Here is a 57,671-nt window from a genome sequence, read left to right on the forward strand (position 1 = left end):
AAAAGTGATTAAAAAATCAAAATCACCAGCTCTTGTATCGTGTCCACAGCGTCGTGGTGTTTGTACTCGTGTTTACACAACTACACCAAAAAAACCTAACTCGGCTTTAAGAAAAGTTGCAAAAGTTAGATTAACTTCAGGCTTTGAAGTTATTTCTTATATCGGTGGTGAGGGTCATAACCTTCAAGAGCACTCAATCGTTCTTGTTCGTGGTGGTCGTATCAAAGATTTACCTGGTGTTAAGTATCACATCGTTCGTGGTGCATTAGATACTGCAGGTGTTGCTAATCGTATGGTTGCTCGTTCTAAATACGGAACTAAGAGACCTAAAAAATAGTCATAAGACTAGAATGTTCAAGTAGCTACAGGATAAACTTTAAGTAGTTTATTTTGAGTAAATTTGAAAAAATTGAAGAAAAAGGAAATTCTAAATGAGAAGAAGAAAAGCTCCCGTTCGTGAAATTATGCCTGACCCAGTTTATGGAAGCAAAGTTTTAACGAAGTTTATAAATAAAATTATGTTAGATGGTAAAAAATCTACAGCAGAAAAAATCATTTATAGTGCAATGGACATCATTAGCTCACGTGGTGAAAAAACTGGTATAGATACATTTAATGAAGCTATTGAGAATATTAAACCAATTATTGAAGTAAAAAGTCGCCGTGTTGGTGGTGCTACTTATCAAGTTCCAGTAGAAGTACGCCCGGTACGTCAACTATCATTATCTATCAGATGGTTAATTGATTCTGCTCGCAAGAGAAATGAAAGAACTATGGCTGAGAGATTAGCAAATGAATTAATGGATGCATCATCAGATAAAGGTAATGCATTTAAGAAAAAAGAAGATACTTACCGTATGGCAGAAGCTAATAAAGCATTTGCTCATTACCGTTGGTAATAGGATAAATTATGGCAAGATCTCATAAATTAAATGATGTAAGAAACATCGGTATTGCTGCTCACATTGATGCAGGTAAAACAACTACAACAGAAAGAATTTTATTCTATACTGGTGTTGAGCATAAAATTGGTGAAGTTCATGATGGTGCTGCTACTATGGACTGGATGGAACAAGAGCAAGAGCGTGGTATTACGATTACTTCTGCTGCAACAACTTGTGAGTGGGCTGGTAAACAGATTAATATTATCGATACTCCGGGCCACGTTGACTTCACTATTGAAGTTGAGCGTTCTATGCGTGTACTTGACGGTGCTGTTTCAGTATTCTGTGCTGTTGGTGGTGTTCAACCTCAATCAGAAACAGTTTGGAGACAACGTAACCGTTATAAAGTTCCTTCAATCGTTTTCGTTAACAAAATGGACAGAACTGGTGCAGATTTCTATGAAGTTGAGCGTCAAATCCGTGATCGTTTAAAGGGTAATCCGGTTCCAATTCAATTACCAATCGGTGCTGAAGAGAACTTTGCCGGTGTTGTTGACATCGTTCAAATGAAAGCTATCGTGTGGGACATAGATGCTGCAATGGGTTCTAACTACCACGTTGAAGATATTCCTGCAGATATGGAAGAATTAGCACAAGAGTATCGTGAAAAGATGATTGAATCAATCTCTGAAGCTGACGGAAATGAAGAACTTGCTGAAAAATATTTAGAGGGTGAAGAACTTACTCAAGAAGAAATCATTGAAGGTATTAAAGCAGCTACAATCGGTATGCATATAGTACCGATGACTGCCGGTACAGCATTTAAAAACAAAGGTGTTCAGACTTTACTTGACGCTGTTGTTGCTTACTTACCATCTCCAGTTGAGTCACCTGCTATTATGGGTACTTTGATGGATGATGAAGAAGTAGAAGTAGCTGTTCCGTCAACTGATGACGGTGACTTTGCAGCACTAGCTTTCAAAATCATGACTGACCCTTTTGTTGGTGTATTAACTTTTATTCGTGTTTACCGTGGTTCATTAGAAGCAGGTTCATTTGTTCACAACTCTACTAAAGATAAAAAAGAGAGAATTGGCCGTATCGTTAAAATGCATGCTATCAAACGTGAAGAAGTAAAAGAGATATATGCAGGTGAAATCGGTGCTGTTGTTGGTCTTAAATCAACTACTACTGGTGATACTCTATGTCAAGGTGACGAGAAAGTTGTTCTTGAGAGAATGGACTTCCCAGAGCCGGTTATCTCTGTTGCAGTTGAGCCAAAAACTAAAGCTGACCAAGAAAAAATGGGTATCGCCCTAAGTAAACTTGCTGCTGAAGATCCGTCTTTCAGAGTTCACACTGATGAAGAGACAGGTCAGACTATTATTTCGGGAATGGGTGAGTTACACCTTGAGATCCTTGTTGATAGAATGAAAAGAGAATTCAAAGTTGAAGCAGAAGTTGGTGCTCCACAGGTTTCTTACCGTGAGTCAATCAAAACTGAAGTTGAGCAAGAATATAAATATGCTAAACAATCTGGTGGTCGTGGTCAATTCGGTCACGTATACCTTAGAATCAAACCGGGTGCTCCGGATAGCGGTTATATTTTTCATAATGAGATCAAAGGTGGAGCTATTCCTAAAGAATATATTCCAGCTGTTGAAAAAGGTTGTGAAGAGACTATGAAAAATGGTGTTCTTGCAGGTTATCCGATGGAAGATGTTGAAGTAACACTATATGATGGTTCATTCCATGATGTCGATTCAAATGAGATGGCATTTAAACTTGCTGCATCAATGGGTTTCAAAGAGGGTTGTCGTAAAGCTAATCCATCAATCTTAGAGCCAATGATGAAAGTTGAAGTTGAAGTTCCTGAAGATTTCATGGGTGATGTTATCGGTGACCTTAACCGTCGTCGTGGTCAAGTAAACAACATGGGTGACCGTTCAGGTAACAAAATTGTTGATGCTTATGTTCCTCTTGCTGAGATGTTCGGTTATTCTACTGACCTTCGTTCTGCAACTCAAGGACGTGCTACTTACTCAATGGAATTCCATCATTATGAAGAAGTTCCAAGAAATGTATCTGAAGAGATCATTAAAAAGAGAAACGGCTAATAAACTTGCCTTACTCCCCATTTGCGGGAGTATCTCTAAAAAACAATTAAACTCCACATATATATATTTAATAATCAAATTTTATATACAAAACACTGTCATCATTATTTTGATATAATATGAAAAATCAATCTTATGGAAATTTTATGATCAAAGCAATTATCTTATCCATTTTAGCAACACTTTTAGTAGCTCAAAATGAGCCGGGTGCTTTTAAAGAACAAAGACTTTCTTTCAAAAATCCGCAGGTCTATGCTGCATTGGGGGATGTCATATATGACAATGTAGAAAAAATCGAAAAACTAAAATATATACCCAAATTTTCTCAGTTTGAAGGTAAAATTGATGCTTATATAAAAGAAGTTTACAAAGCTAAAGATATAGCGTATGCAATAGAAGCGGGAGATAAGACAAAAGATAAAAAAGAGTATCTTGAAAAACTTAGAGAACTCTCTAAAACAAATGATTTCTTTAAAAGAACTACAATGAATTTATTTGAATCTTCAATGCTAACACAAGATAATGAGCTGTTTTTACAAACTCTCAATTCCGAGCTAATTGACACTAAAAAATATAAAGACAAGATATTAGAGTATTATTTTGCTCATAGCACAGAGATGGAAGCCACCGGAGTGATACAGAAATATTTAGATGAAGATAAAATGCTTATGAAACAGCAAGAGACAACAAAAAAAGCAGTGCTTACAAAAAAACAGATTCAAGAAGCAAAAATAAAACGTATACGAAGAAACGATAAAGCTAAACAAGAGTCAATACAAAAAGCTTTAGAAGAAGAAGTGATGAAAAAAAAGAAAGAGATTCGAAAAGAACAAGTAGAAGAGTTAACTAAACCCAATTAAATTCTTCGTCTTCTTTAGGCCTTCCCTTTAGTGTTAAAAAAGGTCTATAATCTGCCTTGTATGAAAGGGAAGAGCACCCTTTTACATAATAGCCAAGATATATCCATTCTTTGTTTTGTGTTGCAGCAAATTTTATTTGATAAAGAAGAGAAAGTTTGCCAAGTCCATATTTTGAATAATCAGGATCATAGTAAAAATATATTGAAGATATACCGTCTTGCAATATATCAATTAAATCTACGCCTATTAACTTATCTTCATCGTAATATAGTATTTCATAACCAAAGCCATTATGCCCGTTTACAAAAGAGCTGTAGTAGCTCTGAGGATCAGTTTTGTTATAATCCCACTCTTTTTTTTCTTTCATATAAAGATGATATTTCTCAAACAGATCAAGATGTTCCTGAGTCATAGATGGTGTTTGTATATAGCTTTTTATAAAAGAAGCTTTTTTTATAACCCTTTTTTGAGATTTGGAAAATTTAAAGTTTTTAACATCTATTTTAATACTTTTACATTCATCACAGTGAGCACAGATCGGTCTAAAATACATTTTACCGAATCTTCTATAGCCTCTCTCAATTAACTCTTGGCATTGCACGGCATCGCAATCATCTATGACTTTATAATGAGTTGTCTGTTTTAGATCAGCTATATATGAACATTTGTCATCGAGTGAAAATTCTTTAAGTAGATTCATATTGTGATTTTGACATAATTTGCATTACAATTAGTAAACTAAGGGTAAATTTTGGAATTTTTAAAAAAATATAAAATACTTATATTTAGAAGTGTCGGTATTTTGATGCTTCTTATAGGGTTTGTTATACATTTTTGGGTTACTCCAAAAGAAGGCTTTACACAAAATGAAATTGCTGCAGCAAATGTAGCAAGAATGGAAGCTGTAGTTGCTAAAGGAAGTGGAAGTGGTTCAAGCAAACCACAGGAAAAAGATACTTCAAAATATCTTGAAGAGTTTAAAAACACCAGAGCAAAGCAGATGCAGTATCTAACTATAATAGCAATGCTTATGGGTGTTGGCTTTTTTGGATACAGCTTTATAAAAAAAGATAAAGTTCAAGAATAAGCGAAAATACTATTGCTTATTCTGAGAAATCAGAACTCCCTCAATCATCTTATCAATATCGCCGTCTAGTATACCCGATATGTTAGAGTATGCTTCATTGCTTCTGGTATCTTTGACTTGTTGATACGGCTGCATAACATATGAACGAATCTGGTGCCCCCATCCTATCTCACTTTTTGCAATTCCTGCCGCTTCTGCTTTTTGAGTTTCGAGTTCTAGCTCATAAAGACGTGACTTTAGCATCTTCATAGCAGTTGCTTTATTCTTATGCTGGCTTCTGTCATTTTGACATTGGACTATTACATTTGTTTTTAGGTGGGTTATTCTGATGGCAGATTCTGTTTTGTTGACATGTTGTCCACCTGCACCGCTTGCACGATATGTGTCTATGCGGATATCTTTGTCTTCGACTACTATATTAATATTATCGTCTATCTCAGGAGATACCATCACAGAGCTAAAAGAAGTGTGTCTTTTTGCATTAGAATCAAAAGGTGAGATGCGTACAAGCCTGTGGATGCCGTTTTCCACTTTTAAGTACCCATAAGCATTTTCGCCTTTAATCAGTATTGAGGCATCTTTTATCCCGGCTTCATCACCAACTTGGTAGTCAAGGACTTCCACACTGAAATCGTGTCTTTCAGCCCATCTCTTATACATACGAAGCAGCATGGAAGCCCAGTCTTGGCTCTCTGTACCGCCGGCTCCTGGATGAATAGAGAGGATGGCATTGTTTGAGTCAGTTTCACCGCTTAAAAGTACTTCAATTTCCATATTAAGTATTAGTTGTTCAAGCTCACTTGAATCATCAAAGCAAGATTGTATAGACTCTTCATCATTTTCTTCTTTTGCCATTTCGTAAAGTTCTATAGCATCTGTAATCGCATCTTTGGCCACTGAATATTTGTCCAGTTTTCTTTGGCATTGAGTTTTTTCTTTTTGGATTTTTGCAGCATTATCGGCATCATTCCAAAACTCTTGGTCATTTTCCAGTTCTTCTATTTCATCAAGTCTTGTTTGTAATTTATCAGGTTCAACTACACCTGTAATATTGTCCATTTTTAGTTTTAAGCTTTTTAAGAGTTCTGTATATTCGTAGTTATCCATAAAGTTGTTCCATTAAGTTAGTCCCGCAAAAAAAAAGTAATTCCTTTTGCTTCGCTTGCGCCGCTGAGGCGACTAAAGCTTGAGATTTTTCAAAATCTCAGAGAAATGTATTGTATAATTGCGATTATAACACACCAAGGCAAAATATATGAAGATTATTTCCAATCCATTGGAACTAAAAGAGTACTTAAAAGATAAAAGAGAAACCGATGGTTTTCAAGTAAAGCAAAGTGTAGGCTTTGTACCGACAATGGGTGCTTTGCATGAAGGGCATATTTCTCTTATCAGAGAAGCTAGAAAAAACAATGATATAGTTGTTGTATCTATATTTGTAAATCCTACACAATTTTTAAAAGGTGAAGATTTAGATAAATATCCTAAAAAATATGATGCAGATAAAAAGATTTGTGAGATTGGCGGAGTCGATATTTTATTCTTTCCAGAAGCAAAAGATATGTACGGCAATGATGAAGTCAGCATTTTAGCCCCGATTGTTCGTGGATATGTTTTAGAAGGAACAAGCAGACCTGGGCATTTTAACGGCGTTTTAACAGTTGTTATGAAGCTTTTAAACATTGTTGAGCCGACTAGGGCATATTTTGGTAAAAAAGACGCACAACAATTAAATCTTATAAGTCTGATGGTTAAACACTTTTTTATGAGTGTGGAGATAGTCGCGGTTGATACAGTAAGAGAGAGTGACGGCTTGGCACTTAGCAGTAGAAATGTCTATTTATCCAAAGAAGAGAGACAAGAAGCACTTAAAATCTCTTCATCGCTTCAGTTAGGTGCGAAGATGTTAACTCAAAATGTAGTAGAGGTTGAAGAGATTTTAAAAAAGATGAGAGAGATACTTTCGCCGTTAGAAGTATCTTATGTCGAGATATTAAACCGTGATTTTGAGATAATTAAAAAAGTTGAGATAGGAAATAGCATTATATTGGTAGAAGCTAGAGTGGGCACTACGAGATTACTCGATAATATTTGGCTTTAAGTAACCCTCATCAACCATAATATCCACAGCATTTTTAAAAACAGGAACAGCGGTTTGAGCTGCAAATTGGCTGCTTTTTGGTTGTATGACAATTACACCCATTGTGTATTTGTTTTGCAAATCATTGGCAAAACCTAAAAATGCCGTGTTATATCTGTTTACATATTTTCCTTCTTCGACTATATGCGCGGTTCCCGTTTTTCCGCCTATAATCAAACCAGGTGTTTTTGTTTTTCTACCGGTTCCCTCATTTACTGTTTTTATTAAAATCTTTTTTACTCTGTTGGCCGTAGAGCTTTTTATGACTTGAACTTGTTCTTCACTTTCAATTGGAATATCACTGCCTCTTGCATCTATGAAGTTACTAACAATCTTTGGCGTAATTATTCTTCCGTTATTATTGAATGCACTATATGCACGAATTAGCTGCATGAGGTTTGCCTGCATTCCGTAACCGTATGAACAGGTTGCCTTATAGATTTCGTTGTTAAGACGAGTACTGCTGGGAATGGAACCTTTTTTTTCATATATCAAATCAGGTGTAGATTTTTGTGAAAACCCGAATTTTTTAAGACCTTCGTAAAACTCACTACCGCTTAATTTTTGTGCCAGTTGAGCGATACCGATGTTTGATGAATGCACTATGACATTCTCAGCACTTAGCCAGTCAAACTTATGTTCATCAGTTATGACTTTTCTGCCAATTTTAAAACGGCCGTTATGGCCATTTACCAAATCGTACGGATTTATAAGATTTTTATCAAGAAGCAGAGAAAAAGTTATTGTTTTTATGACACTCCCGGGTTCGAAACTATACTCTGTCATAGCACTGTTTAATGAAGGATAATCGCTTCTTTTAATATCTTTTGGCAAAAATCTGTTTGAACTTGCCAGTGTGATTATCTTGCCGTTTTTGGAGTTCATTATTGCCATCATAATCTGTTTTGCTTCGAGTTCTTCTTTCATTGAGTCGAGCATTTTTTCTATTCTTATCTGAAGTCCTACAGGAATGTTTAGTTTAACATCAAGGCCGTTTATATTTGGTTTTGAGAAACTCTCTTTGTTTAGTATTATGTAACCGTTTACATCTCTTTTTCCCTGACTTATTTCATCTTGACGGGCTCCTAGTGCTTCTTCAAATTTTCTCTCAATCCCTTTTACCCCTTTAATATGCGTGTAGCCGTCTTCTTCTAATTTATGAGGGTAACCGATGATAGGGGTTAAAAGATCTCCGTAAGGGTACTCTCTGCTTTCACCGCTCTCTATAATGCTTAACCCATGAAGAGTAGTTTGACCGGTACGAGGATTTTTTCTCTCAACAAAGACTTTATAACGTCTTAACTCATAGGCTAGATTTTTTAGATATTGAGCTCTTTTTTCAGGAATGTCGTAGCTCAGAACAACAACGCCTTTTCTTTTTGCTAATCTTTTTTTTATATCTTGTGAGTTGATTCCTGAGTAGATGCTAAAGAGTTCAACAAAGAGTTGCATCTTTTGAGGGTCAATATAGTGGGTGTTAACAACAGCTTTATAGAGTTTTTTTGTTGTTGCAATATGAAAGCCGTCAGCACTGATAATAGAGCCTCTTTGTGCTTTTGAAGAGTTCTTTGTATATAAAGAGGGCAGATCACGGTATTTTAAAACCGTCAGCAGCATTACGCTTAAGAAGATTAAAAACCCGATGCTTATAAGTGTATAGAGAAGAAATATTTTTTTGCTTTTATTTTGGCTTTGCATTAGGTTACACTTATCTGTATTTTTAAAGGGATTATAACATTTTATGTTGATGAAGTGATTAATCTCTTTAGCTTCTCTAAAAGCTAAAGATTGTTTGTACAGCTATTAAATTATATTTGTGTTCTGCCTAGCTCTTTATAGGCGCTAAGAGCTTTATTTCTGATTTCAAGCATAAGTTTCATACTTGTTTCAGCTTTTCCGATTGCAAGAGCTGCCTGATGAAGGTCTTTAACCTGACCTGTAGCCATGTCTCCGATAGCCTTTTCACTTGTCTCTTGAATATCATTTACTTCATTTAGCGCCGATTTTAAATGCTCGGCAAAGGCTTCACCGCCACTCGCAGCTTTACTTTTTTGTTTTAAAAGTTCAGCTGTCGATGTTCCTGATAAGCCGTCAATTTTTCCAAATTCACTCATAATACTTTACCCTCTTTTACTGCAATAGTGAAATTGCAGAGTTTGCCATACTTTTCGAACTCTCAAATGCAGCTACATTTGCCTGATAAGAACGAGTCGCTTCTACCAAATCGGCCATTTCGATAACAGGATTAATATTTGGATAGGCAACGTAGCCATTTGTATCCGCATCTGGGTGTGACGGGTCAAACTTCATCTTTGGCTCGCTGTCATCTCTAGAAATCTTGTCTACCACTACACTCATTATAGCAGGATTTACCTTTTTGCCAAATTCACCTTCATTCAAAGGATCCTCGTATTTTGCACTTTCAGTCATCTTACCCATAGCTTTATTAAACTGTTCATTAAAGTCGATAGCTTTAAAAACAACTTCTTTTCTTCTGTAAGGACCGCCTTCTTCCGTTCTTGTTGTCTGGGCATTTGCGATATTCTGAGAAATGGTATTTACACGGACACGCTGAGCACTTAGTCCGTAACCGCTAATATCAAAACTGCTTAAAAATGACATCGTTTTTTCCTTTTCTCAACTAAATTAACTTACTTTTGCCGAAGCTTCTATAACACTTTTAAAAATCATGCTATCTTTTTTATTTGCCTGAATCAGAGCGTTGAACATCACGGAGTTTTTACTCATCTCTGTTGTCTCAACATCTAAATCAACACTGTTTCCGTCATTTCGTGCCATATGTCCGTCTCTAAAAAAAGTTGTAGGCTTGTAGTTGCCTTTTTCATTGTGCAGAGGAATATGGGCACCGTTAGTTTGAGCCAAAGCAAGTTTATCGCTTCGCTCATCTAAAAGCTCAGCTTTCTTTGTAGCTAAGGCATCAGCAAAGCTTATATCTCTTGGTCTGTAAAAAGGAGTATCAGCATTTGCAATGTTTGATGATATCATATCTTGTCTCATCGCTCTGTAATCAAGTGCATCAGAAATTAGGCCATGCGTACGTGATATTTCAATGCTCATATTAACTCCTTTTTTAAGTTATTTATATACAAGCAAGTATAGTTCCAAAAAACCAATTGTTATTTTAAATGTATTGTTTTTATATAACAAAATAAATAATAACAATAAAATATACCATTTTAAGCAAAGTTTAATGTTGTCTGACGGATAATTGTTATAAGGTTACTAGAGTAGCCCATTTTTTTAATTCAAGGAGTCTCTTATGAAAAGAGCTGGTTTTACTATGATCGAGTTGATCTTTGTTATCGTTATTTTAGGTATTTTAGCTGCTGTTGCTATTCCAAGACTTGCAGCTACACGTGATGATGCTACAATCACTAATCAGGTTGCAAGTACAACTACTGCACTTAAAAATCTTGGAGCTGAGTTTACATCTCAGGGGGCATTTACTAACTATACCGCAGCTATGGCAAATGCTGAAGCACCTTGTGTGACTTTCGCTACTACAGCTGATGGTAATGTTACTGTTACAAATACCGCAAATGCCGCTGCTGATTGTCCAGCTACTATATCTGCACCAGTATATGGAATGTTAGTTGATAGTGGTGTAATTTCTGCAGCTACTGCAGCTAATGTTACAACTCACCAATTCGGTGGTACAGCTGTTGCTAGATAAGATTTTTACTCATTCCATAAGTTTTACTTGGGAATGCAGATGTTAATAGAAATGATATTTCCTACTCGTTCCCAAGCTCCCGCTTGGGAATGCGTACTTTATCCTTTTATATTCTTCTAAAACTTTCATAAACTTTAAACAAAAACAATCAAAATAATGTTAATATAGTAGATGAAATAATCTAAATATTTTTTCAAGGGGGCTTCTATGCAAAAATCCAAAAATGCTTTTACAGTGATAGAGATGGTATTTGTTATAGTGGTATTGGGCATCTTGGCAGCCGTTGCTATTCCTAGATTTGCTGCGACACGTACAGATGCAGAGATAACAAAAGGTCGTGCAGATATAGCCTCCATTCGTTCTGCAATAGTCAGTGAGAGACAAGCTAGACTAATAGTGGGTTGCCCTAGTTATATACCAAATGGAACCGGTACATATACATGTAATTCACAAACTTATAAACAGTTAGATAACGGTGGTTTATTTGGCGGTGTTTTAATGTATCCTGAAGTAAATAAAGTGGCAAATGGTAACTGGAGTGCTACGGCAGGAAGCGGTACTTATCAGTTTAGAGTACAAAATACCAACACACAATTTTCATATGACCCTACTGACGGAACTTTTACATGTACTGCAGGTTCTAATTTTTGCGACGACCTAGTTAATTAGAATTTAGAGGATTGTCTTGTTTTTTTATGAAGTAACAATCCTCTCTTCTCCTTTATCTGCTCTTACATATCATTGTGAGCACAGTCTGAAAATCGGTTCGGTCGTTAATCTGCTGATTAGAAACAGAGAGTCAAAGGCTGTAATTGTCTCAAAATGTGCTAAACCTGATTTTAAAACAAATGAGATTATCGGTATTAGTGACTTCTTTTACTCAAAAAAACATCTAGAACTTGCAAAATTTATCTCAACTTATTATGTCTGTTCTTTAGGTGAAGCTCTTGGAATTATGACACCTTTTGAAAGTGCTTCCTGTTCTACCTCAGAAGATGTGAAACTGGATAAATTTGCAAATGAGAAAATAAGTGAAATAACACTGTCTGTAAAACAAGAAGAAGCATTAGACTTTTTAAAAGAACGTAGAATTTCACTTCTTTTTGGAGATACGGGAAGCGGAAAGACTGAGATATATATGAAATATTTTCAGTTGATGATTGCAGCTAACAAACGCTCTATTTTTTTGATGCCTGAAATATCTTTAACACCTCAAATGAGTCAAAGACTGCAAGAGCATTTTGGTGAATCGGTTGTTATGTGGCACTCAAAACTAACTCCTTTGCAAAAGAAAAAAGCACTCCAAAAGATTTACGACGGGAGTGCCAAAATAGTTGCAGGTCCGCGTTCAACTCTTTTTCTTCCTATTAACGATTTAGGTTTGATAGTCGTAGATGAAGAACATGATGATAGCTATAAATCATCTTCAAGACCTCGCTACAATGCCAGAGATATAGCGATATATATGGGAAAACTTTATGACGTACCAGTTGTTCTGGGAAGTGCTACTCCATCATTGAACTCGTTTACAAAATTTCCGTACTTTAGACTTAAAGGCGGGTATTACAGTGCCAACAGAGAGTTTATATATGAGAAATCGCTCGAGAGTCTTTCCCCAGTTATTTTAAATAGTTTGAGAACTACTTTACAAGAGAAGAATCAAGCAATTGTTTTTGTTCCTACCAGAGCAAATTTTAAATATCTTATTTGTCAAGATTGCGGTCATACGACTCAGTGTGTATTTTGCAGTATCGGCATGAGTATTCATCAAAAATCTCGTGCTCTGAAGTGTCACTACTGCAACTATACCCAAGCAATTCCTCAAGCGTGCAGCGAGTGTGGGAGCCCCTCTTTGGTCAGTTCACGACTTGGCACGGCAGAAGCTGTAAAAGTGATCAGTGAAGAGTTTACAGATGCAAGGATTGAACAGTTTGATAGAGATGCCATAACCACGGCAAGCAAGCTCAAAAAAGCTCTTGAGAGATTTAATTCTCATGAGACTGACATACTTATAGGCACCCAGATGCTGAGCAAGGGGCATGATTATCACGGTGTTACTTTGGCGGTTGTACTTGGCATGGACAATATGCTAAACATGAGCGATTACAGGGCTAGAGAAAAGGCACTTTCTTCACTTATTCAAGTCTCGGGTAGAAGCGGTAGAGCCAAGAATGCAAAGGTATTGGTGCAGAGTTTCAACGAAGAATTCTTCAGTGCTTTTATGAATAGTTATGAAGAGTTCCTTGAAGAGGAAAAGATATACAGAAAAGATTTATATCCTCCATACAAAAAACTATGTCGCATTTTATTTTCTCATAAAAACGGAGCAAAGGCCTGGGAGCAGATGAAAAAGATGCAAGCGATGCTCTCAAGTATATCAAATATAGAAATAGTCGGTTTTGGAAAGTGTGCAGTTGAGAGGATTGCAAACAAGTACAGATTTGAGATACTTCTTCGCTCAGACAAAAGTACAGACTTGATTAAAGCGATATCCAGATGCAAAGTTGATTTGGCAGAGGTGGATATGGACCCGATAGAATTCGGTTAATTACTTCTTATTTTCAAAGAACCAATAGATAGAGAGCATTACTCCTGTGGTTTTTTGATAACTCTCATCAAACATAAAATCTTTTGATTCATGAGTAGGGATATATATCACTTCTATCTCTTCTTCTTCCAGACCGCCGCCATCATGGACTTTCATACTTTCATCTATCTCAGCATAGTATAGTGTCTGGTGAGTTCCTGAGATGCCGACACTTGTGTAAAAAGAACTGATTTTTTCCAAGTTTTGCACAGGTACGTCATAACCGCACTCTTCTAAAATTTCTTCTTTGGCTATTTGAGCATTTGTTGTATCTTTATCTACGATGCCAGCACACAGTTCATACATCATCCCGTCTATTTTATTTTTATTAAGAACTGTAGCACGAAGCTGTTTTACGAGTACAAATGCATCTTTGTCTCTGTGCCAAAGAAGTACGGCAACACTGTCGTGGCTTATGACTGCTTCCCATACCTTCTTTTTCTCATTTTGAGTATAGTTTATTTTGATTGGTTTTATAAATCTTGGATTGGAGAGTTTTTCTATTGAGTCTATTTTACTCACAGCTTTCTCCGTTATAAAAATAGCAGACTTTTTCTACTTTTTGCGGTCTTTGAAAGTTTGTTTTGTTGGCAAGATGCAGTTCTACGCTTTGGTCATAGTTCTCTTTTAATTTTAAAAATGCTTTCATCTCTTTGCCTTTTAACTTCTTAGTTGTTACTTGAACAACGCGAAGAGGATTTATAGCACGACCATGTTTTCTAAGCTCAAAGTGAAGGTGTGGACCAGTTGAACGACCTGTATTTCCAACGTAACCTATAGTGTGTCCTTTTTTAACATATTTTCCTCGTCTTATACCTCTGCGAAATGATTTTAAGTGAGCATATCTTGTCTCATACCCATCGTCATGACGTATTTTTACAAGCTTTCCGTAGCTTCCGAGTCTCGCGGCATATATGATTCTTCCGCTTCCTGCCGCAGTGACCGGTGTCCCACGCCTAGCCGCATAGTCGATTCCCAAATGAGCTTTCCACTTTTTCAAAACAGGATGAAATCTTCTCTTAGTGAAACGTGAGGATAATCTAGCTCCGCGCACCGGACGAGCAAGTAAAAATCCTTCAACCTCATGTCCTCTTTCATCATAATATCTTTCATCATCGTTTAGATATATAAAGTGTTTTTTATTTCGCATCTCTATCATTGCTGCTTTTAGTGTAGGCATAGAAAAAGGACGTCCAAGACGATATTTTTGATCATATATCATTATGAGCGTGTCGCCTTGTCTGAGATCTCTTTTAAAATTTAGGGAGTTTTTGAAGTTTGACACAAATATTTGTGCCAATTTTTTAGACCCTGTTGCTTTTATAATGTCATAGTATGGCGAGTTGTTTATTGTAAGAGTAAAAGCTTCGGTTTTTGTATTGCTTATGATAGGAATAGCTTCAAAATGATACTCCCCTTTGTGTTTAAATATATGAATTTGAAGTTCATCATTAAGAGGCAGTAAGACTTGCTCAATTACACCATTGGCATCTTTTAAAATCTGGCAATGAACACCTGTACGCATCTCTTCGGTTAATTGCTGGTCATCTTTGTCTAAGTCATAGTAAAGCCGTCTTACAGGGAGATTTTGTTTTTCTAAAAAGATTAGATATGTCTCACCGCTAGGCCATCTAAATCTCTCAACTTCGGCGCTAAAAAGAGTAGTTGTCAGTAAAAAAAGTAGAAAAAATCGTAGCATTAAATAACCGTAAATATTAAATTTTTTAAAATAATTTGCAAACTCTAACAAAAGTTGGCTTAGTATGAGGTTTGCTTTGCTATAATCGCGTTATAATAATTAAAAAAAGAGAGTTAATGAAGTATATAATTTTAATTTTAGTGCTTGCCTTACAACTTATGGCTGGGGTTGTGAAATCACCTCTTATCAGTGTTGATGAGCAAAACGGTGTTGCTACAATAAAGATAGATAAAATCGATGTAGGTATGAGCGGTTTTATAGCCCATAATATCTCTAAAGAACATTCAGTGATTCTAAAAAATGTAGTGGTTAGCAGTTATGATTCTAATAGTAAAATAGCGACTCTTAAGATGAGTCCTTATGACGCCCTAAGAAACAATGCCTTGCCAAGCGGCAGATGGAATGTTACGGTTGGAGACACTGCAATCTTGGCTTTTGGATACACAAGAGGTCTTTTAATAGCTCCAAACAATGATATCTATCACAGGATTACCAAAAGTGTAAAAAATCTGCAGTGGGTTCATCCTGATATATTTGCAACTATTCTTTCTTTTAACGGACATCCTACACCGCTAAGAGAGGATTTTACGAACTTCTCAATTGCTACTTCCGTAGGTCTGGCATTTATATATTTAGATAAAAAACTATTTACAGTAGATGCCAAAAGCTTTAAAATCCTTACTATAACAGATGCACAGCTCAAACAAGAGAGCACTCAGTTGCCTTTTTATACTAGAGTAGAAGAGATAGATGCCGCGTGGTGGGGAGAAGGAAGCAGTAGATTGGACTATTATGAACCATACTATTATAAACTTTTAACAGAGGCAAATCCAGACAACAAAGAGTTGCAAAAAATAGTTAATAATTTTAAACCGGAGGCTTCAAAATGATTGATGCTAAACATTTAAAACATTTCAGCAGTATTGTCGGAGATGATAATATTTACAGTGATAAAGCGCACTTAATAGCGTATTCTTACGATGCTACGAGAGAACACTTTGAACCTGACGCCGTAATCTTTCCAAGAAACGAAGAAGATATCAGTGCGATTTTAAAGTACTGTAACGAACATAAGATAATCATTGTTCCGCGCGGAGCAGGTAGCGGTTTTACAGGTGGTGCACTTCCGAGTTCCGGCGGGATTGTCCTGGCTATGGAAAAACATATGAACAAGATCCTTGAAATCGATATGAAAAATATGGTTGCCATTGTTCAGCCGGGTGTTATCAATATGGACTTGCAACGTGCCGTAGAAGAAGTGGGACTTTTTTATCCGCCGGATCCTGCGAGCCAAGAGTACTCGACTTTGGGTGGAAATGTAAGTGAGAACGCCGGCGGTATGAGAGCTGCGAAGTACGGAATCACAAAAGATTATGTAATGGCTACTCGTGCGGTATTGCCAAACGGTGACATCATTAAAGCGGGAAAACGTACTATTAAAGACGTAGCGGGTTACAATATCAGCGGAATTCTTATAGCATCTGAGGGAACACTTGCAGTTTTAAGTGAGATTACTTTAAGACTTATTCCAAAACCAAAACTTACCAAAACGGCAATGGGGATTTTTCCTACTGTTCATGATGCGATGGAAGCAGTCTATAAGACAATGGCAAGCGGTATCACTCCTGTTGCCATGGAGTTTTTGGACAACTTGACTATCCGTGCTGTTGAGCAGACCTTTAACAAAGGTCTGCCTGTAGATGCAGGCGCACTTTTAGTAACAGATGTTGATGGGAATCTGGAAGAAGACCTGCAGTTTCAATTAGCTCAAATAGAGAAAGTGTTCTTTGAAAACGGATGCAGTGAGTTTAAAATCGCCAAAGACGCCAAAGAAGCAGCAGATATCTGGTTTGCTCGTCGTAATGCATCTCCTGCACTCAGTGTTTATGGAAGTAAAAAACTAAACGAGGATGTGACGGTACCTCGTTCAGCGCTGCCTGAGCTACTAGAGAAGTTTTATGCAATAGCCGATAAGTATCAAATCAATATCCCGTGTTTTGGTCATACTGGTGATGGAAATGTCCATACAAATGTTATGGTTGATGGAAGTGACCCTGAGCAGGTTAAAATTGCTTATCAAGCTATTGAAGAAGTTTTTCAGGCAACTGTTGATTTGGGCGGAACTCTAAGTGGTGAGCACGGAATCGGTCTTGCAAAGGCACCTTATATGTCAATGGCGTTTACAGACGAAGAGATGAATCTTTTTAAGTCTATTAAAAAGGCTTTTGATCCTAACAATATTTTAAATCCTGCCAAAATGGGGTTAAACTAAGGAAAGAGTTATGATTAGCGGTAAATTTGATGTTAAATACATCTACAGACATGTGAAGTTTTTTGTAAGTACATTTGTCGATAAAGAATTAACTCTTTTTGCCGCTTCCCTCAGCTTTTATACCATCTTTACGATTATTCCTCTGCTGCTTATAATGCTGACGCTTTTGACATCTTTGCCTTCGTTTGCGGAACATTATTTGAGTATAAAAACGTTTATCTTCTCAAACCTGATGCCTGTAAATTCTGAAGCGGTTATGGGACATATTGACGGGTTTTTAGCAAACTCGGCAAAGATGGGAGTCATAGGTCTTATTATGATTTTGGTGGCTTCACTCCTATTTTTCAAGAACTTTGAATACATTGCAAATAAAATCTTTCACGCAAAATCAAGAACACTTTGGGAGTCTGTTACGACTTACTGGACGATGCTCACACTTACACCGATAGCTTTGGGTGCATCTTTTTATATAACTGCACAACTAGCCATCATGATAAAGTCAAACACTCTTACTTCCGGGATGAATATACTCCCTGTTATTCCATATATTATCATCTGGGCTCTCTTTTTTCTTATCTTTCAAATCGGAGCAAACACCAAGATAAATCCCAGAGCATCTTTAATAAGCTCGTTTATTATCTCAATAGTATTTAGCATCTCAAAAAACGGTTTTATAGAGTATGTCTTTTATAACAAAGCATATACTACTATGTATGGTTCTTTTGCTATTATGATGTTTTTGTTTTTATGGATTTATGTGTCTTGGATTATTTTCATATATGGACTCAAACTATGCTATATGATAAACCGCGTATATCAAAAAAGAGAAGCTGATAAAGAGTAGTATCCAAATGAAACTTTTTTTAAAAATGCTTATTATCGATAAGAGTACATGTAGCACTAACCACGTATAGTTTAACGCTAAAGTAATCCGCTGATTTTCTCCTAAAAGTACAAAACTCTCCAATACTACGTCAAGTAAATTCCCAAAACCTATTAGATGCAACAATATGCTCAGCGGGTAAAAGAGAGTAAAGAGTGTTGTCCAGATTATTGAGAGCGGATGATAGATGCTGAAATTCCCAAAGATTACCAATGAATACGGCAGCATCAGAAGATATACCCAAAACGGTACTAATATAAATTGCCATATTTTGCTCAGATGCTTAAAATGAATGAGAAATAAGAATATATAAAACACACCAGATACAGAGAGCCAAAAACCAAGAGAAAATAGCAGTTTTGGGAAAAAGGCAATAAGCAGTATAACTGTCAGTAAAAGAGTCTGCATTGAGATAATTTTTATGCCTCTGTCATAAAGTATAAAACCTATGACAAGCATAGTTAAAGCACGAAGTAAAGAAGGCGGAGAATCCAAGAATATTAGATAGACCGCTAATGAAAACGCAACCATTAAAAACAAGTCTGATTTTGAGTTTCTATATGGAAAATATCTGTTTTGAAAAAAGCTGTAGATCGGTTTTAAAATAAAAAAGAGCAGGGCACTTAGTACACCTAAATGAAATCCGCTTATAGCCAATAGATGCGAGACTCCAAGAAAAGAAAAAGAAGTTTGAAGGTCTTTGTTTAGCGGTGTAGCAGTAAAGAGTGCCTGATAAATATTTGTTATGCCGTTATTCGTATGTTGAGATGCTATATATGAGTTTAACTTTTTTTTCATGCTTTGTATATCAGTGATATTTTTTATGTGTGAATAGGCGTAAAAAGTTGTCATATACTTATAAAATGAGATATGATTTGTATAAATCTCAAGTGTCAGTTCTTTGCCCGTGGCATCTTCAAATGATTTTTTAGCACTTGTGTAAAAGGTGATACCGTCGTCTGTTTTTAATTTTAGAACCTGATAACTTTTTGAGTCTTTTGTTTTTAGATATTGTTTTAAAACAGTCGCATTTATGATGAATGTATCAAATCGCGTTAGATTTTTGTAGTTGTTAAAGTTTATAAGTAGAGAGTAGGAGAGTATAAAGAGTGATAGAAGTATAAATGAGAGGAACTCCTTTTTATTAAAAAGTTCGACTCTCTCTAAAGTCATTTTACTTCATCTAGATTGTCGTCATAGAGACTGTGTCATTACCCATATCTATGTTGGCAGACCTGGTGTCTATATGCTCATAAGTTGTCTCAATGGCTTTTGGCTGTGCATCCACAAAACGAGTAAGCTTTTTCTGAAAAACAAGTTTAACATGACCTGTCGGACCGTTTCTTTGTTTGCCTATGATAATCTCTGCATCTTCTTCTTCTTTTTCCACATACTCTGAAATAAACTCTTTACCTTCGGCTTTTGCAGCTTTTTCACGCTCTTTTTCTTCTTTGTAAAGATAAACGTCATCACGATAAACAAACAGGATAATATCAGCATCCTGCTCGATAGAACCAGATTCACGAATATCGCTTAGCATCGGACGTTTGTCATTTCTAGACTCAAGTCCGCGGTTTAGCTGAGAAAGAGCAACAACAGGCATCTCAAGTTCACGGGCGAGCATTTTAAGACCACGCGAGATTTCTGATACTTGCAGGTGTCTGTCTTGAGAACCGATTCCCTGCATTATCTGAAGGTAATCTATTACAGCTATTTCAATCTCAGGATGCTGGTTTTTTAGTTTTCTAAGTTTTGAGCGAAGCTGATTTATGTTGATGCTGCCTTGGTCGTCAACATAAAGTTTAGCAGAGTTCATTCTGTCTATTGCTCCGTTTAAAGAGCTCCACTGATCATCACTCATATCACCTACACGAAGTTTTTGAAGAGGTATGGAAGTCTGAACAGAAAGAAGTCTTAACATCAACTGTTCTGCCGGCATCTCCAGTGAGAAAAAAGCAACCCCTTTTCCTTGCAAAATAAGTGAGTTTACGGTGTTTAAGATAAAAGAAGTCTTACCCATCGCAGGACGTGCTGCGATGATTACCAAGTCACCCTTACCAAAACCTGTTGTCATCTTATTTAGTTCATGAAACCCGGTATCGACTCCGACAAGTACGCTGTTACCGCGAGCCTTCATCTCTTTGATGTACTCCATGGTGTCATATGTCATTTGCGGAGAGTCTTTAAAGTCACTTGTCTGGTTATCCTGAGTTATCTCATATAGTTTTTTCTCTACTATATCTACGACTTCGGCAGATGGAAGTTCTTCTTCTACGGTTACTCTTTTTATCTCGGTTGTAAGTGTTAGAAGATGACGTTTTAGTGATTTGTCTTTTATTTCATCAACATAAGCTTTTGTGTTTGAAATAGGATTTGCCGATAAAATCTCAATCATAACTTGTTCATCAAACTTCTTGATTCTCATAAGTTCTTTTTTTATAAATTCTTCATCAATAGGTTGGTCTTTTTGCATCAGAACTGTCATTGCACCAAAGATATCTTGGTGAGAAGGAAGATAAAAGTCATCTTTTTTCAGAGCACTGCTTAGTTCATCAAATTGCTGAGGTTCAAATACAATTGAACTAAGTATTGAACGTTCAAAAGCCAGGTTGTATAAATTGTCTTGCATTATTATGATTCCTCTGCCATTTTTTCCACTTCGCTTACAAATTTGTCTACCAGCTCGTCTTCGTTTAAGTTGGCGATAACTTCACCTTTAACCATTACAAGGCCTTTGCCTTTTCCATAGGCTATGGCAACATCGGCGTGAGCTGCCTCACCGATTGCATTTACAACACAACCCATAACCGAAACATTTAGCGGTGCAGTTATATGTGCAGTTCTTTTTTCTATCTCGGCAACAGCCGATACCAAGTCAGCTTCTATGCGTCCGCATGTGGGACAAGAGATGATGTTTAGACCATCCGGCATTGCACCGCTATCTTTTAAAATAGCACGAGCAACGTTTATCTCTTCTTCGAGTTCGCCTGTGATAGATACTCTCATAGTATCGCCGATGCCATCAAGCAGAAGCGCTCCGAGTCCGATAGAACTTTTAACGGTTGCATGAAACAGTGTTCCGGCTTCCGTTACACCAAGATGAAACGGATAGTTGTTTTTAGGGCGCAACATTCTATAGGCATCTACAGTTCTGCCTACATCGCTGGCCTTTAGAGAAACTTTTATATCACTAAACCCCAAATCTTCTAGGTATTTTATATTGTACTCGGCAGATGCGACCATCCCCTCTGCAGTCTGACCGTACTTGTTTAAGAACTCTTTTTCTAGTGAACCTGCATTTACACCGATGCGAATAGGAATACTGCGAGCCTGGCAAGCCTTTACTACCTCTGCGACTTTTTCTTTGGAACCGATATTTCCTGGATTAATGCGGATGCAGTCAACAACTTCAGCAGCAATGAGTGCGAGTTTATGGTTGAAATGAATATCTGCGACAAGAGGCAGTTCAATATGGTCTTTTATAGATTTAAGAGCAAGTGCATCTTCCATATCAGGAACGGCACAGCGTACTATATCGCAACCTGCAAAGTGAAGTCTTTTTATCTGCTCAACCGTAGCCGTAACATCCGAGGTTCTTGAAAATGTCATAGATTGCGTAGATATTGGTGCGTCACCGCCGACTGCTACATTACCTACAAAAATCTGTTTGGTTTTTACTCTATTTATCATAAAGAGATTTTATCTTCTTTGGTATAAAAAGGTGCTTTAGAAATTTTTGTTTATATTTCTGTCGTGTTTTTGGTACCGTTTTTTACTTCAAGAAGCGCCGCATCTGCTTTGTCTAAAAGTGTTTTTAACGTACTTTCTCCATACTTGTGAATTTCGGCACATCCTATACTGATAGACATTTTAATATCATCATCATTGATATGTATGACCTCTTCAAGTTCTTCTTTTATCTTTTGAGCCAATTTTTGAGCACTATCTAGGTCCAGCATAGGGCAGATCAGAAGAAATTTGGCTTCTTGATATCTTCCAAAAATATCTGTAGTTCTGATGCTGTTGTTTATGGATCTTATTAACTCTGTAAGAACTATATCTCTTATTGTACTTCCGTATTTTTTATTGACTTCTTTGAAATAATCATACTCTATAAAAAGGGCAGATATCGGTGATTTCGTTCTTTTTGAGATAGCAAACTCATAGTTTGCCAGCTCTAGTGTATGTCTTTGATTATATATATTTGTAAGTTCGTCATATTGAGTGTGGTAAGATAGTTTTCTATCTGCTTGATTTAGTTTGTTTGTAAGAGATATAAATTTATATGAAAGCACAGGTGCCGTTACCGTAGGTACGACTAAAGATAGTATTACTCCGATGTCATAGTAACTGATAGAATCCGAACCAATCGTAATATCAATTGATGCCATGATAAACATAACAACAACAAAAGAGGCTATGATACTTAATATTGTAAGTACAAAAATCGTCGCAAATTTATTTGGATGTATAAAAGTATTGTATATATTAGTTATTGCTTTCATTAGAATATTTTATTGAAATACTCTTTTATCTTTACTTTATAAGTGAGATTTTTTAACAAGTTTCTACGAGATGTAGAGACTTGTTATCTTTGGGGATTAGAATTTGAAGTTTAAGTTTGTGTAAACGTATCTTCCCGGCTCGTTCATAAGCATAATGTCAGCTGAACCAGCAGTAATCAGAATTAAATCTGCATATGTATTATTCATTGCATAAGTTTTATCAAAGAGGTTATTTACACCCAATGTAAAATTGAAATTTTTATTTACAGAATGTTTTACTTTTAGGTTCATTACGGCCCAAGCGTCTAATACTTGTTCACCATTGTCTGAATCTATAGTATCCCATTTATCAGAAGCCTGTACTTCGGCAGTAGCTATTGAGTTAGTCATATACTCATAATTTAGAGCTATATTTCCTCTAAGTGGCGCCATGTCAGCCAAGTCTTTATCTGTTTGACCGCTTAGAGCTTTATCTTTTTCACCTTTTTTATAAGAAGCACCCATATCTACCGTAATATCATCCGTTGCATAAACTGAAGCACTTAACTCAGCACCGTAAACTGTAGCATCTATATTTTCAAAGTTGTTAGAAGCAAGACCTTTATGATAGTAAATATAATCACTGAGTTTTGAGTAAAAACCTTTGACTTTAACTTTAAATGCGTTATTGTCTGCCTCATATCCAAAATCAAGTTCTCTGTTTGTAGTTTGATTTAGAGTAGATGTACCGCTCCAGCTACCGTTTGAACTTCTAAAGTATAACTCTCTTGCATCCGGAATACGAGAAGCTTGGCCAAAACCTAAGAAAACTTTATTTTCTTTGTCAAAATTATACGTTGTCATCAAGTTAGCACCAAAAGATGAATAGCTGTTAGAATCCAGTGTAGCATGGGTTATTTTACTGGAGTCATATCTAGCTCCAAGACTAAAACCAAAGGAGCTATATTCTTTATCCAGTTTTGCAAATATTGCTCCGTTTCTAGTTACTGCATCATCTATACTTTTTGAATTTCCTGTAGCCAGAGGTAAGCCTGTTGTAGTGTTGTAGTAGTTTCCGTCCCAAGTTCTTTTACTTCCGTCAAGACCAATAAGAAGCTTATGACCATTAATGTCAAAGTTGTTTTTTAACTTCAATCCCTGCATAGTAGTTTTAAGATGGTTTGTATTGTCCATAGCCGCCATGTTAGATGACATTCTGTATTTTGTAGCCATCGGGTGGTCAACATCTGAATAGTAGTATTTTAAGTTGATATTTTTATATATGTCACTTACGTTTTTGATGTTGTATTCTACGGCATATATGTTTGAGTCATCATATAGTGCATCCATTTTAGAGTTACCGTAAAGAACATCATCACTCTTATTCTTAGTAACGCTTAGACGAAGTTCTTGATTGTCAGTTACGTTTACAAATGCTTTAGCCATAATACTTTTTTTCTTATATGCTTGCATATCTTTATATTGCGACTTAAATTTCATACCGGCTGCAGCAGGGTTTAGTGTCGCATATTTATCTATCTGCTGGGCTATTGTATCGCCGTTACCGTCTTTGTACTGATCGCTTGATTCACTAGAACCGCTTACTAAAACACGAACTGTGTCATTACCGCCGCTTATCGTAGCACCGATTTTTGTATAGTTCCAGCTTCCATAACCAAAGTCAACAGAACCGTGAAGCTCTTTTGTAGGCTGCTTTGTTTTTATTTTAACTCCACCGCTCAGTGTCCCCATGTTTTCAACGTCATAAGGGCCTTCGATTACCTCAATCTCATCGATTTGGTTCGTAATAATATGAGAAATAGGAGGGTCCATTCTGTTTACACATGCACCGCATACTTTTGTTCCATCGACATCAACTGAGATATTATCTCTTTTTTGACCGCGTATATAGACGTCGTTTGCGATTCCGCTACGACGGTTCATATCTATACTCGGCACACTTTTACTTAGTGCATCCGCCAAATCCGCTGAGACTTGAGCATTTTGGCTAACTTCTGTAATTACAGTTGATTCTATGCTGATTGGAGCCAATTCAACTTCGTTTGCATATAGTGAAGCGATAGCTATCATAGATAGAGGAATTATTTTATTCATATAACTTGCCTTAAACATTAAAATTACTTTATCATATAAAAAGAGTGTTACGATAGTGTTAATTTGTTCATAAACAAGTGCTAGAATTCCATCATGAGTAAAATAGAAAAAATAAAAAGAGTTGTCTTAATAGCATTGGGTTTTGGTCTGGCGACCTATTTAATAATGAGTGGAATGGCTATGTTAGACCAACAAGAGTCATCTAAGAGTAACGTCACCGGCGAAGTTCATAGTAACACAGTGGAGTGAGCCGTGCTGCTTTATGAGAGTAAAGCAGTCTATACCGATAACATCCCTGTCTTTGAAGGTGTTTTTAAAGATATCTAAAGCTTCTTCGTCCTGTTTCACCCCGTATGTAGGAACCAAAACAGCTCCGTTTACAAAAAGAAAGTTCGCATAAGTCGCAGGGAGTCTTTCTTCCTCAAAATATACAGCATCTGTCATTGGTAAGGCAATAAGTTTATAGTTATGAGCAGATGCCATCTCTTGTAGCTCTTCTTCCATAAGTTTTAACTCACTAAAATGTTCGTCATCCCTGTCTTCGCATTTAACATACATGATGCTCTTTTCATCTATGAATCTGGCAAGAGTATCTACATGAGAGTCTGTATCATCACCTGCTAAATAACCATGTTCCAAATATAAAATCTCAGATGAACCAAAAAAATCATTTAGTTTTTGTGTGATTTGTATTTTGTCAAATTCAGGGTTGCGATTTTTGTTAAGCATACATGCTGAAGTAGTGAGAATGATACCTGCTCCGTTGCTCTCGACTGCTCCGCCTTCAAGTACAAAATCCATGGAATTTATTTCGGCTTTGTAATGTGCCGAGATGCTTTTTGTCATTAAATTATCTTTGGCAGATTCAAATTTCCCGCCCCAGGCATTAAAGGTAAAGTCAAGTAGGGTAGTGCCGCTGGCATCTGAGATGCAAAGGGCAGAACAGTCTCTAGCCCAAGTGTCGTTTGTCTGATACTCCACGAAAAACAGATTCTTATTTTCTTTAAAATATTTTTTTACTTCTTCAATATTGTCACAAACAACTAAACATTTTTGGTATTTTATAATTTCATTTATGATGTTTGTAAAACATTTTTGTGCTTCATCCAAGTAATCAGCCCAATCGCTATTTGCATGAGGGAATATAATCTGTGTAAAACTCTGTTTTTCAAATTCTGCAATAAATCTTTTTTTCATAATGGCATTATAACTATAAACTTTGATATAATCTTTTAAATGTCTTTGTATATATTAATCTTTTTGTAGGAGTTTCAAATATGGAATCTAAAGATATACTTTTTGATGTAGTCAACACTCTCTCTTCACCTGTTATCTTGTTAGAAGTAAATAATCCTGATTATTCAGTACTATACGCTAATGAAGAGATGCAAAAACTTTTGCAAAGTGATATATCCAAAGAAACAGAAGTCAATGCAGAAGTCGAAAGTCTCGAAGAGACGCAACGAGAAGATTTGTCTGAAGTTAAAGAAGGTGAAAAACAAAAAGAGTTAGAACTTACGGATGAATTTCTTACTCTTATGAGCTCATACAAGAATGAGTCAAATGGCAATAATTTAACTCTTTATGATGTTGAGATTTTCGGAAAAATCTATAATATTAATTTTACTAAAAATTCAAATCGGCTTTTTATAATATTTGCAGAGATAAACATTGAAAAGCTCTTTGAAAATATCACTTTTCACGACCTTAGCGGAGCATGTAATGCAATAGTGGTCGTTCTTGATGGGCAGGGAAAAGTTGTAGATGTGAATGAGTGTTTTTTAAATTTTGTAGGTATGAAAAAAGAAGATGCACTTTCAAAAGGTTTTTTTGAGACTTTTATTCCAGGTGATATAGAAGTATTAAATCACTATTTACAAGAGTTGATGACGAGTGATTCTCCGCACCAGCAATTTGTTACCCCGATGAAAAATAATGACAATGAGATACACAGAATTAACTGGCAAGTCTCTAAAGTCGTAAAACAAAATCAAAGTTTTATTATTGCGGTTGGAAGTGATATAAGCAAGTTTGTTGAGCAAAATGCAATTCTAAAAAAACAACTACAGAGTATTAAAGTCGGATTTGATTATTTTCCATTTGCCGTTGCTTATATGAACGCAAAAGGTGAATTTATAAAAATGAATACCAGTTTTATGAAAATGTTTCGCATAAAAGATGAAAATCAAAAAATCAAATTTGATCAGATACCTGCGTTAAAAAAGAGCATCGGGTTTGAAAAAATGAATGAACATGTAAAACTCATAAAGGAAATGAGTTATAAAATTGACCATGCTGTTAAAGGTAAAACTGTTAAATTAAAAGTTAATATTAAAATGTTAAGCGGCAAGCAAAAGGATTCAAAATTTTATATATTAGTTGCTCAAAAAGTTACTGGTTAGTAAGGTATAATTGCATTTATGGCTTATATAACTCTAAACAAAAATAATTTTTTTAATAATCTGGACAAAATTACAAAAAAGACTAACTCTAAAGACAAAGTAGCACTTGTTTTAAAAGATAACGCTTACGGACATGGACTTGTGGAGATGGCAACTCTTGCAAAAGAGTATGGTCTCACAAAAGCCGTAGTACGCAATAACGATGAGGCTAACAAAATAGAAAGTCTTTTTGAATATATCTTAGTCTTAGGTGATATTCCCCAAAAATCTAGCGATATGATTAGATACACGATTAATGATATAAAAAATATTGATAAATTTCCAAAAGGTACACTTGTCGAACTAAAGGTCGATACGGGTATGCATCGAAATGGTGTCGATATGAGCGAATTAAAAAGTGCTTTTGGCAAAATTAAAGATGCAGAGCTTTCGCTTGAAGCTGTCTTTACTCATCATAGGTCCGCAGATGAACTAAGCAGTGAATGGTTTTGGCAGAATGATAATTTTAAAAAAGTTAAAGCTGAAGCAAAATATTTGGCAGAGGAGTTTGGGTTTGCTCCGCTTAGATTTCACTCTGCAAACTCCGCTTCTCTCTTTAGAACTGATACTTTTGATGAAGATATGGCAAGAGTCGGCATCGCATCTTATGGCTGTTTGGAAGGCTTTGAAGAGTTGTCTCCAGTACTTTCACTGTATGCGCAGAGGCTTTCATCAAGAGAGATAAAAAGAGGTAATAGAGTCGGATACGGCGGTACTTTTAAAGCCATGAAGAGTTGTGTGGTTTCAAACTATGATTTTGGATACGGTGATGGATTTTTTAGAAACTCTTCAAATGATTTCATAACTCCAGATGGAGTGAAGCAAGTGGGAAGAATCTCTATGGATAACAGTTCCTTTATATCGGATGAAGAGAATCTTTTAATCTTTGATAACGCTATAGATGTAGCAAAGTCGGCAAGAACCATAAGTTATGAGGTTTTAACATCATTAAAAGCATATCTAAAAAGAGAGATTGTTTAATCTTTTTTTTGTATGTTTGATATATAGTCTGCAAGAATTCTGATATCGTTTTTAGATAAGTCGATGATTATACCTTTCATTAAAAAGCCAAATCTGTGTCTGTCTCTTTTCCCTTGCAAGTATGTTTTTTAAGAGTTTATTTTTATAATGGCATTTGAAAAAACAACACCGTCTACTCCCAGTATTATTAACTCTTCTAGTTCACTCTCATCGCTTATATGCACAAGAATCTTTGCATCAAAAAGATAGTTGTTTGCTATATTTTGAGCTGTTTTTGCAAGCTCTTTAGAGACTACTATAAAAGCAGCACCAAGTGATGAAGCATATACTATTTCTGTAATATTTGAAACTCCCAGTGCTAAGACTACGTCATTAGATACAGCATGATTTATTATTTCCAAATTATCTTCACTGAAGTCTAGATAAATAATCGAGTTTGAAGGCGTGTTTTGTATAGCATCTATATTTGGTATATGGTAAAAGCTGTCGCTCTGTATAAATCTGTGTCCGTATATCAACATCATGACTTCTTTAAACACTCTTGCGAGCAGTAGTATTTGTTATTGCTTAGGATTGTATCATCAATCTCACAGTAGATGCCACACTCAGCACACGCTACCATATCATTACTTTGTGCTTCTTTTTTGGTAGTTTTGTCTGTAGAATCTTTTTTGTCTTGTTTGACTTGGGGTCTTTTCTTTATAAACATAAAGTATATAACTGCTATAAGTCCAATAACTACGATCCATTGTGGTGACATTAATCTTCTCCTATTAGTAAATAGTGTCTATTTTTAGTTTTTATGATTTTATGTTTCATACTCTCATCAACTTCATCATAAACTCTTTCGCCCTTATAAAAAAGCAACTTTGAGTTTTCATCACGAAAGTTTTTACTCAAGTTTAGCAGCATCTGTGTATCTGTCACTGCTCTTGAAGTTACAATGTCAAATATTTCATCTTCCATTTCTTCTACACGTTTTTTCACGACTCTAACGTTATCAAGACCTAGGTCGGCTTTTATGAACTGTAAAAAACTTGCTCTTTTTGCCAATGGTTCTACTAAGGTTACTTTTGTATCAGGAAGAGCAAGGGCTAAAATCATACCCGGGAAGCCTGCACCTGTGCCTATATCTAAAAGTGTTTTTGCTTTTGGTAGAAAGCTGATGGGGAAAACCGCATCATATATAAACTCATTAATAGAGTTTTCATCTTTTGCACCGGTCATATTATGTATCTTATTCCATTTAAAAAGATGCTCTTTGTATTTTTGTATATTGTAAAAAAAATTGTCCGGTAGTTTAATATTGTCTGATGCAAGTGTAGCTTTTAAATCCACTAATATATCCTTTAAAAAGGATATTTTACCTAAATTTACCCTTTTATGAAAATATCTTTTTCATAGCCGCAAAAAAAGTTTTTTTTCAAAAATATTTGGAAGTTCAAAAGTAAGTGAATTGGAGTTGGACAAAACCAAACTGTAATACTATACTGAACTTGAAGTTACAACACTAGAACTCTTAAAAGCTCTTGGTTCTTTAGAGAGAAGAATCTACTCTCTACCGGAATCTAAATTTTACTAAAAAAGATGACCCATCTCATCTTTTTTAATATTTAAGTAATCTTCGTTATGCTTGTTTGAATCCATAATAATCGGAACTCTCTGCACAATCTCAATATCACTGATAGAATTAATCTTATCAGGATTATTAGTCAATAGCTTTATCTTTTTAATTCCAAAGTGATGTAGAATATAAGTAACCATTTCATATGTTCTTTCATCTGCACGAAAGCCTAGTTGATGGTTTGCTTCTATTGTGTTTAGACCTTTATCCTGAAGGGCATAGGCATTTATCTTATTTAAAAGACCGATGTTGCGTCCTTCTTGTCTTAGATAGATAACCATGCCGTTGCTTTTGTTGGCTAAAGAAAGTGCATACTCAAGCTGATCCCTGCAGTCACACTTTAAACTTCCAATAGCATCTCCGGTTAAACACTCCGAGTGAACACGTACTGTAGGTATTTCATCCAGGTTGTCTGTATAGATGACCAGATGTTCTTTTTGACCCTCTTTAAAGGCTTTTACTTTGAAGTCGCCAAATCTTGATGGTAAGTTTGCAACCTCTGAAATCTTGATATTCAATTAATGTACCCTAATTTAAACTTTAAAACGATAAAATAAATTTTTCAAAATTATAGCTAAAAAAGGTTTATTATGTTTCAAAGATTTCGCAGAACTCGTTTAAATAAGCATCTTCGTGCATTAGTGAGGGAAACAAACGTGAGTGTAGATGATTTCATTTACCCGCTTTTTGTCCGCTCAGGAGAAGGTATTAAAACAGAAGTAGCTTCGATGCCCGGTGTATTTCAAATGAGTTTAGATGAAATCTTAAAAGAGTGTACGGAGTTAAAAAAACTTGGACTACACTCTATTATCCTTTTTGGGATTCCTGATGTTAAAGACTCCATAGGTTCTGATTCACTTTGTGAGCATGGAATCATAGCATCTGCGGTTCGTGCTATAAAAAAAGAGCATCCTGAGATGTTTGTCGTGACTGATTTATGTTTTTGCGAGTACACAGATCACGGACATTGCGGAATCATAGATGAAGTTAATGAGACAGTAAACAATGATGCTACTTTAGAGATTTCTGCACAGCAGGCAGTCATTCATGCAAAAGCCGGAGCAGATATGATAGCACCTTCGGGTATGATGGACGGTATCATCGAGACTTTAAGAGAAGCACTGGATTCAAATGGTTATGAAAATCTTCCTATTATGAGTTACTCTACAAAATTTGCCTCGGGATACTATGGACCGTTCCGTGATGTTGCAGAATCTACACCTAGTTTCGGTGACCGTGCATCATATCAAATGGATCCTGCAAACAGAAGAGAAGCTATAAGCGAGTCTATATCAGATGAGATGCAGGGTGCTGATATCTTAATGGTAAAACCCGCTCTTGCTTACTTAGATATCGTGCGTGAAATTAAAGACAATACTTCACTTCCAATGGCAGTCTACAATGTAAGCGGTGAATATGCGATGCTAAAAATCGCAGGTCAAAATGATTTGATTGATTATGACAGAGTCGTAATGGAGACCATGATTAGCTTTAAAAGAGCAGGGGCTGACATAATTATCTCATATCATGCAAAAGAAGTTGCCAAGATGTTATTAAAGTAAATTACTATAAAATGACGGCTTATTTAAAAAATCGGGGAAAGTATTGAGACATTTTTTAACATTAAAAGATTTTACAAAAGAAGAGATATTGGAGATTATTAAAGTCGGTCTTGATATTAAAAAGAATCTAAAATCTAAAATTTATAAAAAAGAGTTAGAGAATCAGACTCTCGGTATGATATTTGAAAAAAGTTCAACCAGGACCAGAGTAAGTTTTGAGACAGGTATGTTTCAGCTTGGCGGTCATGCTCTGTTCTTATCTAACCGTGATATACACTTGGGCCGCGGCGAACCTGTAAAAGATACGGCAAGAGTTATAAGCAGTATGTGTGACATGGTAATGATAAGAACTTTTGAGCACTCTATGATAGAAGAGTTTGCAGCTTATTCAAAAGTACCGGTGATCAACGGTTTAACAGATTCGTACCACCCCGTACAACTTTTAGCTGATTATATGACTCTGGTGGAACACGGTGCAAATGAAAATATTGTCTGTGCATATATCGGTGATGGAAATAACATGACTCACTCATGGATGATGCTTGCGGCTAAACTTGGGTTTGAGCTTCGTATCGCTACGCCAAAGGGTTATGAGGTTGATGAGAAGATACTGCAAGAAACACTTCTTATAGCGAAAGAGAGCGGAGCGGTTATAAAAACTATGAATGATCCAAAAGAAGCGGTCAAGGGTGCTACTGTTGTTACAACAGATACCTGGACTTCAATGGGGCAAGAAGAAGAAAAAGAAGAGAGAATCAAAACATTCAAAGGCTTTATGGTTGATGATAAGATGATGCTTCTTGCTGCTGAAGATGCTAACTTTTTACACTGTTTGCCTGCTTACAGAGGATTAGAAGTTAGTGAATCAGTTTTTGAGAAACACTCTGAGATAATTTTTAATGAAGCTGAAAACAGACTTCACGCTCAAAAAGGCTTAATGGTCTGGTTAGACCAACAAAGGTAAACCTCTTCCACTATAAAACTTTAGATTTTGTCATAATAATGTCGCTTTCAGCTTTTTTCTGTTAGGATTGACTCTTATTTAAGAGACATACTAATGTATAGGAAAAAGCAAAAATGAGAGTTGTCTTAATTATTCTTGCTGTGCTGACAGCAACGTATGCCGCAAAAGTAGTGGAAATCTCAAAAGAGTATCAAACATCACAAAAGTGCAAGCCCTGTCACATGCAAATAGTAAAAGAGTGGGAACACTCTTGGCACTCAAAAAGCCATTATTCAAAAGATGAATACTTTAGAGCAACAATGGAATATGTTGCAAGAAAAACAAGAAAAAGCCCAAATAGTGTAAAAGTAAAATGCGCTACATGTCATAATCCAAGAATATCGGTCACAAGCACAAATATAGAGTATGAAATAAAAGTCTTAATGAAATTAGATAAAGGCTCTAAGGTTAATGAAGCTATTGATAATAAAGCTATCAGTGAAGGTATAAACTGTGTCGTGTGTCATAATATAGATAAAATATATGATGATAAAGACAGCAGTCATAGAGGTATGAACCGTGTTTCATGGACTAAGTCAGGAACAATGGTCGGTCCGTTTGACGATGCCAAATCACCTTATCACAAGACTGAGTACCGTGATTTTATGGATGAAAAATCTGAACAACTCTGTTTTGTATGTCATGCCAATGATAAATCTTCACATGGACTAGTCTTTACTGATATGCAAAGCGAGTATAAAAAAAGCGATAAAAATTGTGTTGATTGTCATATGGGACCTAGAATATCAGGAGCAGCAACAACGCTTAGGCAAGAAAATGGTGAAGTAAAAAAAAGAAAGATAAGAACACATGGATTTTCAGGTGCACATATGTCCGATGTGCTCAAAAATTCATTAAGCCTCAGGTTATGGCATGAAAACAGCGAAATATTTATAGAGCTTGAGAATTCACTGCCTCATAATGTTCCCAGCGGCTTTGGTTCACGCGAGCTGATCATAGATATTACATATAAAAATGCCACCAAAGAGATCAGTAAAAATTCTATATCTTTAACAAGACACTATACTAGAAGGGGAGGAAAGCCTACAATCGCGCATCTTGCAAAAAAAGCTTCTCAAGATTTGAGTATCCCTGCTCTTGATAAAAAGGTATTAAAAGTTAAAAAAACACCTGGCGCTATAAGTGTAGACGTTAAAGTTTATTACCGTCTTGTCAATGATGAGGTTCGTTCCATTTTAGATCTCAAAGATGCTATTTGGTCTAATAAAACTCTTATAACGTCAAAAAATTTAAAACTAAATTAGTGAAGGAGGGTTTCATAACCATCCTTTTGAGTCGTCCAATATAACTTTGTTATTGATATTATAAACTTCAATCAAAAGTGATATGAGCTCTGTTCCGCTATCAAAATATGCATCTGTATCATAGGAAATAATTTTCTTTTGCAGAACTTCTTCATTTGTCAATGAGATATAATTTTTACTAGAGCGTTCAATATTGTTCAATTTTTCATATAAATCTTGGCTAAAATTTTGTTTATTGCTAGAAGCGATTAGTTTTTCATTGCTTATTAGTTGAGAAGTAAGATTTTGTATCTCATGTATAATAGCCTGCAGTTGAGCTTTTTGAACGCTTTCAATCTTACCACTTGCAACGATACCAGAACCCATACCTCGCATCTGCCCAACATATTCGGATAACGGCAGTATGACTTCCATCATCACAGTTGAGAGTTTTTTGCCTAGTGGATTAAGTTCTTTGGAACCATGCTTACTGACCGTTTGCGCTAGCATCAATGTTTGTTCTATTAATTCGGTATATTGCTCAAATACTACAGCAGGCTCTTTTTTGAATGCTTTACGATTAAGCTTGATTAGTGATTGGCTAATATTTGTAGCACTGCTGTTGATTATAGGGTTAGATGCCAATGGAAGTGATTCCATGATACTGATGGCTTTTTTCATCTCTTTTCTGTTTCCATATACAAGTAAAATAGATGTGGTGTTGCCATGTAAGTAGTTGTTTGTCAGACCGCGAGTTTTTTGTGTTGCAATAATGAGGTCTTTGAGTGCAGCTATATATTTTGAGTTGTTTGCTTGGTTGGAATTACTAAAGAGTGATTTAGCATTTAGGCTAAGAATTAATGCAATTATTAAAAGAAAAATACGCATAATCGTCTCCCCGAAATTTTTGTCTATCTATTATAGCTACATTTCAGGGAAAATTAATTGTCGAGTGATAAGGAAGAAAAATCTTAGTAACTGATTCCTGTTACGCTTCTAATTTTTTCTATCATAGGAAGGGCTACTTCTCTCGCTTTGTTTGCCCCTGCATTTAGGATATCTCTAACTTCGTCTTGGTTTTTATCATAATATTCGCGTTTTTCTCTGAATTCTCTAAAATATTCCCACATTACTTCACCAAGATAAATTTTAAAATGACCGTGACCTTCTCCGCCTTTTTTATATCTCTCTTGAAGAGCGATAAGATTGTCACCTTCTAAAAAAAGTTTAGCCATATTGTAAACATTACAGTTTTCATATTCTTTTGGTTCTTCTACTGCAACATTTTCGGTAACAATCTTTTTGATCGTCTTCATCTGTTTTTTCTCTTCGCCAAAGATATTCACAACATTTCCATAGCTTTTTGACATCTTTTGCCCATCAATTCCGGGAACTGTCTGAACTTCTTCTTGAACACGAAATTCCGGCATGACTAAGATATCACCATATTGATTATTAAATTTTGTAGCTATATCACGTGCAATTTCAATGTGTTGTATCTGGTCTTTTCCAACAGGAACAACTTCTGAGCCAAAAAGTAAAATATCGGCTGCCATAAGAACAGGATATGAGAATAAAGAGTGGTTTGCTGCGATTCCTTTAGCTACCTTGTCTTTATAACTGTGAGCACGTTCTAATAGACCCATTGGAGTGAAAGAAGACAGTATCCAGTAGAGTTCTAAAACCTCTTTTACATCCGATTGAACCCAGAATGTTGATTTTTTCGGGTCAATTCCAAGAGCTAAAAAATCTGTTGCTGCCTGCATTGTAAGTTTTGCTAAGTCTTTACCACCACTAGTTTGTGCATGATAGTTCGCTATAAAAGCAAATGTATCGTTGTCTTCTTGTGCATCAACCATCTGCTTGATAGACCCAAAATAGTTTCCAATATGCAAGTCTCCTGATGGCTGAATACCTGTAAATACTCTCATTTGTTAAAATCCTAAATTTTTTTAAGCAGTATTATACCAATCTCAGCTTTATTTAGTTATTATTGAAGTATATATAGAGTAGCTAGGAGCTACTTACTTAAAGGATTTATTATGAACGTACAAATTCGTGCAAAAGACATTACACTACACGCTAACAACAGAGCTCACATAGAGTCTGCTATTGAAGGATTTTCAAAATATGCATTAGATATTACGACAGTTAACGTTAACGTAAAAGCTGAAAAAAAAGGTGTCTCAATAGAATTTGATATTCATGTTGCTCACGCTGAACCGATTGTTATAAATCAAAGTGACGATAATTTAGATGCTGCTATTGATTTAGCAATAGATAGAGCTTCTAAAGCACTCCGTCGCCTGCATACTAAAGTGGTAGACCACAATAATGCTTCTATTAAAGATTTAGAAGTTATTGACGTTTAAGTCAAACTAACTCAGCACACCCGATTTGGGTGTGCAATATTCTGCAAAATTCCCCCCGATAGGAAATATTTTTGAAATATTTAGTTTTACTGTTTTTATTTTTAAATTTGGGTGCAAGTGATGATTACTCTATCAGAGTTGCACATGGAAAAATCACAAATAGTGATTTCGGTGAAGTCGTGTTTTTAGATGTAAAGTCATATCCGAAAGATTTAACAGTCACTGCTTTAGATGCAGGTTATCTTTTAAAAGACGGACTTTTTGATTTACCGCTTGACATTTATGTAAAAGGCGGCCTTTCTTATTTTGACGAAGCCGGTTTGCAGGGTGATATATATGAAGGTACGCTGTATATAAAAATTTATTGGAATATAGATTTTTTAAAAAACAGGGTTAGACTCGGTTTTGGTGAAGGCGGTTCGTACACAAGTCATATCTTGTACTGCGAAAAACAAGAAGCTGTACAAAACGGCGATAATAATTCTAAGTTCTTAAATTATATAGATTTTAGTTTGGATTTTGACATCGGCAGGTTAGCAAAGTATGAACCGCTAAAAGACACCTATCTCGGCGTAGCAGTAAAACATCGCTCAGGCGGTTTTGGTACAATAAACAATGTAGAAAAAGGCGGGTCTAACTATTATGCCCTATCTTTAGAGAAAAATTTTTAAAGGACTGGATATGTACAATTTCGTTCTTTGGTTTCATGTGATTTCGTTTATATCTTGGTTTGCAGTTTTGTTTTATCTGCCAAGACTGTTTGTTTATCATGCAGAGAATATTGACAACAAAGGTTTCGTAGAAGTCGTTAAGATACAAGAGATGAAGCTTTTTAAATACATAGGTGTTCCGTCTATGTGGACAACAATACTAAGTGGTGCATATCTTAGCTACGCATACGGCTTTGCCGGTAATGGTTGGCTTCATGCAAAAATCTCTTTTGTAGTGTTATTAGTCATATATTTTTATTCTATGGACAAGTATAGAAAAGAGTTCTTAGAAGACAGATGCACAAAAAGCGGTAAATTTTTTAGAGTCTATAATGAAATCCCGACAATTTTAATGCTTATAATAGTAGCAATGGTGGTATTCAAACCGTTTTAATATATTATATTAGTCCGTAAAAGGAACAAGTCCCTTTTACTACGCTTGGGCCGTCTAAAGAAACATTTTGTTCCGCAAAAGCGGTTCCCTTGTTTTGAGGCCACTAAAGCTTGACACTTTTTAAGTGTCAGAGTATAAAGCAATTTAAATAGTTTACTTTTCCCCGCGTTTTTTAGCTTTAAAGAGTACAGGCGTTCCAGTGAAGTTAAATGCTTCTCTTAGTTTATTTGTAAGATATCTTCTGTATGTAAAGTGAAGACCTTTGGGTTTATTCATAACTATCGCTATTTTTGGCGGTCTTGTCTCGTATTGTGTTGCATAGTAGATTCTGATTACCTGACCGCTTACACTTGGAAGAGTGTGTCTTCTTAGCGCCTTTTCAACTACTTCATTTATTTGTGAAGTCGGGATTCTCTGAGAGTAGTTGTCATTAATCTCTAAAATCATATCATGAAGTTTATCTACTCTCTGGTGTGATTTTGCAGAGATAGTGATAATAGGTGCATACGCTAAAAACTTAAATCTGTCTCTGACTTCTTTGATGATTTTATCGTGATCTTCTCTTTTAGAAATATCCCACTTGTTTAAAACAATAATAGAAGCAAGTCTGTTGCTGTCAACCAAACCGGCAATTTTCTCATCTAAATCCAAGAACGGTTCACTTGCATCTAAAACAATAAGTGCCATATTCGCATTTTCGAGCATCTCCGTTGTTCTCATCAGAGCATATTTTTCAATTCCAAGAATTTTGCCTCTACGTCTTAGTCCTGCCGTATCAACAAATGTAAGCTGCTTGTCTTTATATTCAATAGTCTCATCAATAGGGTCAATTGTTGTTCCCGCAACACTGCTGACTACTGAGCGTTCTTCACCCAGTAAAGCATTTAGAAGGGAGCTCTTACCAACGTTTGTGCGTCCGATAATAGCGATCTTAATATGGTTGATGTCATTTTCATCAAACTCTTTTATTTTGTCATTTTGAGCAAAAATAGAATCATCTTCCACTTCTTCTTCATCCCAGTAGATATAGCCGTCATCTTCATCGTCAATATTATGGTCATGCTCAGCAAAGAACTCTTCATCACTAATCTCCGGCTCGATTACTTGAATATCTTCTTCTTCGTCATCTTCTTCTTCTTTTACTATATCGCTATCAGGTATCTTTGAAGCTATCCACTCTAGAAGTTCAACGGTGTTTCTGTTGTGAGACACGGATATGCCAAAGATAGCATCTGTGCCAAATTCATAATAGTCCCAAAGTTTTTCTTTCATCTTGTCGTTGTCTATTTTATTTACAACAAGAGCTACATCTTTTCCAAGATTTTGAAGCTCATAAAACAGTTTTTTGTCTTCATCTTCGGGTATTCCCTTACCATCGACCATGTAAAGAATAATGTCTGCTTTGTAAGCAGCCTTAAGTGACATCTCTTTAATCTTGTCAAATAGTTCGCAACCTTTATCCAGTCCGCCGGTATCAAGAAGTTCTACTTGTTTATTTATAATTACAGTGTTTTTTCTTTTAACATCTCTTGTCGTTCCTGCAAGGTCGGATGTAATAGCGTCTCTTTTTCTTACCAAACGGTTAAAAAGTGAGCTTTTTCCAACATTTGGACGACCGATAATTGCAATTTTTTTCATAATGGGAGCCTTGTAGTATATATAGAAGTAGAAATATTTATGGAATTATATCTAATTTAGAGGGGATTAAAAGATTGCTTTGTTAAATTCTCTCATTATGAGAGAATTTTTCAGTCCAACACCATCCATATAAAAAGTTCACCGGAGACTTTATCTTCGTAAACTTCTTCAATATGTGCTGTAATTGTATTTTTTGTCCGATAATTTGCACCGACGTCTATTTGTGAACTTCCATTACCATTTTTGTAGCTTTCTTGTTTTGTCAAACTCATCTCAACTTTTACGCCATGTTGAAGGGAAAGTTCATCAAGAGCTCTGGTAATTGCAAGTTTCCTCTGAGTCGATGTCTTTTGATCATAGGTTCTCATTGAACTTCCTACAGCTCCGTTTTTACCGTTTTGATTTGGATTTAAAATCCAAGAAGGAGAAGTACTGACTTTTTTTGGTGCAGGTTGTGAGTTACAACCTGCTAAAACAAATAAGACTAGCAGTAGAGAGCCAACTAATCTCTTCATTAGTCAGTCGGGAATTCTTTATCTAAACTCTCTAGAGCATTCTTAGCTTGAAATTGTTGCCATAGAGCCTGGTCATTTTTAAAACTAGTCTTAACCGCTTTTTTTACTTCACCATTTACAGTGGCTTCAGGAACAGTTACCAGCATATAGAGTGTGCCTGATGGAGCAGTCCAAGCATCAACACCTTTTGAACCTTGTAAATCAACTTTTGCGATTTGTTTGGAAACGGCAGTATTTACCTGATCTACGGTCTCACCTTCAGCAACGCCTGTTGTACGAGTGAAAGTCTCAACCTTGTCTTTTACTTGAGCTTTGATTTGTTGAGCTAAATCCGAACGGCCGTTAGCTAAAGCAACTCTTCTCATATGACCCATGCCAGCAGCACTTTTTTGAGCAATACCGACACCTGCATAAGCACCCTCAACCATAGGAACACAAGTCCACTTAGGAGCTAAAACATTTTCTTGTTTACAACGGTTGTCAAACTCCTCTTGTTTTGACTCTGGCGCAGCACCACCACATCCTGTAATTGTTGCAGCTACTAAACCTGCTAATGCCATTGACGATAAAGTTTTGATCATATGATCTCCTTTTTTAAATGTTATTCGATTATACTACTACTAATCTTAAATAATATTTATCAACTAAGTGTTTTATTTACTTTGTATACCGATGAAATTAAATATTCCTAAGTGTTTTATTTTCGTGTTAATATGCCCGAGTGTTTGGATTTTTGCATCTTTGTGATTCTTTCTTGATTTGCCGATAAAGGTGTGTTGTTTAAAAAGAATTTTATTTTTATCGGCATCAAAAGTTGTAAATTTGACTAAGTTTTTGCTTACATTGAAAGTGTACTCTTGTCCGTTATCTGTTTGTGAAGTTATAAGCAGTTTTAGAGTGTTCTTATCTTTATTTTTATTAGAAATACTCAAGCCTTCTTTTTCAAGAGCATCTCTAATAGCTTTAGAATATATTCTTGAATTTAGGTCACTAAGTACATAAAAGTTTACTTTAGATTTTAGAGCGTAGTATTCATCTGCTAGTTCTCTTAATATTCTGAAATTATTATTTGAATTATATGTTGGGACTGTTATTTGTGCAAATGCCGTTCTTGATGCAAGATAAGCGTATTGAGACATTAAAGTTTTGAGATAAACATAACGCTCAATCGCTATACTTTCTTTGTTATTATCGTATTTTTCTTTTAAACTTTTGATTTTACTATCTAAGTCAGGTTGAATTTTTTTAAAAAGTTCTTCTCTTGGAATAGATACAAGGATAAGCGTTTGGGAATTAAATAGTGCTTGTTTCTTTACTTTTACATTTCTCATGGAGAAGGTATTGCATAGATGTGCTGTAGTACTCATAACCTCTTGGAACATTTTAGTGTCATGAGAAAGTTTATTGTTTTGAGAATTCAATGAAGATTCAATATCTTTGTTTATATTTTGTCTTAAAGTATTTATAGCAATGTTTTTTGCCTTGTGTTCATTGCTTGCAGCTGCAACGGCATAAAAATTTTTAAAATCTTTTGGCGGATTGGTGTACCAGCCTGGAGTTTGTTCGGGCTTTGGAGCAGAACAACCGGCAAAAATTGCGATTATGATAACAAGTAAGAGATTTTTATACATTTATTAATCCTGATTTTTACAAGATTTTATCAAAATAGTTTTAAAATGAGTATAATTTCATTATGAAATATTACTCCTACGAAGATTTTAGAATCGATACAAAAAAACTACTGTTAAATGTAAAAGAATTTAACCCGGAAGTTATAGTCGGTATTGCAAGGGGTGGACTTACTCTTGCTCATGTTTTGGCAGAGGGCTTGGATATACGTGAAGTTCAGACCTTGAGAACAGAACTTTATGATAACACTCAAAAAAGAGATGCTATTAGCATCTTCGGTGATTGCAGTTTTAGAGATATATCAAGGGTTTTGGTTGTTGATGATATCTCTGACAGCGGAGATACTCTAAAAGCAGTTATGCCTCATCTCGCATCTAAGCATGAAAACATTGAGTTTAAATCATCCACACTTTTTTATAAAAAAACATCCGTTTATGAACCTGATTTTTGGATAAATGAGGCAGATGATTGGATTGATTTTTTTTGGGAGAGAGACTTTAAAACTTTATCTTAGCTATTTATGCCCTTTATGTTCTTTGTCAAAATCAGTCTCATAAATATAAGCAGAAATCTCTTCTAAAGATTCCATATCATAATGTAAATATGGCATTAATTCATATTTTTTGATGTCTCCAAGCATTATAGAAGTCTTTTCGTTTGGGTTTTTTACCCATCTTGACATATATGCTACAAAATCCTCTTTCTTTGGAAATGCTCTTAGGTAGTTTTCTTTTACTCTCATCATCGACGGTGCTGAGACATCTTTAGTCTCAAAATGACATGTCACACAGTTGCCATGAAATAGCATCGAGCCGTACTCATTAGCAACAATATTTGTCACAAGAACAAGTATAAATATAAACTTTTTTATTGCTTAGCCTTTTTAATCATCTCATAGGCTTGGTTTATCTCTTGAGTTTTTGCTGTTGCTTCTTGCATATATGATTCATCTTTCCCTTGAGATTTAATGATGTCGGGATGATATTGACGAATTAGTTTTCTATATGCTTTTTTTATTGTGCTGATATCGTCACTTTCACTAACACCCAAAAGTCTGTAAGCATCCGAGATGTTTGCTTTTGGTTGTACGTTTTTCATCATCTTTTCAAACTGATCAAAGATTGCATGGTAAGCATCCGGGTTAAATTCAAAAGATGAAGCAATCGTTTGAAGAACTATTTCTTCACTCTGTGAGACTTCTCCGTCAACGAATGCCAGTTGAATTAAAAAGCCCATAAACTGCTGTTGCTTTGCTCTGTCTCTCTTTATAGCAGATCCGAGTTTGTACGCAACATCTTGGATGTTATCGGTTCTGTTTTTTTCTTCATCAAAGATTTGTTTTAAGATGTCTTTAGTTTTTTGAGGCTCTGGAAATACGTTTGAGATGTCATCAAACATGATGCTTATAAGCTGAGCTTCAAGTGCATCTACTCTGCCATCAGCCTTAGCAACCTTTGCAACAAGTGCAACAAAAAGACCTAAGTCACTCTTTTGAAGTGAGTCTTTTGAAACAGAAAAGTTCTTAAAAGCCTCTTGAGAGTAAGTCGTATATCTGGAATAGCTCTGAAATATCCAGTAAAAAAATCCGCCAACAATAAGTAGTAATAATAAATTTCCCATAATTATCCTTAATTAATCGTATAATTATACGAAATAGAAGTTAATAGCTTGCTATAATTGCATTTATGGATAAAATTAAAAATTTAAACAACGGTGTGAAGTATATGCTTATAGCATCGTTTAGTTTCGCGATTATGGGTGCTTTTGTAAAGTTGGCATCTGAGCATATGTCATCACTTGAAGTAGTATTTTTTAGAAATCTTTTTGGTGTCGTACTAATCGGTTACACTGTATACAAAACTCCTATGATGCACAAAGGCGGAAAACCTTTCTTACTTTTTTTCCGTGGTCTTATGGGCTTTAGCGCACTTCTTGCTTATTTTTACAATATTGCCAATATACCTTTGGGAGATGCTGTGACATTCTCTAAAACTGCTCCTATTTTTACAGCTATCTTTGCTTGGGCCTTTTTAAAAGAAAAGCTTTCATTATCGGCTTGGCTAGCGGTATTTATAGGTTTTGGCGGAATCGTACTTATCACTCAGCCAAGTGCGATAGGATTTACAAAATATGACTTGCTCGGAATATTCAGCGGAGTCGGTGCGGCACTGGCTTACACTTCGGTCAGAGAGCTCAGAAGTTACTATGACACAAGAGCGATAGTTCTCTCCTTTACATTAGTCGGGACTATCGGACCTCTATTTCTGTTTGTCTTATCTGAGTATATTCAGGTTTCATCACTTGACTTTATGTTAGGTGAGTTTGTGATGCCAAAAGGAGTGGTTTGGCTTTATGTAATAGGTCTCGGTCTTTTGGGAACTCTTTCACAATACTATATGACAAAAGCTTACGGTGAGACAAAAGCGGGGATAGTCGGAGCGGTTAGTTATACAAACATTGTATTTGCTATTTTAGTCGGTCTTTTTTTAGGTGATTCTCTTCCTAATCTGATAACTGCATCCGGAATAGTTTTAATCGTAATAGCGGGTATCATGGTGGCTAGACAAAAGTAAATTTATTTTAATACCATTATGATATAATCTCTCTTTATTTTCACACCCTACTGAGGCTTCAGCCGCGGGGGTATCGGCATTTAGTGCCAAAAAGGTAAACAATGGTATTACTTACGGGACCTTGTGTCATTGAGAGTGAAGAAAACATATTTAAAATTGCTAAAGCTCTAGAGCCGTATCATCAAGATGAGTCTATAGATTTTTATTTTAAAGCAAGTTTTGACAAAGCAAACAGAACATCTTTAGAAAGTTTTCGCGGACTCGGTATGCAAGAGGGTCTTAGAATCCTTCAAAAAGTAAAAGATGATTTCGGATATAAGATTGTGACAGACGTTCACGAATCGATTCAAGTACCGACTGTCGCAGAAGTGGCAGATATGTTACAGATTCCTGCATTTTTATGTCGCCAGACAGATTTGTTAGTCGCCTGTGCAAAAACAGATGCTAAGATAAATATCAAAAAAGGTCAGTTTCTAAGCGGAGATGCTATGCTTTATCCGGTATTAAAAGTTCTTCAAACCAGAGGATGCAAAGAAGCTTCGTATGAAAATGCCCTAAAACACGGAGTATATCTTTGTGAGAGAGGAAACTCTTTTGGTTATGGCAACATGGTGGTAGATATGAGAAACTTGGTCACTATGAGAAATTTTGCACCTGTTATCTTTGATGCGACCCACTCTGTTCAGATGCCAACAGCTGCAAACGGTAAAACTGGCGGAGACTCTTCTATGGTTCCTTACCTTGCAAAAGGTGCAGCAGCAGTAGGTGTAGACGGTTTCTTTATGGAGACACATTTTGACCCAAGTGTAGCACTGAGTGACGGGCCAAATATGATAAAACTGGATGAGCTCGATGCTCTGATAACAAAAATTAAAAAAATTCAAGAAATATAAGGAAGATAGATGAAGTTAGTTGAAGGTAAATTAAAAGTAGTTAACGGCAAAAAAATTGCGATAGTAAGTACAAGATGGAATCACTTTATAGTTGATAGATTAGTTGAGGGTGCTGAAGATGCATTTAAACGTCACGGCGGTAATGATGATGAGCTTACACATGTTCTGATTCCTGGAGCATTTGAACTTCCAATGGTTGTTGACCAACTTTTGGCATCTGGCAAATACGATGCAATTTGTGCTTTGGGTGCAGTTATCCGTGGAGCGACTCCTCACTTTGATTATGTTTCTGCAGAAGCAACAAAAGGAATAGCAACAATGAGTCTTAAGTACCAAAAACCTGTTTCATTCGGTCTTTTAACAACTGACACTATCGAGCAAGCTATCGAGAGAGCCGGTACAAAAGCAGGAAACAAAGGTTTTGAAGCAATGACTACTGTTATTGAGATGCTAGATCTTTACGAGAACCTGTAATGGCGACTAGACATCACGCCAGAATGGCGGTTGTTAGCCTTCTTTATGCCTATGACTTAGGTAATGGAAATATAGCCGAGCATACAGATGAGATATTAGAAGAGAAAAAGATTCGTAACAAACAAAAAGATTTTGCACTTGGACTTTTTGACGGAGTTATGCAAAACCTAGAAGCTTGTGATAAAGCGATAATAGAACACTTAAAAGAGTGGGATTTTGAGAGACTTGGAAGTATTGAAAGAGCTACTCTTAGACTTGCGACTTATGAGATTCTTTTTGGTGAGCTTGATTCCGCTGTTGTTATAAATGAAGCTGTTGAGATAACAAAAGCTTTTGGAACTGAGCAGTCTCCTAAATTTATCAACGGTGTTTTGGACGCAATTTCAAAAGATAAGTAAAAATGAAAAGATTAACTAAGCAAGAGGCACTGGACTTAATAAAAAATGCTGACTTAAAAGAACTGGGACGCATGGCGTCAGCTCGTAAAAAAGAGCTTCATCCAAAAGGTATAACTACTTTTGTCGTGGACAGAAATATCAACTATACAAACATTTGTTGGGTTGATTGTAAGTTTTGTGCTTTTTACAGACATGAAAAAGATGCAGATGCTTACGTTCTTACATTTGATGAGATAGATGCAAAGATAGATGAACTGCTGGAAATCGGCGGAACTCAGATACTCTTTCAAGGCGGAGTTCATCCGAAGCTCAAAATTGAGTGGTATGAAGATTTGGTTGAACATATCCACACTAAATATCCTGAGATTACGATACATGGATTTTCATCTATTGAGATAGATTTTATAGCTAAAGTATCTCGCATCAGTGTTGAAGAGGTCTTAGAAAGACTAAAAGCCAAGGGTCTTGCATCTATCCCAGGGGCAGGGGCTGAGATACTTAGCGATAAAGTTCGTGATATTATCGCACCTAAGAAGATTGACTCTGAAGTTTGGATAGATATTCACAGAAAAGCCCACAAACTTGGGATTATGTCAACTGCTACAATGATGTACGGAACTGTTGAGAGTGATGAAGATATAATTGAGCATTTTGATATGATTAGAAATCTTCAAGATGAGACAGGCGGTTTCCGTGCTTTTATCATGTGGAGTTTTCAAGGGCAAAACACTGAGCTTTTACGCCTAATCCCAGATATGGACAAGCCTTCTTCAAACAGATATCTGAGACTTTTGGCAGTTGCAAGACTCTATCTTGACAATGTACCTAATATTCAGAGTTCGTGGGTTACGCAAGGCGCTTACATAGGTCAGATGGCTCTTAGATTCGGAGCCAATGATTTAGGTTCGACTATGATGGAAGAAAATGTAGTAAGTTCTGCCGGGGCAGCTTACTCGATGGCAAAAGAAGAGATGGTGACTCTTATTAAAGATATTGGTGAGATACCGGCAGTTAGAAATACGGCATATGAGACTTTAGAGAAATTTGCTTAAGCAAAATTCGCCTTTAGTAACAGGAGAATATAACAGCAATGATGAGACTTTTACTAACTTTATTGATTACAGGACAAATTATAATGGCAACAACTATAGAATATATTGAGACAAACGGGTTGAAAGTGCCTGTGATTTTTGAAGAAGATAAAAGACTTCCTCTTGTAACTATGCAGTTTGTTTTTCAAAACAGCGGCAGCATTACAGATACAACAAAAGCGGGACTTGCAAAGTTCAGTGCGAAGCTAATGGGAGAGGGAACTAAAAAACTTGGTTCATCTGCCTTTGCCGAGTCTTTGGAAAGTAAAGCTATTCATATATCTTCATCTGCGGGCAAAGAGACTTTTGTTATGGAAGTCGGTTGTTTAAAAGAGGAATTCTCAGAAGCACTAAGAAAGTTCAGCTCTTTACTTAAAGACCCTAACTTTTCTGATGAAGCGATAAGTAAGATCAAAACTACGACTATCGGTGCGCTTAGTTCTAAGGCAAATGATTTTGACTATGTAGCATCTAACGAGCTAAAAGCAGTTCTTTTTAAAGGAACTCCGCTTGCAAATCCGGCATCTGGAACAATAGAGAGTGTAAAAAGCATAGAACTTAACGATGTCCAAGCTTTTGTAAAAGAGCATCTGGTAAGTTCAAGACTGATAGTCGTAGTCGGTGGTGATATAGATGTTAATAAAGCAAAGGATGAGATAACAAAAATCATCAAGACTATGCCTAAAGGTAAGATGACTTCTCTACCTTATTATGATGTCAATCAGAAAGTCTCAGAGAGCATTTTAAAAAGAGATACTAAACAAGCATATGTATATTTTGGTTCTCCTTATAATATCAAATATAATTCTGATGATTACTACAAGGCAAGAGTTGCTACTTTCATCTTGGGAACAGGCGGATTCGGTTCACGTCTTATGGAAGAGATTAGAGTTAAAAAAGGTTTGGCTTATTCTGCGTATGCAAGAGTAAGTGTCAGTAAATCGAGCAGCCATATGACCGGTTATCTTCAGACAAAACTGGATTCACTCGGGGAAGCACAAAAGACTGTTGTAGAAGTTGTTGCAGAATTTGTAGAAAACGGTGTGACAAAAGATGAGTTACAACAGACCAAAAAATTTCTGCTTGGGAGTGAACCTTTAAGAGTTGAGACAATGAGCCAGAGACTAAACAGAACTTTTATGGAGTTTTATAAAGGTCAGGAACTCGGTCATTCTGTAAAAGAGTTAGAGCTGATAAAAGAGCTGAAACTAAAAGATCTAAATGAGTTCATCAAAAGTCACAGAGAGATTTTAGAGATGAGTTTTGCGATAGTTACTAAGTAATTATTGCAATCTGCAATATTTTTATATGAGGTTTTCAAAAAGAGGTAGTATTAGTAACTCAAGGAAATGAAATGGACCTCACTAAAGATATGCAAGAAAAGTTTAAAAAGCTAGGTATTAATTCTTGGTGTGAACTTGCTTTAAATATTCCGCACTCTTACGAAGACCTCACTCTTCACAGTTCAATCCAAATGGGTAAACCACAATTAATAGATGCTACAGTTGAATCTGTTTTTCGCGCTCCAAATACAATCCAAATAACTTTTTATGCACATAATCTGGGTCATACAATCAGCGGAGTTTTATTTCGTCCAAAGCCGTATATGATGCATCAGTTTAAAGTCGGAGAAAGAGATTACTTTTACGGTGTCATAGATTGTAAAATCGGCAACTGCAGTATGAGTATGCCGAGAAAAACCACAAACGTAGGCGCTATCACTCCCAAGTACAAATCAGCCTTGAGGACTGACGTGATGCATCGCCTGATACAAAACAACCTTACACTGCAAAACTTGCTCTCAGAAGGCTTAAAAGAGGAAATAGCGGAGAAGGTTTTAAAGCTTCATTTTCCAAGTGAGCATCTGATAAATCTAAAAGAGCTAGATGCTAAAACAATAGATGCTCTTAAGTACCTGGAACTCTTTAGTTATATGAAACAACTCTCAGGAAAAAGAAGATATTTTGAGTCTATGGTGAAGGTAGATGCCAATTATAAAACTTGGGCAGATTCGCTGCCTTTTGAACTGACAGATGAGCAGTTAAAAGCTATAGAAGATATAAAAAGTGATTTTAACAAAGACGTAGCATCCAGGCGTATGATAGTCGGTGATGTAGGAAGCGGTAAGACTATGGTTATTTTAGCATCTGCTTTTATGATGTTGCCTCACCGCTCAATTTTAATGGCTCCGACTACAATACTGGCAAACCAGCTTTTTGAAGAGGCACAAAAGTTTTTGCCGGGTGCCAAGTCTGTGTTAGTAACAAATAAGTCTAAGAATATTGATTTACAAGAGTTTGATTTTATCATAGGGACTCATGCACTTTTATATAGAGAACTCCCGGATGCAGGACTTGTTATGGTTGATGAGCAACACAGGTTTGGAACAGCACAGAGAAATATGCTTGATAAACTTGTAAGCAGCGGTAAAAAAAAGCCGCATTTTTTGCAGTTTTCCGCAACTCCGATTCCAAGAACACAGGCAATGATAGAAACGGCTCATATAGATGTCTCTCTTATCACGTCTACGCCATTTTCAAAAGATATTTATTCCAAGGTCATACACAAGAGTGATTTTAAAGAGTTGTTAGCGCATATAGAATCTGAGATAAGTAAAAATAACCAAGTTCTTTTAGTTTATCCTTTGGTTGAGCAGAGCGAAGTTTTGGAATACCAGAGTATTGATGAGGCTAGAGGATACTGGGAGAAAAAATTTGAGAATGTCTATGTGACCCATGGAAAGGATAAACAAAAAGAAGATGTGCTTTTAGAATTTCGTGAAAAGGGAAATATTCTTATTGCCACAACAGTTGTAGAAGTCGGCATCTCTCTTCCTCGTTTAACTACTGTTGTTATCGTAGGAGCTGAGAGGTTGGGGCTTTCCACGCTTCATCAGCTTAGAGGCAGAGTCAGCAGAACGGGACTAAAGGGTTATTGTTATCTCTATACAAATCAAAGTGCATCTGAGAGATTAGACAGATTTGTAGATACTACCAGCGGTTTTGATATTGCAAATTTGGATTTAAAGTTTAGAAAAAGCGGAGATCTGCTTAAAGGTGCTTCGCAGAGTGGAAGTCAGTTTAAATGGGTTGATTTAGCTGAGGATGAAAAAATTGTAAGTGAAGTTAAAAAAGATTTGCTTGTTTAGACTTTAATGAGGCAAGAGCCTCATTTTTAGTGGCCTCAGCGGCCTAAGCGGAGTAAAGGGAATTACTTTCCTTTACGGGACTAATTAATAAAGCCCAAATTTTCCATCATTACGTTTGTATAAAACGCGAGTTTTACCTTCATTGTCTAAAAAGATTTCAAACATTTTACCGCCATCTTTGAGGTCGTTTAAAACATCTTCAACTTCACGAGGTTTGTAAAGTTCTAGTTCAACAGGAACGATTTCGTCTTCGTTAGCTTCAGCTTCTTCTTTGATATTTACATTTTCAGCCTTAACTTCATTAAGACCTACTTTACGGTGTCCAACATCTTTATCGTGCATACGGCGTAAAGCTTTTTGAGCTCTGGCAATAGCTAAATCAATAGCAGCGTATAAATCGCCGTCATTTTGTTTGATGATTACAGAGTTTTTGTGAGCAAGGTTGATAACAAACTCAACAACAGAGTGCTCTTTACCTTTTTTTGTTTGAGTAGAAGCTATAACATTTACAGAAATAATATCCATATTGTATTTAGTCAATGTTTCAATAGATGTATTCATATGAGCTTTGATAGGCTCAGTCAGTTCTAAATGTCTTCCCGTAAGAGAAATATTCATTTATGGTCCTTTTAATATTTTAATTTTGAGATTATATCATTAAAAGGTTTAGAAAATTTATAATTTTTGGATGCTTCTTCTAAAATAGCGGATTGGTTCGGTTCCCGCGTTTGTTGTAACAGTAATATCCATTAGTACGGAGCCGCTTTGCTCTGGGGTGATTATAGTGAAATAATCTTCGCATCCAGTCACTGTTCCAGTATATACATATTTCATAGTCACATTTGCATTATAGATGCTAGCAGTACCTGAAGAGTCGGGAAAATTAGTATTAAAGTTGTTAGTACAACCATTTTTTGCAATATCTAGCAGGGCTAACTCTGCAGCACTTTTGGAGTACAATATTGCCTGTTCATACAGATAAAGGTCCGTGGTTTTTTTTACAGTTTCTGTAGTCATGCTTAGTGAAAGAGTCATAATTGTGGTTATAATAACTATTACTACTATAGCCATAATCATAGCAAATCCGGATCTGGATTTGCTTAGTAAATAGTTTTTTCTTTGCATAATGAATAATCCTCCACTAAGTCGGTATTTACACACACCTGTATCTTTACAACTGAACCGACAGCTTTAAACCTGAATGTATCTACACCTTGCATTAAAATATCATGTTGACCATCTGTATATGTTTCACCAGCCCATGGTTGATAATCATACCATAGAACTAAATCTCCGTTTACTTGATGTTCTACTGCATAAGCAGTCCAAGCAAGTTGGTAGTATTCGTATACATCAACTCCGCTAAAGTTATTGTCAACGCCAGTACTTCCATTGACAGGAACAAACTCATCAATGGCAGCACCGGCTCTTATGGGGTGCATTACAGAGTTCTGTGTTGTTATAGGATTTCCGTCCCATCCATAGCCGGTATTTACATTATTGTTTGAACCGATAAAATATATAGCAGCATTATTAATACCCGTCCCGCTAGAGTGCGATAATATGCCTATTTGCGTATTTAATGCGGTTGTATTCGTATCTGGCGAATTCAAAAGATCAGCACTTGAAGCGTCTAAGTCAATGATTCCACTCCACAAAGGTAAAGAGTTGCCTCTAAAGCCATCTATATCGCTTGCTACCCATTCAAGTATTCTTGCATTTTCAGCTAAAGTTGAATTTGCTAACGCTTGAAAAGTTGCTGCATCTTGTCTTGCAATAATAGAGTCTTTTACACGAAACTGAAGTCTTGAGGCAATAGTTTCTATGGCTGCAGCACTGTTTGACTGCAAAGTGTTGTTAATATTTGAAAATATAAAGCTATTATATGCTTGAGCTAAAAATTCAACACCAAACTTACCGAGTATTCCCATGATTACTATAACAAAAATCAGTTCAAGCATTGTAAATGCAGCGCGATTTATCACTAGAACCCCCTCTTGAAGTAGTCTATTTCACCAATATTTGCACTTTGCATTTTAAGAACTGTGATTAAGTCACCGTCTGAGTCTGTTACATTAATAGTGATATATTTTATATCACCCGCCTGAGTGATACTAACAGAACTGCTATAATCATTCTTATATCCAGTTGCCTCTGGATTAGGAAGAAGGAAAATAGCATGACTACCGACAGCATTATTTAAATTTACAAAAGTGGAGTCTGAAGCGTTATTGACAGTGCCTGCATTGCTAATAACACATCTCCTATGTAAAGGCTGCTCTATATGCCCAGCTCTTAGCCGGTATCTGCTGCTGGTTGTATTATTATCACAATCTCCGTCTACATCTATAACTCTGGACATATGACTTAGATTATAATCCTGCATCGAGTTTGAATCCCAATACCCTGAAGCTGCGCCCATCAACTCTGCAGAGGCGGCAAAAATAGCTTCTTGAACTATATTGCTCTCCACCCCTTTCGCTGTTACTTGGGTAATCATAGGAAGAGATAGTACACTTATGGCAATAATTACAATTGCAAATATAAGTTCTATCATAGTAAAAGCAAATCTGCCAATTCTGTTTTTTTTGCTTACCACATGCTTCTCCTATTAGTTTTGATTGTAGGTGCATCTCTGGTTGTCGTGTTTGTATCGTGCGCACCGCTCCAGTCACTGCCTATTTTATCGAACTCTACTGGAAATTCATTTCTGATCGCTGTTGGATTATCTTCATTATAAATAAGCCATCTGGAGGCATTGTTATCCATAGTCGTTTTATATGGATAACCAAAACTTTCATCGTATGTAAGAGCAGCAGTTGATGGGTTTGTAGTTCCAGTTGTAACAGCATCTACGACATCAGAAGCCGCACCTGTACCGCCTTTTTGTATAACGGTACCTATATTGCCGTCTCTAGTCGTAATATGTTGAGTGTTTACATACCATCTGATATCATTAGTCCTTGTTGAAGCTGTGCCGTCTTGAAGAAGAGTCTTGTCACAGGTTACACTATTTAGCGCATTGAAGCAGTAGGCCTCAAAGTAAATTTTTGCAGTACCTGTAGGTCCTTCATATCTCTGTCTTGGTGCATGTGTACGACCGTAGTAGTGAGTTACATTGTTGTCGAGTGAACGCACACCCTGTGTAGTTTTAGTCGTTAAATCCGCACTGAAGCTACAGTTGATGTTTGCATTTTGGCAATCAACATTATACGTGATAAAATTGATTTTTTCAGGATTTGCAGGAGTGTTAATTTTTCTATTGAAATTCAGATTCAGTTTTGAGTTGATTGAGCCGAGAGTAGATGCAGTAAAGTTTCCATCACTTAGGCTTATCGGACCGGCTGTATTGTTTAAATCACCGCTGGTTGTCGATACTTTTAGATTATTGGAATCGAGAGTATTAAATCTGTACTGATAAGCAATACCCGTTGTAGCTAGATTTGATTTTGAGATATTTATATCAATTGCTTGGGCATAACAACCCGTAGTAAAGTTAGTAAGATTAGAGTCATTGTATCCACTTGCTCTGATATTGCCGTTCAAGTGAAATGACATATATTCATCTTGTGACATATCTGACATATATACAAAAGAGTTTGTAGATAGCGCAGTGTTGTTTAGACCGACTGAAGAGTTAATATCACTTAAATCAAACTTGTATGGATAGAATGATGTATCGAAATCATTAAATGCGACAGATGTTGTAGGATTCGTGTGGCTGCTACTAATATTACAGCCGATAAATGCAGAAGCTGACCCTGGAGAGTATCCGACCGCCTGTGTAACCGTACTGTCTGCTACGCAGTCCGGAGTTCCCATGAAGTAAGTTCCTGTCTGATAACTTGTACTGTCTACGCTTGTCCAAGTACTGTCCGTTACATTCAGTAGATATTCACCGACTTGGTCAACAGATGTATTTGCATCTACCGAGCCGTCAACGAATGAGAAACCTACGGTTTTATTGCCCTCATCATTACAGCCTGTTAATGCACTGTTCCATTGATACTGTGCTTTATAAGGCGTTGTCTCGGTATAAATACGTGTATAACCAAGAGAAGCATTATCGTCAATATGGCTTGTAGCAGTTAATTCGAGATTATAGTTATATCCTGCTGCAAGTTTGGCAGGGGAAGAGAGCGGTGTTTGAGAAGCCGGATTTGCCTGGTCTTGATCATCTATTTGAATATCAAATGCCTCCGGTCTTATCGCAAAGTTGTCTCTTGAACATGTCAGTGTAGTGGCAAGACCGTAGACACACTCCAAGCACGTTCTAAGTTCTGACGGTGTCATTGTCGATGGAGAACCTGCGTTGTCGCAAAACTGTGCAACAGTGTCTTGGTTGTTTAGATTACCGTCTACATCAGTGACACACTTACCTATCTTTACAGCATCGGAGAAATTGTCTACATTGTATTCAGGATTGCCTGGAGTACCTGCAACGGATAGTGTCAATAACTCATCATCGTTACCCGCAAAATAATAACTTGTACGAAATGCAACATTTTCACGTGCTTCTTTGTAAAAATCAGAAGGTGTGGTTATAATTCCCCTGTCAGTGGAAATCATATCGGCATCTATGGCTGCTTGAATGGCCGCTTTATTAAACGGCATAGTTGTGGTGTTATTATCAAATACCACCCATACTCTCGGTGTAATGGCAGAGAGGGTATTTCCGCATGCCGATTCTATATCTCCGTGACCGACATCCACATCTATTAGCTCAACGGATACAGGTACAGCCGTGATTGATTTGAGCGTATGTTCATCAGGAGCAGGCTCTAATGAGATGATTTTAAAATTACCCTCTCTTTTAACTACTTGAGTCGGCAGGTTATAGTATCTGTTGCTTCCGCCGATATCAAAATCGTAATAATCTGCATGTACCATATTGAATATAGCACTGATAGGGTGGTAACCGCCTCCGCTGTTGGCAGAGCACAACGGTACGTTATCACCCAGAGTAAGCGTGTAGTTGGTGGTTCCGTTTACGCTTAGTGAGAGATCCGCATTTATCGGTGTATTTAAAATAGATATTTTCGGGTCTAACTTATAGTTTACGTAAAAATAATCGCTGCTACTTAAAGTACCAAGCGGAATTTTTTTAATGTATTCGTCCGCAACATCCATACTTGAATCGGCTATGGAAGTATAAATAATTCCGTTTTTTGCCACTTCTGTTGATTCTCTATGGTAAGTTACTTGGGTAGAGTTTATATCCAAAACACTCATATTTAAATCTGTAATGTTAAGACTTGAACGATATCTTATATAGAGATTCATATCCACTGGAATAGATGTGTCATTAGCAACTATATATTTGGCACCGCTTACTAAGTCTGCTGATTCATTACCGTCATTGTTTTCTGTAAAATAGCTTCCCTGTTGGCTGTAAGCGTATTCATAACAAAATCCATAATCAACGGTAAGTGAAAAACTGCCTGCGGCGGAAGAACCATCTGTATCGCTTGCTGTGACATTTAGGTCATATACTCCAAGTGTTGTAGGGGTTCCGCTTAAAACTCCTGAGCTTGTATTAAAGGACAAACCGGCAGGTATGCTTCCTGATATACTGTATGTTACATTATCATCATTTACTTCTGTTACATAATCTGCGATATTTAAACTATAAACTAAATCTTTTATTGCAAACTGATCGGAAATACTACCCATAATCGGCGGCCAGGCTTGAGTGTCATCATTTAATATTGTACCTATCCCTGAATCGTCCGCGATTGAATTAAGACTGGCACTTCCATCATTTTTACGCAGATTGTATATAATAACTATAAATGTTTCATCTGCTTCTGGTGTCGTATCGCCATTAACTGTAACAGATATAGTAGCAGTGTCTGTGGAGGCGTCAAAATTAGTTGTTCCAGTAGCAGCAATGTAGTCGCTGTCAGCGGTAGTTGCAGTAGCATCATATATAATATAATCAATAGATTCATCACTAGGGGTGTTGTCAGTTCCTGTAATAGTAAATGTGAAAGTCGTAGTACCGGAGTTGCCTTCACTGATGTTGACGTCGTTTATAGAAACGGTCTTGTCTCCTGCATTGAGAGGTACCGGCAAAATAAAAAAACTTAAAATAAAAAACAGATAATAAAAAAATTTCATCACAATCCCCCCTCAGCTTCACGTAGAAAAGAGCAGCCTACATGTAGATTGTACTATTATTAACGATAATATTTTCTTAAATTATTTATTTAAAAAAGTAGATATTTTTTCAGCTACACCGTACTTCGTAGATTCAGCAAGGATTACTTGAGCTGCCTTATTGTTATCTGTGTTAAAGATAAGAGGCCCTATGAAATTTACCACAGAGTTCTCTATGGGAGTTTGTATAAGAACAATATTCAAAATCAAAAGATTTGATTTTTCATTTATTTCCATCATATTTTTGATATTGTTTGGAACTTCAAAATCATATTCTCTTAAAACAAAAGGGTTTATAAGAGTAAAAGATATATGCTCATCTTCACAAGAAACCATTTTCATAAAAATATCATCAATCTTTTGTAACTCTACCTGTTTTATCTTTTCAAAGCCTAAAAGAGGTACGCTCATGTCAAATTTCATAAAAAACCTTTTGCAAATTATTTGTTTATTGTAGCACTTTAAGCATAAAATGTACCTAGTTTAATCAGTGTTATATATCTTTTAGCTAAAATATCATCTTATTTATATATTGGGATATTATTTGATGAAATTTAAAAATAGTTTTTTACTGACGGCATTCTCAGCTATCATCTTTTTTAGCGGTTGTTCTAAAGAGTTGGAAGAGTATAACAAGCCGGCTATATATTGGTATGGGAAAATAGTAAAAAATATTTCTCAGGGAGATTTGGAAAAAGCAGATAACTATTATAGTTCTCTCCAAGGTGAGCATATCGGTTCACCTCTTTTGCCCGAAGCAACTATGATTTTGGCTATAGCTCATATGCATGATGAAGAGTATCTCTTAAGTGAACATTTTTTAAATGAATACATAAAAAGATATGCAACGGCAAATGAGAAAGAAGATGCAGAGTTTTTAAAGATAAAAGCTAAGTATCTTGCTCTTCCAAATCCAAGGCGTGATCAAGCGCTTATCGCAGATGCTATAAGAGAAGCGCAAAAGTTTAAACATAACTATCCTGATTCTATGTACTATAACGTTGTAGATACCATGCAAACGCATTTATATATGGCTGAAGCTGCCTTAAATGAGACAATAGCAGATCTTTACGCCAGACTAGACAAACCAAAAAGTGCCCAGTACTATAGAACACTTAAACCACAACCGTGGATAAACTGGAATGAGGTAGACAGAGCAAATTCTCCCTGGTATCGTGAGTGGTTTGAAGGTGACGGTACTGAAAGTTGGTATGCTTTTATGGTTCCTGATACAAGGAGTGTTGTTTCAAGAAACTCTATTGTTAATGACAGTTTGACTCAAAAAGCCCCAGCAAAAGAAATAACTGAAACTAAGAAAACTTTGAGTAAATTTCAACAAGATGAACTAGATAAAGCACAAGATTTAAAAGATAAAGGTATCATCACAGAAGATGAGTTTAATGCCTTGAGAGATAAAATATTAGAACTTTAACAAATTTAGGATGAAAATATGAAATTAAGCAATTATGGAGATTTTCCGGCTGATATACCGGTAATAGCAGAAGACGAACTTTTTTTATACCCTTTTATGATATCACCGCTTTTCTTGAGTGATGAAAACAATATAAAGGCGGCAACTTTAGCCATGGAGGACAGCTCTTTAGTCATTGTCTGTCCTACCAAACCTTCAAGAAATGGCGAGAGAACGTTTGACTCACTTTACGATGCGGGTGTAGTTGGCTCTATTATGAGAAAAGTAGCGCTTCCAGATGGTCGTGTTAAGGTTCTTTTTCAAGGACTCGCACGTGCTAAAATACTTTATGAAGTACAAGATTCACCTCTGATAGCAAAGGTGGATATACTTCAAGCTACAAATGTGGGTTCTCTAAAGATAGATGCCATACTCGAAGTAGTTCGTGAAAAAGTCAGAACACTCTCTAGTGTAAGCAATTATTTTCCTCCGGATTTATTGAGAACCATAGAAGAGAATCATGATCATAACCGCATCATAGATCTGATATGCAGCAGTGTAAAACTTAAAAAAGAACAAGCGTATAAAC

The 57,671-nt window shown here is 36.2% G+C and carries 62 protein-coding genes (1 of these 62 running past the window's edge); 30 read left to right on the plus strand and 32 right to left on the minus strand.

Annotated features, from left to right (window positions below; genetic code table 11):
- The 4 genes from rpsL to ABYK18_RS09325 all read left to right on the plus strand — a co-directional run.
- The coding region (gene rpsL / locus ABYK18_RS09310) for a 30S ribosomal protein S12 (RefSeq protein ID WP_373004617.1) at positions 1-337 on the plus strand (337 nt) is incomplete at its 5' end.
- A gap of 94 nt (positions 338-431) precedes the next feature.
- Positions 432-899: a 30S ribosomal protein S7 gene (gene rpsG / locus ABYK18_RS09315; protein ID WP_294963214.1), complete on the plus strand. Its 468-nt coding sequence runs from the start codon at positions 432-434 to the stop codon at positions 897-899.
- Between the two features lie 11 nt (positions 900-910).
- On the plus strand, positions 911-3,001 hold the full coding sequence (gene fusA, locus ABYK18_RS09320; protein WP_373036399.1) for an elongation factor G: 2,091 nt from the start codon (positions 911-913) through the stop codon (positions 2,999-3,001).
- A 146-nt stretch (positions 3,002-3,147) separates the two neighbouring features.
- A complete protein-coding gene (locus tag ABYK18_RS09325) occupies positions 3,148-3,861 on the plus strand; it encodes a hypothetical protein (protein ID WP_373036400.1) in 714 nt (237 codons plus the stop codon).
- On the opposite strand, the gene ABYK18_RS09330 is transcribed toward ABYK18_RS09325, so the two are convergent.
- Positions 3,848-4,561 carry an arginyltransferase gene (locus ABYK18_RS09330; protein ID WP_373036401.1) on the minus strand — a complete coding sequence of 238 codons (714 nt, stop codon included), beginning with the start codon at positions 4,559-4,561 and terminating at the stop codon, positions 3,848-3,850. The two genes, ABYK18_RS09325 and ABYK18_RS09330, sit on opposite strands and share 14 nt — an antisense overlap.
- 51 nt (positions 4,562-4,612) lie before the next feature.
- Here ABYK18_RS09330 and ABYK18_RS09335 point away from each other — a divergent pair, with 51 nt between their 5' ends.
- The gene (locus ABYK18_RS09335; protein WP_373036402.1) at positions 4,613-4,948 is read left to right on the plus strand and encodes a hypothetical protein; all 336 of its coding nucleotides are present in this window, start codon (positions 4,613-4,615) and stop codon (positions 4,946-4,948) included.
- 9 nt (positions 4,949-4,957) lie between these two features.
- Here ABYK18_RS09335 and prfB read toward each other — a convergent pair whose 3' ends face one another.
- Entirely contained in the window at positions 4,958-6,055 is a 1,098-nt protein-coding gene (gene prfB / locus ABYK18_RS09340) for a peptide chain release factor 2 (RefSeq protein ID WP_373036403.1), read from the minus strand.
- Between the two features lie 148 nt (positions 6,056-6,203).
- Between prfB and panC the strand changes: the two genes are divergently transcribed.
- Positions 6,204-7,049, plus strand: a complete 846-nt coding sequence (gene panC, locus ABYK18_RS09345; protein WP_373036404.1) for a pantoate--beta-alanine ligase — start codon at positions 6,204-6,206, stop codon at positions 7,047-7,049.
- On the opposite strand, the gene ABYK18_RS09350 is transcribed toward panC, so the two are convergent.
- The 4 genes from ABYK18_RS09350 to flgB form a co-directional block, all read right to left on the minus strand.
- Positions 7,026-8,786, minus strand: coding sequence for a peptidoglycan D,D-transpeptidase FtsI family protein (locus tag ABYK18_RS09350; protein WP_373036405.1), 1,761 nt, complete (start codon positions 8,784-8,786; stop codon positions 7,026-7,028). The two genes, panC and ABYK18_RS09350, sit on opposite strands and share 24 nt — an antisense overlap.
- A 110-nt stretch (positions 8,787-8,896) precedes the next feature.
- Positions 8,897-9,202, minus strand: coding sequence for a flagellar hook-basal body complex protein FliE (gene fliE / locus ABYK18_RS09355; protein ID WP_373036406.1), 306 nt, complete (start codon positions 9,200-9,202; stop codon positions 8,897-8,899).
- Between the two features lie 16 nt (positions 9,203-9,218).
- Positions 9,219-9,710, minus strand: a complete 492-nt coding sequence (flgC, locus tag ABYK18_RS09360; protein ID WP_373036407.1) for a flagellar basal body rod protein FlgC — start codon at positions 9,708-9,710, stop codon at positions 9,219-9,221.
- Positions 9,711-9,734: 24 nt separating this feature from the next.
- A complete protein-coding gene (gene flgB, locus ABYK18_RS09365) occupies positions 9,735-10,166 on the minus strand; it encodes a flagellar basal body rod protein FlgB (protein WP_373036408.1) in 432 nt (143 codons plus the stop codon).
- Between the two features lie 202 nt (positions 10,167-10,368).
- On the opposite strand from flgB, the gene ABYK18_RS09370 reads away from it, so the two are divergent.
- The 3 genes from ABYK18_RS09370 (at position 10,369) to ABYK18_RS09380 (ending at position 13,330) form a co-directional block, all read left to right on the plus strand.
- Positions 10,369-10,782, plus strand: coding sequence for a type II secretion system protein (locus ABYK18_RS09370; protein WP_373036409.1), 414 nt, complete (start codon positions 10,369-10,371; stop codon positions 10,780-10,782).
- A gap of 207 nt (positions 10,783-10,989) precedes the next feature.
- The gene (locus tag ABYK18_RS09375; RefSeq protein ID WP_373036410.1) at positions 10,990-11,451 is read left to right on the plus strand and encodes a type II secretion system protein; all 462 of its coding nucleotides are present in this window, start codon (positions 10,990-10,992) and stop codon (positions 11,449-11,451) included.
- 16 nt (positions 11,452-11,467) lie between these two features.
- Positions 11,468-13,330: a primosomal protein N' gene (locus ABYK18_RS09380; RefSeq protein ID WP_373036411.1), complete on the plus strand. Its 1,863-nt coding sequence runs from the start codon at positions 11,468-11,470 to the stop codon at positions 13,328-13,330.
- On the opposite strand, the gene ABYK18_RS09385 is transcribed toward ABYK18_RS09380, so the two are convergent.
- Complete coding sequence (locus tag ABYK18_RS09385; RefSeq protein ID WP_373036412.1) at positions 13,331-13,891, minus strand: NUDIX domain-containing protein; 561 nt, start codon at positions 13,889-13,891, stop codon at positions 13,331-13,333.
- The gene (locus ABYK18_RS09390; RefSeq protein ID WP_373036413.1) at positions 13,884-15,068 is read right to left on the minus strand and encodes a peptidoglycan DD-metalloendopeptidase family protein; all 1,185 of its coding nucleotides are present in this window, start codon (positions 15,066-15,068) and stop codon (positions 13,884-13,886) included. Before ABYK18_RS09390 ends, ABYK18_RS09385 begins: the two co-directional genes overlap by 8 nt.
- Before the next feature lie 116 nt (positions 15,069-15,184).
- On the opposite strand from ABYK18_RS09390, the gene ABYK18_RS09395 reads away from it, so the two are divergent.
- From ABYK18_RS09395 to ABYK18_RS09405, 3 genes are read left to right on the plus strand one after another with little or no spacing between them, the layout of a single operon-like run.
- Positions 15,185-15,958: a plasminogen-binding N-terminal domain-containing protein gene (locus tag ABYK18_RS09395; protein WP_373036414.1), complete on the plus strand. Its 774-nt coding sequence runs from the start codon at positions 15,185-15,187 to the stop codon at positions 15,956-15,958.
- On the plus strand, positions 15,955-17,340 hold the full coding sequence (locus tag ABYK18_RS09400) for an FAD-linked oxidase C-terminal domain-containing protein (protein WP_373036415.1): 1,386 nt from the start codon (positions 15,955-15,957) through the stop codon (positions 17,338-17,340). Before ABYK18_RS09395 ends, ABYK18_RS09400 begins: the two co-directional genes overlap by 4 nt.
- Before the next feature lie 10 nt (positions 17,341-17,350).
- Complete coding sequence (locus ABYK18_RS09405; RefSeq protein WP_373036416.1) at positions 17,351-18,184, plus strand: YihY family inner membrane protein; 834 nt, start codon at positions 17,351-17,353, stop codon at positions 18,182-18,184.
- Here ABYK18_RS09405 and ABYK18_RS09410 read toward each other — a convergent pair.
- From ABYK18_RS09410 to ABYK18_RS09435, 6 genes are all read right to left on the minus strand, one after another.
- A complete protein-coding gene (locus ABYK18_RS09410; RefSeq protein ID WP_373036417.1) occupies positions 18,131-19,396 on the minus strand; it encodes a ComEC/Rec2 family competence protein in 1,266 nt (421 codons plus the stop codon). The genes ABYK18_RS09405 and ABYK18_RS09410 overlap by 54 nt on opposite strands.
- A gap of 10 nt (positions 19,397-19,406) precedes the next feature.
- A complete protein-coding gene (locus ABYK18_RS09415) occupies positions 19,407-20,852 on the minus strand; it encodes a replicative DNA helicase (protein ID WP_373036418.1) in 1,446 nt (481 codons plus the stop codon).
- 2 nt (positions 20,853-20,854) lie between these two features.
- Positions 20,855-21,913 carry a flavodoxin-dependent (E)-4-hydroxy-3-methylbut-2-enyl-diphosphate synthase gene (ispG, locus tag ABYK18_RS09420; RefSeq protein ID WP_373036419.1) on the minus strand — a complete coding sequence of 353 codons (1,059 nt, stop codon included), beginning with the start codon at positions 21,911-21,913 and terminating at the stop codon, positions 20,855-20,857.
- A gap of 50 nt (positions 21,914-21,963) precedes the next feature.
- Positions 21,964-22,728, minus strand: coding sequence for a GGDEF domain-containing protein (locus ABYK18_RS09425; protein ID WP_373036420.1), 765 nt, complete (start codon positions 22,726-22,728; stop codon positions 21,964-21,966).
- Positions 22,729-22,824: 96 nt separating this feature from the next.
- Positions 22,825-24,822 (minus strand): TonB-dependent receptor, encoded by a 1,998-nt coding sequence (locus ABYK18_RS09430; RefSeq protein ID WP_373036421.1) that lies wholly within the window; start codon positions 24,820-24,822, stop codon positions 22,825-22,827.
- Between the two features lie 198 nt (positions 24,823-25,020).
- Positions 25,021-26,019: an agmatine deiminase family protein gene (locus ABYK18_RS09435; RefSeq protein WP_373036422.1), complete on the minus strand. Its 999-nt coding sequence runs from the start codon at positions 26,017-26,019 to the stop codon at positions 25,021-25,023.
- An 80-nt stretch (positions 26,020-26,099) separates the two neighbouring features.
- Between ABYK18_RS09435 and ABYK18_RS09440 the strand changes: the two genes are divergently transcribed.
- Together ABYK18_RS09440 and ABYK18_RS09445 are read left to right on the plus strand one after the other, a co-directional pair.
- The gene (locus ABYK18_RS09440) at positions 26,100-27,224 is read left to right on the plus strand and encodes a PAS domain S-box protein (RefSeq protein WP_373036423.1); all 1,125 of its coding nucleotides are present in this window, start codon (positions 26,100-26,102) and stop codon (positions 27,222-27,224) included.
- An 18-nt stretch (positions 27,225-27,242) separates the two neighbouring features.
- On the plus strand, positions 27,243-28,244 hold the full coding sequence (locus ABYK18_RS09445) for an alanine racemase (RefSeq protein WP_373036424.1): 1,002 nt from the start codon (positions 27,243-27,245) through the stop codon (positions 28,242-28,244).
- Between the two features lie 128 nt (positions 28,245-28,372).
- Here the strand turns inward: ABYK18_RS09445 and ABYK18_RS09450 are convergent, their stop codons facing one another.
- From ABYK18_RS09450 to ribA, 4 genes are all read right to left on the minus strand, one after another.
- Complete coding sequence (locus ABYK18_RS09450; protein ID WP_373036425.1) at positions 28,373-28,765, minus strand: hypothetical protein; 393 nt, start codon at positions 28,763-28,765, stop codon at positions 28,373-28,375.
- Positions 28,765-29,004: a PP0621 family protein gene (locus tag ABYK18_RS09455; protein WP_373036426.1), complete on the minus strand. Its 240-nt coding sequence runs from the start codon at positions 29,002-29,004 to the stop codon at positions 28,765-28,767. The genes ABYK18_RS09450 and ABYK18_RS09455 overlap by 1 nt, the downstream gene beginning before the upstream one ends.
- Complete coding sequence (gene rsmG / locus ABYK18_RS09460) at positions 29,004-29,582, minus strand: 16S rRNA (guanine(527)-N(7))-methyltransferase RsmG (RefSeq protein WP_373036427.1); 579 nt, start codon at positions 29,580-29,582, stop codon at positions 29,004-29,006. Before rsmG ends, ABYK18_RS09455 begins: the two co-directional genes overlap by 1 nt.
- Before the next feature lie 240 nt (positions 29,583-29,822).
- Complete coding sequence (ribA, locus tag ABYK18_RS09465) at positions 29,823-30,386, minus strand: GTP cyclohydrolase II (RefSeq protein ID WP_373036428.1); 564 nt, start codon at positions 30,384-30,386, stop codon at positions 29,823-29,825.
- Between the two features lie 72 nt (positions 30,387-30,458).
- On the opposite strand from ribA, the gene hemB reads away from it, so the two are divergent.
- From hemB to ABYK18_RS09480, 3 genes are all read left to right on the plus strand, one after another.
- Positions 30,459-31,430, plus strand: a complete 972-nt coding sequence (gene hemB, locus ABYK18_RS09470) for a porphobilinogen synthase (RefSeq protein WP_373036429.1) — start codon at positions 30,459-30,461, stop codon at positions 31,428-31,430.
- 43 nt (positions 31,431-31,473) lie between these two features.
- Positions 31,474-32,394 carry an ornithine carbamoyltransferase gene (gene argF / locus ABYK18_RS09475; RefSeq protein ID WP_373036430.1) on the plus strand — a complete coding sequence of 307 codons (921 nt, stop codon included), beginning with the start codon at positions 31,474-31,476 and terminating at the stop codon, positions 32,392-32,394.
- A gap of 113 nt (positions 32,395-32,507) precedes the next feature.
- Complete coding sequence (locus tag ABYK18_RS09480) at positions 32,508-33,698, plus strand: hypothetical protein (protein WP_373036431.1); 1,191 nt, start codon at positions 32,508-32,510, stop codon at positions 33,696-33,698.
- Between the two features lie 12 nt (positions 33,699-33,710).
- On the opposite strand, the gene ABYK18_RS09485 is transcribed toward ABYK18_RS09480, so the two are convergent.
- Positions 33,711-34,565 carry a nitrate- and nitrite sensing domain-containing protein gene (locus ABYK18_RS09485; protein ID WP_373036432.1) on the minus strand — a complete coding sequence of 285 codons (855 nt, stop codon included), beginning with the start codon at positions 34,563-34,565 and terminating at the stop codon, positions 33,711-33,713.
- Between the two features lie 83 nt (positions 34,566-34,648).
- A complete protein-coding gene (trpS, locus tag ABYK18_RS09490) occupies positions 34,649-35,608 on the minus strand; it encodes a tryptophan--tRNA ligase (RefSeq protein ID WP_373036433.1) in 960 nt (319 codons plus the stop codon).
- Between the two features lie 111 nt (positions 35,609-35,719).
- Between trpS and hpf (ABYK18_RS09495) the strand changes: the two genes are divergently transcribed.
- The 3 genes from hpf (ABYK18_RS09495) to hemJ all read left to right on the plus strand — a co-directional run bounded on the left by hpf (ABYK18_RS09495) (position 35,720) and on the right by hemJ (position 37,153).
- On the plus strand, positions 35,720-36,049 hold the full coding sequence (gene hpf, locus ABYK18_RS09495; protein WP_373036434.1) for a ribosome hibernation-promoting factor, HPF/YfiA family: 330 nt from the start codon (positions 35,720-35,722) through the stop codon (positions 36,047-36,049).
- 71 nt (positions 36,050-36,120) lie between these two features.
- Positions 36,121-36,720, plus strand: coding sequence for a hypothetical protein (locus tag ABYK18_RS09500; protein ID WP_373036435.1), 600 nt, complete (start codon positions 36,121-36,123; stop codon positions 36,718-36,720).
- A gap of 10 nt (positions 36,721-36,730) precedes the next feature.
- On the plus strand, positions 36,731-37,153 hold the full coding sequence (hemJ, locus tag ABYK18_RS09505) for a protoporphyrinogen oxidase HemJ (protein WP_373036436.1): 423 nt from the start codon (positions 36,731-36,733) through the stop codon (positions 37,151-37,153).
- Positions 37,154-37,306: 153 nt separating this feature from the next.
- On the opposite strand, the gene der is transcribed toward hemJ, so the two are convergent.
- From der to ABYK18_RS09525, 4 genes are all read right to left on the minus strand, one after another.
- Positions 37,307-38,791 carry a ribosome biogenesis GTPase Der gene (der, locus tag ABYK18_RS09510; RefSeq protein ID WP_373036437.1) on the minus strand — a complete coding sequence of 495 codons (1,485 nt, stop codon included), beginning with the start codon at positions 38,789-38,791 and terminating at the stop codon, positions 37,307-37,309.
- Positions 38,792-38,901: 110 nt separating this feature from the next.
- Positions 38,902-39,306 carry a hypothetical protein gene (locus ABYK18_RS09515; protein ID WP_373036438.1) on the minus strand — a complete coding sequence of 135 codons (405 nt, stop codon included), beginning with the start codon at positions 39,304-39,306 and terminating at the stop codon, positions 38,902-38,904.
- Positions 39,306-39,887, minus strand: a complete 582-nt coding sequence (locus ABYK18_RS09520; RefSeq protein WP_373036439.1) for an LPP20 family lipoprotein — start codon at positions 39,885-39,887, stop codon at positions 39,306-39,308. Before ABYK18_RS09520 ends, ABYK18_RS09515 begins: the two co-directional genes overlap by 1 nt.
- Before the next feature lie 72 nt (positions 39,888-39,959).
- Positions 39,960-40,937, minus strand: a complete 978-nt coding sequence (locus tag ABYK18_RS09525) for a hypothetical protein (protein WP_373036440.1) — start codon at positions 40,935-40,937, stop codon at positions 39,960-39,962.
- A 62-nt stretch (positions 40,938-40,999) separates the two neighbouring features.
- Here ABYK18_RS09525 and ABYK18_RS09530 point away from each other — a divergent pair, with 62 nt between their 5' ends.
- Entirely contained in the window at positions 41,000-41,449 is a 450-nt protein-coding gene (locus ABYK18_RS09530; RefSeq protein WP_373036441.1) for a phosphoribosyltransferase, read from the plus strand.
- Here ABYK18_RS09530 and ABYK18_RS09535 read toward each other — a convergent pair whose 3' ends face one another.
- Positions 41,450-41,776, minus strand: a complete 327-nt coding sequence (locus ABYK18_RS09535) for a cytochrome C (RefSeq protein WP_373036442.1) — start codon at positions 41,774-41,776, stop codon at positions 41,450-41,452. It lies immediately after the preceding gene.
- Between the two features lie 26 nt (positions 41,777-41,802).
- Positions 41,803-42,555 (minus strand): TerB family tellurite resistance protein, encoded by a 753-nt coding sequence (locus ABYK18_RS09540; RefSeq protein WP_373036443.1) that lies wholly within the window; start codon positions 42,553-42,555, stop codon positions 41,803-41,805.
- 65 nt (positions 42,556-42,620) lie between these two features.
- Here ABYK18_RS09540 and ABYK18_RS09545 point away from each other — a divergent pair, with 65 nt between their 5' ends.
- From ABYK18_RS09545 to recG, 7 genes are all read left to right on the plus strand, one after another.
- On the plus strand, positions 42,621-43,508 hold the full coding sequence (locus tag ABYK18_RS09545) for a DMT family transporter (protein WP_373036444.1): 888 nt from the start codon (positions 42,621-42,623) through the stop codon (positions 43,506-43,508).
- A 101-nt stretch (positions 43,509-43,609) separates the two neighbouring features.
- Positions 43,610-44,401, plus strand: coding sequence for a 3-deoxy-8-phosphooctulonate synthase (kdsA, locus tag ABYK18_RS09550; RefSeq protein ID WP_373036445.1), 792 nt, complete (start codon positions 43,610-43,612; stop codon positions 44,399-44,401).
- Positions 44,402-44,410: 9 nt separating this feature from the next.
- Positions 44,411-44,875, plus strand: coding sequence for a 6,7-dimethyl-8-ribityllumazine synthase (gene ribE, locus ABYK18_RS09555; RefSeq protein ID WP_373036446.1), 465 nt, complete (start codon positions 44,411-44,413; stop codon positions 44,873-44,875).
- Positions 44,875-45,273, plus strand: coding sequence for a transcription antitermination factor NusB (gene nusB / locus ABYK18_RS09560; RefSeq protein ID WP_373036447.1), 399 nt, complete (start codon positions 44,875-44,877; stop codon positions 45,271-45,273). Before ribE ends, nusB begins: the two co-directional genes overlap by 1 nt.
- Positions 45,274-45,275: 2 nt before the next feature.
- Positions 45,276-46,325, plus strand: coding sequence for a dehypoxanthine futalosine cyclase (locus ABYK18_RS09565; protein WP_373036448.1), 1,050 nt, complete (start codon positions 45,276-45,278; stop codon positions 46,323-46,325).
- Positions 46,326-46,408: 83 nt separating this feature from the next.
- The gene (locus ABYK18_RS09570) at positions 46,409-47,647 is read left to right on the plus strand and encodes a M16 family metallopeptidase (protein WP_373036449.1); all 1,239 of its coding nucleotides are present in this window, start codon (positions 46,409-46,411) and stop codon (positions 47,645-47,647) included.
- A gap of 71 nt (positions 47,648-47,718) precedes the next feature.
- Positions 47,719-49,512 (plus strand): ATP-dependent DNA helicase RecG, encoded by a 1,794-nt coding sequence (gene recG / locus ABYK18_RS09575; protein ID WP_373036450.1) that lies wholly within the window; start codon positions 47,719-47,721, stop codon positions 49,510-49,512.
- Positions 49,513-49,596: 84 nt separating this feature from the next.
- Here the strand turns inward: recG and hpf (ABYK18_RS09580) are convergent, their stop codons facing one another.
- The 6 genes from hpf (ABYK18_RS09580) to fliW all read right to left on the minus strand — a co-directional run bounded on the left by hpf (ABYK18_RS09580) (position 49,597) and on the right by fliW (position 56,094).
- Positions 49,597-50,130 carry a ribosome hibernation-promoting factor, HPF/YfiA family gene (gene hpf / locus ABYK18_RS09580; protein WP_373036451.1) on the minus strand — a complete coding sequence of 178 codons (534 nt, stop codon included), beginning with the start codon at positions 50,128-50,130 and terminating at the stop codon, positions 49,597-49,599.
- Positions 50,131-50,187: 57 nt separating this feature from the next.
- Positions 50,188-50,637, minus strand: a complete 450-nt coding sequence (locus ABYK18_RS09585) for a hypothetical protein (RefSeq protein ID WP_373036452.1) — start codon at positions 50,635-50,637, stop codon at positions 50,188-50,190.
- Positions 50,613-51,497: a type II secretion system protein gene (locus ABYK18_RS09590; protein WP_373036453.1), complete on the minus strand. Its 885-nt coding sequence runs from the start codon at positions 51,495-51,497 to the stop codon at positions 50,613-50,615. Before ABYK18_RS09590 ends, ABYK18_RS09585 begins: the two co-directional genes overlap by 25 nt.
- The gene (locus ABYK18_RS09595) at positions 51,497-52,111 is read right to left on the minus strand and encodes a type II secretion system protein (protein WP_373036454.1); all 615 of its coding nucleotides are present in this window, start codon (positions 52,109-52,111) and stop codon (positions 51,497-51,499) included. The genes ABYK18_RS09590 and ABYK18_RS09595 overlap by 1 nt, the downstream gene beginning before the upstream one ends.
- Positions 52,105-55,632, minus strand: coding sequence for a putative Ig domain-containing protein (locus ABYK18_RS09600; RefSeq protein ID WP_373036455.1), 3,528 nt, complete (start codon positions 55,630-55,632; stop codon positions 52,105-52,107). The genes ABYK18_RS09595 and ABYK18_RS09600 overlap by 7 nt, the downstream gene beginning before the upstream one ends.
- 81 nt (positions 55,633-55,713) lie before the next feature.
- Positions 55,714-56,094 carry a flagellar assembly protein FliW gene (gene fliW, locus ABYK18_RS09605; protein ID WP_373036456.1) on the minus strand — a complete coding sequence of 127 codons (381 nt, stop codon included), beginning with the start codon at positions 56,092-56,094 and terminating at the stop codon, positions 55,714-55,716.
- A 124-nt stretch (positions 56,095-56,218) separates the two neighbouring features.
- Here fliW and bamD point away from each other — a divergent pair, with 124 nt between their 5' ends.
- Positions 56,219-57,103 (plus strand): outer membrane protein assembly factor BamD, encoded by an 885-nt coding sequence (gene bamD, locus ABYK18_RS09610; RefSeq protein ID WP_373036457.1) that lies wholly within the window; start codon positions 56,219-56,221, stop codon positions 57,101-57,103.
- 18 nt (positions 57,104-57,121) lie between these two features.
- On the plus strand, positions 57,122-57,671 hold the 5' end (the start) of the coding sequence (gene lon, locus ABYK18_RS09615) for an endopeptidase La (RefSeq protein ID WP_373036458.1). It continues 1,874 nt past the right edge of the window; only the first 550 of its 2,424 coding nucleotides appear in the window; its start codon is at positions 57,122-57,124; its stop codon lies off the right edge, out of view.

The organism is Sulfurimonas sp. (genome assembly GCF_041563495.1).
Classification (GTDB): Bacteria; Campylobacterota; Campylobacteria; order Campylobacterales; family Sulfurimonadaceae; genus Sulfurimonas.

Bases quoted from the DNA above. Each gene is read 5' to 3' on its own strand.
- rpsG (WP_294963214.1), top strand. From the start codon at position 432: ATGAGAAGAAGAAAAGCTCCCGTTCGTGAAATTATGCCTGACCCAGTT.
- fusA (WP_373036399.1), top strand. From the start codon at position 911: ATGGCAAGATCTCATAAATTAAATGATGTAAGAAACATCGGTATTGCT.
- ABYK18_RS09325 (WP_373036400.1), top strand. From the start codon at position 3,148: ATGATCAAAGCAATTATCTTATCCATTTTAGCAACACTTTTAGTAGCT.
- ABYK18_RS09330 (WP_373036401.1), bottom strand. From the start codon at position 4,561: ATGAATCTACTTAAAGAATTTTCACTCGATGACAAATGTTCATATATA.
- prfB (WP_373036403.1), bottom strand. From the start codon at position 6,055: ATGGATAACTACGAATATACAGAACTCTTAAAAAGCTTAAAACTAAAA.
- panC (WP_373036404.1), top strand. From the start codon at position 6,204: ATGAAGATTATTTCCAATCCATTGGAACTAAAAGAGTACTTAAAAGAT.
- ABYK18_RS09350 (WP_373036405.1), bottom strand. From the start codon at position 8,786: ATGCAAAGCCAAAATAAAAGCAAAAAAATATTTCTTCTCTATACACTT.
- fliE (WP_373036406.1), bottom strand. From the start codon at position 9,202: ATGAGTGAATTTGGAAAAATTGACGGCTTATCAGGAACATCGACAGCT.
- flgC (WP_373036407.1), bottom strand. From the start codon at position 9,710: ATGTCATTTTTAAGCAGTTTTGATATTAGCGGTTACGGACTAAGTGCT.
- flgB (WP_373036408.1), bottom strand. From the start codon at position 10,166: ATGAGCATTGAAATATCACGTACGCATGGCCTAATTTCTGATGCACTT.
- ABYK18_RS09370 (WP_373036409.1), top strand. From the start codon at position 10,369: ATGAAAAGAGCTGGTTTTACTATGATCGAGTTGATCTTTGTTATCGTT.
- ABYK18_RS09375 (WP_373036410.1), top strand. From the start codon at position 10,990: ATGCAAAAATCCAAAAATGCTTTTACAGTGATAGAGATGGTATTTGTT.
- ABYK18_RS09390 (WP_373036413.1), bottom strand. From the start codon at position 15,068: ATGCTACGATTTTTTCTACTTTTTTTACTGACAACTACTCTTTTTAGC.
- ABYK18_RS09395 (WP_373036414.1), top strand. From the start codon at position 15,185: ATGAAGTATATAATTTTAATTTTAGTGCTTGCCTTACAACTTATGGCT.
- ABYK18_RS09400 (WP_373036415.1), top strand. From the start codon at position 15,955: ATGATTGATGCTAAACATTTAAAACATTTCAGCAGTATTGTCGGAGAT.
- ABYK18_RS09405 (WP_373036416.1), top strand. From the start codon at position 17,351: ATGATTAGCGGTAAATTTGATGTTAAATACATCTACAGACATGTGAAG.
- ABYK18_RS09410 (WP_373036417.1), bottom strand. From the start codon at position 19,396: ATGACTTTAGAGAGAGTCGAACTTTTTAATAAAAAGGAGTTCCTCTCA.
- ABYK18_RS09415 (WP_373036418.1), bottom strand. From the start codon at position 20,852: ATGCAAGACAATTTATACAACCTGGCTTTTGAACGTTCAATACTTAGT.
- ispG (WP_373036419.1), bottom strand. From the start codon at position 21,913: ATGATAAATAGAGTAAAAACCAAACAGATTTTTGTAGGTAATGTAGCA.
- ABYK18_RS09425 (WP_373036420.1), bottom strand. From the start codon at position 22,728: ATGAAAGCAATAACTAATATATACAATACTTTTATACATCCAAATAAA.
- ABYK18_RS09430 (WP_373036421.1), bottom strand. From the start codon at position 24,822: ATGAATAAAATAATTCCTCTATCTATGATAGCTATCGCTTCACTATAT.
- ABYK18_RS09435 (WP_373036422.1), bottom strand. From the start codon at position 26,019: ATGAAAAAAAGATTTATTGCAGAATTTGAAAAACAGAGTTTTACACAG.
- ABYK18_RS09440 (WP_373036423.1), top strand. From the start codon at position 26,100: ATGGAATCTAAAGATATACTTTTTGATGTAGTCAACACTCTCTCTTCA.
- ABYK18_RS09445 (WP_373036424.1), top strand. From the start codon at position 27,243: ATGGCTTATATAACTCTAAACAAAAATAATTTTTTTAATAATCTGGAC.
- ABYK18_RS09450 (WP_373036425.1), bottom strand. From the start codon at position 28,765: ATGTTGATATACGGACACAGATTTATACAGAGCGACAGCTTTTACCAT.
- ABYK18_RS09455 (WP_373036426.1), bottom strand. From the start codon at position 29,004: ATGTCACCACAATGGATCGTAGTTATTGGACTTATAGCAGTTATATAC.
- hemB (WP_373036429.1), top strand. From the start codon at position 30,459: ATGTTTCAAAGATTTCGCAGAACTCGTTTAAATAAGCATCTTCGTGCA.
- ABYK18_RS09480 (WP_373036431.1), top strand. From the start codon at position 32,508: ATGAGAGTTGTCTTAATTATTCTTGCTGTGCTGACAGCAACGTATGCC.
- ABYK18_RS09485 (WP_373036432.1), bottom strand. From the start codon at position 34,565: ATGCGTATTTTTCTTTTAATAATTGCATTAATTCTTAGCCTAAATGCT.
- trpS (WP_373036433.1), bottom strand. From the start codon at position 35,608: ATGAGAGTATTTACAGGTATTCAGCCATCAGGAGACTTGCATATTGGA.
- hpf (WP_373036434.1), top strand. From the start codon at position 35,720: ATGAACGTACAAATTCGTGCAAAAGACATTACACTACACGCTAACAAC.
- hemJ (WP_373036436.1), top strand. From the start codon at position 36,731: ATGTACAATTTCGTTCTTTGGTTTCATGTGATTTCGTTTATATCTTGG.
- der (WP_373036437.1), bottom strand. From the start codon at position 38,791: ATGAAAAAAATTGCAATTATCGGTCGTCCAAATGTTGGAAAAAGCTCA.
- ABYK18_RS09515 (WP_373036438.1), bottom strand. From the start codon at position 39,306: ATGAAGAGATTAGTTGGCTCTCTACTGCTAGTCTTATTTGTTTTAGCA.
- ABYK18_RS09520 (WP_373036439.1), bottom strand. From the start codon at position 39,887: ATGATCAAAACTTTATCGTCAATGGCATTAGCAGGTTTAGTAGCTGCA.
- ABYK18_RS09525 (WP_373036440.1), bottom strand. From the start codon at position 40,937: ATGTATAAAAATCTCTTACTTGTTATCATAATCGCAATTTTTGCCGGT.
- ABYK18_RS09530 (WP_373036441.1), top strand. From the start codon at position 41,000: ATGAAATATTACTCCTACGAAGATTTTAGAATCGATACAAAAAAACTA.
- ABYK18_RS09540 (WP_373036443.1), bottom strand. From the start codon at position 42,555: ATGGGAAATTTATTATTACTACTTATTGTTGGCGGATTTTTTTACTGG.
- ABYK18_RS09545 (WP_373036444.1), top strand. From the start codon at position 42,621: ATGGATAAAATTAAAAATTTAAACAACGGTGTGAAGTATATGCTTATA.
- kdsA (WP_373036445.1), top strand. From the start codon at position 43,610: ATGGTATTACTTACGGGACCTTGTGTCATTGAGAGTGAAGAAAACATA.
- ribE (WP_373036446.1), top strand. From the start codon at position 44,411: ATGAAGTTAGTTGAAGGTAAATTAAAAGTAGTTAACGGCAAAAAAATT.
- nusB (WP_373036447.1), top strand. From the start codon at position 44,875: ATGGCGACTAGACATCACGCCAGAATGGCGGTTGTTAGCCTTCTTTAT.
- ABYK18_RS09565 (WP_373036448.1), top strand. From the start codon at position 45,276: ATGAAAAGATTAACTAAGCAAGAGGCACTGGACTTAATAAAAAATGCT.
- ABYK18_RS09570 (WP_373036449.1), top strand. From the start codon at position 46,409: ATGGCAACAACTATAGAATATATTGAGACAAACGGGTTGAAAGTGCCT.
- recG (WP_373036450.1), top strand. From the start codon at position 47,719: ATGGACCTCACTAAAGATATGCAAGAAAAGTTTAAAAAGCTAGGTATT.
- hpf (WP_373036451.1), bottom strand. From the start codon at position 50,130: ATGAATATTTCTCTTACGGGAAGACATTTAGAACTGACTGAGCCTATC.
- ABYK18_RS09585 (WP_373036452.1), bottom strand. From the start codon at position 50,637: ATGCAAAGAAAAAACTATTTACTAAGCAAATCCAGATCCGGATTTGCT.
- ABYK18_RS09600 (WP_373036455.1), bottom strand. From the start codon at position 55,632: ATGAAATTTTTTTATTATCTGTTTTTTATTTTAAGTTTTTTTATTTTG.
- fliW (WP_373036456.1), bottom strand. From the start codon at position 56,094: ATGAAATTTGACATGAGCGTACCTCTTTTAGGCTTTGAAAAGATAAAA.
- bamD (WP_373036457.1), top strand. From the start codon at position 56,219: ATGAAATTTAAAAATAGTTTTTTACTGACGGCATTCTCAGCTATCATC.